Source organism: Leptolyngbya subtilissima AS-A7 (genome assembly GCF_039962255.1).
Classification (GTDB): domain Bacteria; phylum Cyanobacteriota; class Cyanobacteriia; order Phormidesmidales; family Phormidesmidaceae; genus Nodosilinea.
Map to the genome: position 1 here is coordinate 1 of NZ_JAMPKY010000013.1, position 57,671 is coordinate 57,671.

49 protein-coding genes and 1 pseudogene (1 of these 50 running past the window's edge) are annotated in these 57,671 nt (G+C 57.2%); 27 read left to right on the forward strand and 23 right to left on the reverse strand.

What is annotated here, in order from left to right; translation table 11 throughout:
• From NC979_RS23615 to NC979_RS23630, 4 genes and pseudogenes are all read left to right on the forward strand, one after another.
• Positions 1-141 (forward strand): annotated as a pseudogene (locus NC979_RS23615) (photosystem II q(b) protein); the annotation flags it as partial.
• Positions 142-284: 143 nt separating this feature from the next.
• Entirely contained in the window at positions 285-1,346 is a 1,062-nt protein-coding gene (gene ygfZ / locus NC979_RS23620) for a CAF17-like 4Fe-4S cluster assembly/insertion protein YgfZ (protein ID WP_190522286.1), read from the forward strand.
• A 106-nt stretch (positions 1,347-1,452) separates the two neighbouring features.
• Positions 1,453-2,526: a GDP-mannose 4,6-dehydratase gene (gene gmd / locus NC979_RS23625; RefSeq protein ID WP_190522289.1), complete on the forward strand. Its 1,074-nt coding sequence runs from the start codon at positions 1,453-1,455 to the stop codon at positions 2,524-2,526.
• Between the two features lie 174 nt (positions 2,527-2,700).
• Entirely contained in the window at positions 2,701-3,282 is a 582-nt protein-coding gene (locus NC979_RS23630; protein WP_190522292.1) for a DUF2996 domain-containing protein, read from the forward strand.
• Positions 3,283-3,331: 49 nt separating this feature from the next.
• On the opposite strand, the gene NC979_RS23635 is transcribed toward NC979_RS23630, so the two are convergent.
• Positions 3,332-4,231: an alpha/beta fold hydrolase gene (locus NC979_RS23635; protein ID WP_190522295.1), complete on the reverse strand. Its 900-nt coding sequence runs from the start codon at positions 4,229-4,231 to the stop codon at positions 3,332-3,334.
• 129 nt (positions 4,232-4,360) lie between these two features.
• On the opposite strand from NC979_RS23635, the gene NC979_RS23640 reads away from it, so the two are divergent.
• Positions 4,361-5,560 (forward strand): DUF790 family protein, encoded by a 1,200-nt coding sequence (locus NC979_RS23640; RefSeq protein WP_242024158.1) that lies wholly within the window; start codon positions 4,361-4,363, stop codon positions 5,558-5,560.
• 67 nt (positions 5,561-5,627) lie between these two features.
• Here NC979_RS23640 and recG read toward each other — a convergent pair whose 3' ends face one another.
• From recG to NC979_RS23665, 5 genes are all read right to left on the reverse strand, one after another.
• Positions 5,628-8,162 carry an ATP-dependent DNA helicase RecG gene (recG, locus tag NC979_RS23645; protein ID WP_190522301.1) on the reverse strand — a complete coding sequence of 845 codons (2,535 nt, stop codon included), beginning with the start codon at positions 8,160-8,162 and terminating at the stop codon, positions 5,628-5,630.
• Between the two features lie 18 nt (positions 8,163-8,180).
• A complete protein-coding gene (locus NC979_RS23650; protein WP_190522304.1) occupies positions 8,181-9,422 on the reverse strand; it encodes a hypothetical protein in 1,242 nt (413 codons plus the stop codon).
• 154 nt (positions 9,423-9,576) lie between these two features.
• On the reverse strand, positions 9,577-10,326 hold the full coding sequence (tsf, locus tag NC979_RS23655) for a translation elongation factor Ts (RefSeq protein ID WP_190522308.1): 750 nt from the start codon (positions 10,324-10,326) through the stop codon (positions 9,577-9,579).
• Positions 10,327-10,517: 191 nt separating this feature from the next.
• Positions 10,518-11,297: a 30S ribosomal protein S2 gene (gene rpsB / locus NC979_RS23660; RefSeq protein WP_190522311.1), complete on the reverse strand. Its 780-nt coding sequence runs from the start codon at positions 11,295-11,297 to the stop codon at positions 10,518-10,520.
• A gap of 183 nt (positions 11,298-11,480) precedes the next feature.
• Entirely contained in the window at positions 11,481-12,908 is a 1,428-nt protein-coding gene (locus NC979_RS23665) for an NADP-dependent isocitrate dehydrogenase (RefSeq protein WP_190522313.1), read from the reverse strand.
• Positions 12,909-13,154: 246 nt separating this feature from the next.
• Between NC979_RS23665 and NC979_RS23670 the strand changes: the two genes are divergently transcribed.
• The 5 genes from NC979_RS23670 to NC979_RS23690 all read left to right on the forward strand — a co-directional run bounded on the left by NC979_RS23670 (position 13,155) and on the right by NC979_RS23690 (position 16,167).
• The gene (locus NC979_RS23670; RefSeq protein WP_190522316.1) at positions 13,155-13,796 is read left to right on the forward strand and encodes a response regulator transcription factor; all 642 of its coding nucleotides are present in this window, start codon (positions 13,155-13,157) and stop codon (positions 13,794-13,796) included.
• 236 nt (positions 13,797-14,032) lie between these two features.
• Positions 14,033-14,737 (forward strand): GUN4 domain-containing protein, encoded by a 705-nt coding sequence (locus tag NC979_RS23675; RefSeq protein WP_190522318.1) that lies wholly within the window; start codon positions 14,033-14,035, stop codon positions 14,735-14,737.
• A 2-nt stretch (positions 14,738-14,739) separates the two neighbouring features.
• Positions 14,740-14,892, forward strand: coding sequence for a DUF2256 domain-containing protein (locus tag NC979_RS23680; protein WP_190522321.1), 153 nt, complete (start codon positions 14,740-14,742; stop codon positions 14,890-14,892).
• 175 nt (positions 14,893-15,067) lie between these two features.
• A complete protein-coding gene (locus NC979_RS23685; protein ID WP_190522324.1) occupies positions 15,068-16,021 on the forward strand; it encodes an isoaspartyl peptidase/L-asparaginase in 954 nt (317 codons plus the stop codon).
• A 5-nt stretch (positions 16,022-16,026) separates the two neighbouring features.
• A complete protein-coding gene (locus NC979_RS23690) occupies positions 16,027-16,167 on the forward strand; it encodes a hypothetical protein (protein ID WP_190522327.1) in 141 nt (46 codons plus the stop codon).
• A gap of 98 nt (positions 16,168-16,265) precedes the next feature.
• Here the strand turns inward: NC979_RS23690 and NC979_RS23695 are convergent, their stop codons facing one another.
• On the reverse strand, positions 16,266-17,417 hold the full coding sequence (locus NC979_RS23695) for an acyl-CoA dehydrogenase family protein (RefSeq protein ID WP_190522330.1): 1,152 nt from the start codon (positions 17,415-17,417) through the stop codon (positions 16,266-16,268).
• A gap of 120 nt (positions 17,418-17,537) precedes the next feature.
• On the opposite strand from NC979_RS23695, the gene NC979_RS23700 reads away from it, so the two are divergent.
• A complete protein-coding gene (locus NC979_RS23700; protein WP_190522333.1) occupies positions 17,538-18,260 on the forward strand; it encodes a winged helix-turn-helix transcriptional regulator in 723 nt (240 codons plus the stop codon).
• A gap of 24 nt (positions 18,261-18,284) precedes the next feature.
• Here NC979_RS23700 and NC979_RS23705 read toward each other — a convergent pair whose 3' ends face one another.
• A complete protein-coding gene (locus NC979_RS23705; protein WP_190522336.1) occupies positions 18,285-19,268 on the reverse strand; it encodes a glutathione S-transferase family protein in 984 nt (327 codons plus the stop codon).
• Between the two features lie 434 nt (positions 19,269-19,702).
• Complete coding sequence (gene gndA, locus NC979_RS23710; RefSeq protein WP_190522339.1) at positions 19,703-21,127, reverse strand: NADP-dependent phosphogluconate dehydrogenase; 1,425 nt, start codon at positions 21,125-21,127, stop codon at positions 19,703-19,705.
• A 466-nt stretch (positions 21,128-21,593) separates the two neighbouring features.
• Between gndA and NC979_RS23715 the strand changes: the two genes are divergently transcribed.
• Positions 21,594-21,977 (forward strand): hypothetical protein, encoded by a 384-nt coding sequence (locus NC979_RS23715; protein ID WP_190522342.1) that lies wholly within the window; start codon positions 21,594-21,596, stop codon positions 21,975-21,977.
• Between the two features lie 73 nt (positions 21,978-22,050).
• Here NC979_RS23715 and cutA read toward each other — a convergent pair whose 3' ends face one another.
• Complete coding sequence (cutA, locus tag NC979_RS23720; protein ID WP_190522344.1) at positions 22,051-22,377, reverse strand: divalent-cation tolerance protein CutA; 327 nt, start codon at positions 22,375-22,377, stop codon at positions 22,051-22,053.
• A complete protein-coding gene (locus NC979_RS23725) occupies positions 22,377-23,393 on the reverse strand; it encodes a pentapeptide repeat-containing protein (protein ID WP_348253813.1) in 1,017 nt (338 codons plus the stop codon). The genes cutA and NC979_RS23725 overlap by 1 nt, the downstream gene beginning before the upstream one ends.
• 242 nt (positions 23,394-23,635) lie before the next feature.
• On the opposite strand from NC979_RS23725, the gene NC979_RS23730 reads away from it, so the two are divergent.
• Positions 23,636-24,295: a DUF2834 domain-containing protein gene (locus NC979_RS23730; RefSeq protein WP_190522347.1), complete on the forward strand. Its 660-nt coding sequence runs from the start codon at positions 23,636-23,638 to the stop codon at positions 24,293-24,295.
• Between the two features lie 123 nt (positions 24,296-24,418).
• Here NC979_RS23730 and NC979_RS23735 read toward each other — a convergent pair whose 3' ends face one another.
• Entirely contained in the window at positions 24,419-26,755 is a 2,337-nt protein-coding gene (locus NC979_RS23735) for a tetratricopeptide repeat protein (protein ID WP_190522350.1), read from the reverse strand.
• Positions 26,756-27,147: 392 nt separating this feature from the next.
• Between NC979_RS23735 and NC979_RS23740 the strand changes: the two genes are divergently transcribed.
• Positions 27,148-29,001 carry an NAD(P)H-quinone oxidoreductase subunit F gene (locus NC979_RS23740; protein WP_190522353.1) on the forward strand — a complete coding sequence of 618 codons (1,854 nt, stop codon included), beginning with the start codon at positions 27,148-27,150 and terminating at the stop codon, positions 28,999-29,001.
• A 111-nt stretch (positions 29,002-29,112) separates the two neighbouring features.
• Complete coding sequence (locus NC979_RS23745) at positions 29,113-30,672, forward strand: NADH-quinone oxidoreductase subunit M (RefSeq protein ID WP_190522356.1); 1,560 nt, start codon at positions 29,113-29,115, stop codon at positions 30,670-30,672.
• Positions 30,673-30,835: 163 nt separating this feature from the next.
• On the opposite strand, the gene NC979_RS23750 is transcribed toward NC979_RS23745, so the two are convergent.
• A complete protein-coding gene (locus NC979_RS23750) occupies positions 30,836-31,264 on the reverse strand; it encodes an NUDIX hydrolase (RefSeq protein ID WP_190522358.1) in 429 nt (142 codons plus the stop codon).
• A gap of 114 nt (positions 31,265-31,378) precedes the next feature.
• On the opposite strand from NC979_RS23750, the gene NC979_RS23755 reads away from it, so the two are divergent.
• The 3 genes from NC979_RS23755 (at position 31,379) to NC979_RS23765 (ending at position 34,195) form a co-directional block, all read left to right on the forward strand.
• Positions 31,379-32,674 carry a CO2 hydration protein gene (locus NC979_RS23755; RefSeq protein ID WP_190522360.1) on the forward strand — a complete coding sequence of 432 codons (1,296 nt, stop codon included), beginning with the start codon at positions 31,379-31,381 and terminating at the stop codon, positions 32,672-32,674.
• A gap of 110 nt (positions 32,675-32,784) precedes the next feature.
• On the forward strand, positions 32,785-33,195 hold the full coding sequence (locus NC979_RS23760; protein WP_190522362.1) for a fasciclin domain-containing protein: 411 nt from the start codon (positions 32,785-32,787) through the stop codon (positions 33,193-33,195).
• Positions 33,196-33,340: 145 nt separating this feature from the next.
• Positions 33,341-34,195 carry a thermonuclease family protein gene (locus tag NC979_RS23765; protein WP_190522364.1) on the forward strand — a complete coding sequence of 285 codons (855 nt, stop codon included), beginning with the start codon at positions 33,341-33,343 and terminating at the stop codon, positions 34,193-34,195.
• 57 nt (positions 34,196-34,252) lie between these two features.
• On the opposite strand, the gene NC979_RS23770 is transcribed toward NC979_RS23765, so the two are convergent.
• Positions 34,253-35,659, reverse strand: coding sequence for an FAD-dependent oxidoreductase (locus NC979_RS23770; RefSeq protein ID WP_190522366.1), 1,407 nt, complete (start codon positions 35,657-35,659; stop codon positions 34,253-34,255).
• Positions 35,660-35,945: 286 nt separating this feature from the next.
• Between NC979_RS23770 and NC979_RS23775 the strand changes: the two genes are divergently transcribed.
• Positions 35,946-37,598, forward strand: coding sequence for a Ppx/GppA phosphatase family protein (locus NC979_RS23775; protein WP_190522368.1), 1,653 nt, complete (start codon positions 35,946-35,948; stop codon positions 37,596-37,598).
• A gap of 21 nt (positions 37,599-37,619) precedes the next feature.
• Here the strand turns inward: NC979_RS23775 and NC979_RS23780 are convergent, their stop codons facing one another.
• From NC979_RS23780 to NC979_RS23790, 3 genes are all read right to left on the reverse strand, one after another.
• On the reverse strand, positions 37,620-38,318 hold the full coding sequence (locus tag NC979_RS23780; RefSeq protein ID WP_190522370.1) for a DUF948 domain-containing protein: 699 nt from the start codon (positions 38,316-38,318) through the stop codon (positions 37,620-37,622).
• An 11-nt stretch (positions 38,319-38,329) separates the two neighbouring features.
• A complete protein-coding gene (locus tag NC979_RS23785) occupies positions 38,330-38,665 on the reverse strand; it encodes a YtxH domain-containing protein (RefSeq protein WP_190522372.1) in 336 nt (111 codons plus the stop codon).
• Positions 38,666-38,743: 78 nt separating this feature from the next.
• Positions 38,744-39,094 (reverse strand): hypothetical protein, encoded by a 351-nt coding sequence (locus NC979_RS23790; RefSeq protein ID WP_190522374.1) that lies wholly within the window; start codon positions 39,092-39,094, stop codon positions 38,744-38,746.
• Between the two features lie 106 nt (positions 39,095-39,200).
• Between NC979_RS23790 and NC979_RS23795 the strand changes: the two genes are divergently transcribed.
• Positions 39,201-41,360, forward strand: a complete 2,160-nt coding sequence (locus tag NC979_RS23795; RefSeq protein WP_190522376.1) for an S-layer homology domain-containing protein — start codon at positions 39,201-39,203, stop codon at positions 41,358-41,360.
• A gap of 56 nt (positions 41,361-41,416) precedes the next feature.
• Here the strand turns inward: NC979_RS23795 and NC979_RS23800 are convergent, their stop codons facing one another.
• Positions 41,417-42,169 carry a methyltransferase domain-containing protein gene (locus tag NC979_RS23800; RefSeq protein ID WP_190522379.1) on the reverse strand — a complete coding sequence of 251 codons (753 nt, stop codon included), beginning with the start codon at positions 42,167-42,169 and terminating at the stop codon, positions 41,417-41,419.
• A 157-nt stretch (positions 42,170-42,326) separates the two neighbouring features.
• Between NC979_RS23800 and NC979_RS23805 the strand changes: the two genes are divergently transcribed.
• Positions 42,327-43,952, forward strand: coding sequence for an ArnT family glycosyltransferase (locus NC979_RS23805; RefSeq protein ID WP_190522381.1), 1,626 nt, complete (start codon positions 42,327-42,329; stop codon positions 43,950-43,952).
• A gap of 137 nt (positions 43,953-44,089) precedes the next feature.
• Positions 44,090-44,455, forward strand: a complete 366-nt coding sequence (locus tag NC979_RS23810; protein ID WP_190522383.1) for a hypothetical protein — start codon at positions 44,090-44,092, stop codon at positions 44,453-44,455.
• 132 nt (positions 44,456-44,587) lie between these two features.
• Here NC979_RS23810 and NC979_RS23815 read toward each other — a convergent pair whose 3' ends face one another.
• Both NC979_RS23815 and uvrA read right to left on the reverse strand, forming a co-directional pair.
• Complete coding sequence (locus NC979_RS23815; protein ID WP_190522385.1) at positions 44,588-44,950, reverse strand: nuclear transport factor 2 family protein; 363 nt, start codon at positions 44,948-44,950, stop codon at positions 44,588-44,590.
• A 39-nt stretch (positions 44,951-44,989) separates the two neighbouring features.
• The gene (uvrA, locus tag NC979_RS23820; protein ID WP_190522387.1) at positions 44,990-48,070 is read right to left on the reverse strand and encodes an excinuclease ABC subunit UvrA; all 3,081 of its coding nucleotides are present in this window, start codon (positions 48,068-48,070) and stop codon (positions 44,990-44,992) included.
• Positions 48,071-49,165: 1,095 nt separating this feature from the next.
• Between uvrA and NC979_RS23825 the strand changes: the two genes are divergently transcribed.
• Positions 49,166-50,290, forward strand: a complete 1,125-nt coding sequence (locus tag NC979_RS23825; protein ID WP_190522389.1) for a glycosyltransferase 61 family protein — start codon at positions 49,166-49,168, stop codon at positions 50,288-50,290.
• A gap of 131 nt (positions 50,291-50,421) precedes the next feature.
• On the opposite strand, the gene NC979_RS23830 is transcribed toward NC979_RS23825, so the two are convergent.
• Positions 50,422-51,954, reverse strand: coding sequence for an AAA family ATPase (locus tag NC979_RS23830; RefSeq protein ID WP_190522391.1), 1,533 nt, complete (start codon positions 51,952-51,954; stop codon positions 50,422-50,424).
• 110 nt (positions 51,955-52,064) lie between these two features.
• Positions 52,065-52,919 (reverse strand): DUF1361 domain-containing protein, encoded by an 855-nt coding sequence (locus NC979_RS23835; RefSeq protein ID WP_190522393.1) that lies wholly within the window; start codon positions 52,917-52,919, stop codon positions 52,065-52,067.
• Between the two features lie 170 nt (positions 52,920-53,089).
• On the opposite strand from NC979_RS23835, the gene NC979_RS23840 reads away from it, so the two are divergent.
• The 4 genes from NC979_RS23840 (at position 53,090) to fni (ending at position 57,113) form a co-directional block, all read left to right on the forward strand.
• On the forward strand, positions 53,090-54,565 hold the full coding sequence (locus NC979_RS23840) for a S10 family peptidase (RefSeq protein ID WP_190522395.1): 1,476 nt from the start codon (positions 53,090-53,092) through the stop codon (positions 54,563-54,565).
• 313 nt (positions 54,566-54,878) lie between these two features.
• On the forward strand, positions 54,879-55,289 hold the full coding sequence (locus tag NC979_RS23845; RefSeq protein ID WP_190522397.1) for a tellurite resistance TerB family protein: 411 nt from the start codon (positions 54,879-54,881) through the stop codon (positions 55,287-55,289).
• 146 nt (positions 55,290-55,435) lie between these two features.
• The gene (pyrR, locus tag NC979_RS23850; RefSeq protein WP_190522398.1) at positions 55,436-55,981 is read left to right on the forward strand and encodes a bifunctional pyr operon transcriptional regulator/uracil phosphoribosyltransferase PyrR; all 546 of its coding nucleotides are present in this window, start codon (positions 55,436-55,438) and stop codon (positions 55,979-55,981) included.
• Between the two features lie 88 nt (positions 55,982-56,069).
• Positions 56,070-57,113: a type 2 isopentenyl-diphosphate Delta-isomerase gene (fni, locus tag NC979_RS23855; protein WP_190522400.1), complete on the forward strand. Its 1,044-nt coding sequence runs from the start codon at positions 56,070-56,072 to the stop codon at positions 57,111-57,113.
• A 115-nt stretch (positions 57,114-57,228) separates the two neighbouring features.
• Here the strand turns inward: fni and NC979_RS23860 are convergent, their stop codons facing one another.
• Positions 57,229-57,671: the end of a mannitol dehydrogenase family protein gene (locus tag NC979_RS23860; protein WP_190522402.1), read on the reverse strand. The gene runs 1,051 nt beyond the window's last position; the window shows 443 of its 1,494 coding nt (coding positions 1,052-1,494); its start codon lies beyond the right edge, outside the window — the gene reads right to left on this strand; its stop codon occupies positions 57,229-57,231.

The following is a 57,671-nucleotide window of genomic DNA, read 5'->3' on the forward strand; positions in this document are numbered from 1 at the left end:
GATTCTCAGGGTCGCGTGATTGGCACCTGGGCCGATGTCATCAACCGGGCGAACCTGGGTATGGAAGTGATGCACGAGCGCAATGCTCACAACTTCCCCCTCGACCTCGCTACCGCTGAGGCGCCTGAAATCATCGGCTAGTCCTCGACGACTACCCCACTGATTGATTAGAACAACAGCGCTCCCGAAAGGGGGCGCTTTTGCGTTGGTGTTGGCGATCGCTACACTCTAAAATAAGCAAGGCCCATCAGTAGGCAAAACCTAAACGAGACATGGCTTCCACAATGCAAGCACTTCGGGATTTACAGCAAAGCCAGGACGCGATTTTGTCGTCAGAGGGGATTCCCACTACGTTTAACAATGCTGCTGACTTAGAAACGGTTAAAGCTGGAGCCGTGCTGTTTGATCGCAGCCATTGGGGAGTGCTTCAGATGTCTGGGGGCGATCGCCTGCGATTTATCCACAATCAGACTACCAACACGTTTACCCAGCGCCAGCCCGGCGAAGGCTGCGATACCGTATTTGTTACCTCCACCGCTAGAACCATTGACCTGACCACTGTCTATGTGACCGATGAGGCGCTGCTAATTCTCACTTCCCCTGGTCAGGATCAGCGCCTAATGGACTGGATGGATCGCTACATTTTTCCGGCCGATCAGGTATCGCTGGCTAACCTGACCGCAGATATAGCTGTTTTTTCCCTCGTTGGCTCTAGCAGCGCTGCTGTACTCAAGAATTTGGGCATTGAGTTAGAGCCTAATTTGCCTACAGCCCACCATCGAAGCGTTGATCTCGGTGGTGTTGCTCTACGCTTGGCTGTAGGTAGTGATTTGGCTCTGCCTGGGTACACCCTTTTGGTGCCGGTAGAAAGCGCAGCATCCGTATGGCAACAGCTTACCGATGCTGGAATCATCCCAGCAGGAGAACTGCTCTGGCAGCAGCTGAGGGTGCAGCAGGGGCGTCCTGCTCCAGAGCGCGAACTCACCGATGATTACAACCCTCTCGAAGCGGGGCTGTGGGACGCAATTGCCTTTGATAAGGGATGCTATATCGGTCAAGAGACTATTGCTCGATTAAACACCTACCGGGGGGTCAAGCAGCAGCTCTGGGGCCTTCAGCTTAGCGGTAAGGTTGATCCAGGGGAGGCTATTTTTGCTGGGGATGAAAAAGTTGGTTTACTCACTAGCGTAGTTGAAACTTCCGGTGGTTTAAGGGGTTTAGGCTATATTCGCACCAAAGCTGGTGGAGCAGGCTTGGCTGTCAGTATCGGTGCGGCTAATGGTGTGGTGGTTGATTTGCCCTATCTAGCTCGAGGGTACTTGACGGTAGATGATCTACCCGCTTAAGCGGTAATTTGGGTATTCTTAGGTGGACTCACTTAATTGTATTTAAGTAACGCACCGATTGTATTAAGCTTGGTCAGCCAAGCAATGCCGTACAGATTTTTACCCTATGAGCCAACCTAGACGCGCCCTGATTACTGGTATTACCGGTCAGGATGGATCTTATTTAGCAGAATTACTTCTAGATAAAGGCTACGAGGTTCACGGTATTATTCGCCGCACCTCTACATTCAATACTGACCGCATCGATCATGTTTATGTTGATCCTCACAGTGCCGAAGCGCGTCTGTTTTTGCACTACGGCGATTTGACCGATGGCACCATGTTACGGCGGATTCTTGAACAGGTGCAGCCCCAGGAGGTTTATAACTTGGGTGCTCAGTCTCACGTGCGGGTGAGCTTTGATTCGCCCGAATACACCGTGGACTGTGTTGGCATGGGTACGCTGCGGATTCTCGAAGCCATTCGTGACTACCAGCAGCGCACAGGGCTAGAAGTGCGCTTTTACCAAGCTGGCTCCTCGGAAATGTTTGGCAAAGTGCAAGAAATTCCCCAAACAGAAACCACGCCATTCTATCCCCGTAGCCCCTACGCCTGCGCCAAGGTTTTTGCCCACTGGCAAACGATTAACTACCGCGAGTCGTACGATCTGTTTGCCTGCAACGGCATTTTGTTTAACCACGAGTCGCCTCGTCGGGGCGAGACCTTTGTGACCCGCAAAATTACCCGAGCGGTAGCCCGCATTGTGGCCGGTCAGCAGAAAAAGCTGTATCTAGGCAATCTCGACGCTAAGCGCGACTGGGGCTATGCCAAAGACTATGTCAAGGCCATGTGGTTGATGCTGCAGCAAGACCAACCCGATGACTACGTAGTAGCCACTAACGAAACCCACGCTATCAGCGAATTTTTAGACATTGCCTTTAACCACGTTAACCTTGACTGGCATGACTACGTGGAGTTTGACCCTCGCTACCTGCGGCCTGCCGAAGTGGAACTGCTGATTGGTGACTCAACCAAAGCCCGCCAGGCTTTAGGCTGGGAGCCTAGCGTCACCTTTGAGGAACTGGTGCACTTGATGGTGGAGAGCGACCTCGAGGCCATCGGCATCCGCCATGGCAATGGTGCTTCCTCCGATGTAGCGACTATTCGCAAAGAGATGCTGCACTTGGCACCCCAGGGTTAACTGCTAGAGTCGGTCGATGACCAAAAAACGGTGTCTGTCTTGGGGATGGATACCGTTTTTTTGCCAGCAAAGCATGCGTTTTAGGGGCCTTTCCTCTAGTATGGGAAAGAACAACTGGGAGAGCGACTCAATCCACTGAGCTTGCCCAGATTGCTGTTGTAGGTTTCCCTTTGTATGGCTGACGAAAAGACCCCTCCAGTAGACTCTGCCCCCGCTGAGGATACCCCTGCTCCTCAGTTAGAGGCTCAAGCGGCAGATGCTGCGCCTCAGGCCAAGGCTAAAGCTGCCCCCAAGGCAGAGGCTGGTGCTGAACCCAAAACCCCACCCAAAGCCGCTCCTAAAAAGGAAAAGCCCCCGGCGCTAGAAGACAAGCCGTTCACTGAGTTTATTGAGCATCACTTTATTCCGACACTAGAGTCAGCGTTGAAGGATAAGGGCATTGACGATATTCAGCTCACCCTCGATCAGCGGCCCCTAGAGGTGTTTGGTATCAGTGATGATGAGCAGTATTGGCACGTAAAGGGGCAGTGGCAAAAGGGCGATGGCGAAGCCTCCCCTTCGGGGAATCGCCAGTTCAATATTGCCTTTACAAAAGAGAATATCTCTAGCCCCAAGCTGTTCTACTTTGCCGATAGAGGCTCTCAGCCCAGCACCATTGAGCAGTTCATGGGTGACGAGCGCAAAATTACCCTAGACTTGCTGGTGCTGTTTACCCTACGTCGGCTCAACGGCCAAAAATGGTTGGCAAGAAATTGAGCTCTCCAGTGGGCAAGCGCTAGTGGGCAGGCAGAATACTCGGCCAGGGCTAGCTACTGTGGGTAGCAAGAAACTGCCGCAACAGACCAATCACCACAGCAGGATGCTCCACGTGGGGTAATACCCCAGAGTGGGGTATTTCTATCACCGTTTGAATGGCTTTGGGGTTGAGGCTGGCCAACCGTTTGACCATTGCTGGAGCGCTAAACCGCGACTCAGCTCCTAGCAAGATGGTGGTAGGGGTTTGCAGCTGGTGAATATAGCGCGACAGGTCAAAGCTGACCGCTCCATTGAGGGAGGCTAGGGCAGAATATTCAGCATTGGGTTGCTGAGTGCAGGCGAGATAGCCCTGTACCGTTTCTGGGGTAATGCGACGAGAGTCGGCAAAGAGAAAGGTGGAGAGGAACGATCGCACCGCCAGTTCGTTGGCGGCCCCTACCTGATACAGCAGTTTGTCTATGCCCGGTGTACTAGCGATAAGGGCAGGCAGGCTGGCTCTGTAGTCGCGGCCAAAGTCACTGTTGCCCGAGGGTGAAACTAGAAATAGGCCTTTGAACAAATCAGGGCGCAGTCCCGCTAAGCGGATCACTACCCCAGCGGTAAGGGAGGTGGCCACTACTAAGGCGGGGGGCTCAGCCACTAACTCCAGTAGGTGGGTGATCATGTAAAAGTAGTCTTCGGTCGAGTAATCGCGGGGCGGATGGGTTGATTGCCCCCAGCCAATTAAATCAGGGGCAATCACCCGATGGGTGGCACCAAAGGCGGCGTATACCTTAGACCATTCGAAGGCTGAGGAGCCGCCCCCAAGGCTGTGTAGAAAAACGAGGGGCGGACGGGTCGCGGGGCTATCCACTTGCCAAGGCCAGCCGCCGGGCGTGTAGTAGGCCATGACCCCCAGGTCGGTAGCGAGGGCCTGCTGAATAAAGCCCAGCGGCTGGAAGTTAAGCATGGTGATATTCGCTAAGATTCGTGGATGTGGGGCTATCCCTGGGCAGTGATTCAATCTTAAGGCCAATCTAAAGGCCTCTGCTGCCCATTTGAATTCTGCCTGGAGGTGAGGTCAACGTTACCGAGCGAGTTGTTAATTTATCGATTTCAGGGGGAGGGGCTACAGCCCAAACGGTTGGCGCTGGATGGGGTGAATCGGGCGATCGCAGCCGATCTCATTCAGCTCTTTCAGCAGCAGGTGGGCCTCACCCAAGGCGACCTCAACCGCCAGCTGCAAGATTTAGAGGGCGAAGACACTAACTACCGCATCAAGCGGGGGCTAGCCCACATTCTGCGCAATAGCTTTGCCACGTTTGATGTGGTAAGCCCGCTAGAGCCAATTGAGCTGCGGCGGCGAGTGTTTGCCCTGTCCGCCCAATCAATTCCATCTCCCAAAGCGGCCGAAGCTCATTTGACAGCCCTTGGTCAGCAGCTTTCTGAAGAACTAGATCGGGAAGTATCAGTGCCTGACCTGCGCCAGGGGCTCTACGCCGATCGCCAAGACAACCACATTCTGATTGAGTTTGACTCCCCCACTCCCGATGCCCTGCTCCATCGCTATAACCTGTCGCAGACCCAGGGGGTGTTTTATAAGGCCAGCGATCTGGTGATGCACCTGTACCGCAATGACCCCGGCGAGTACAAGCTCATGTTTCGTTACCTAAAGCTGTTTCGGCTGATGACCTACATCGAGGGCGACGCCGATCAGGGGTTTACGATCACCATCGACGGCCCCGCCAGCTTGTTTAAACCCAGCACGCGCTATGGAATCGATATTGCCAAGCTGATTCCCGCTATTCTCCACGTCAGTAAGTGGCGGCTGACGGCAACCTTGCAAATGAAGGACAACTTTACTCAACAGGTAAAACCCCGCCAGTTTACCCTCGATAGCGACTGTGGTTTGGTTACCCACTATCCCCCTGGCAAAACCTACGACAGCATGATTGAGGAGTCGTTCGTCAGCCGCTGGCCGGCCAAAACCCCCTGGCGGCTGGAGCGGGAGGTGGATCTGGTACCCCTGCCCGGCAGCGTGATGATCCCCGACTTCCGACTGGTTCACCCCGACGGGCGCGAGTTTTTGCTAGAGATTGTTGGCTACTGGCGGCCTGAATACCTGCGTAAGAAATTTGCTCAGGTGCGCAAGTCGGGGCGCAGTAACCTAATTTTGGCGGTTTCAGAACGGCTCAACCTGGAGAATGCCGGGGTAGATATTGCCAACGTTCCAGCCCAGGTGGTGTGGTTTAAGACGAAACTTCAGCCCAAGGTGGTGCTGGAGGTGCTGGGAGACTGAGGCCTTGGTGAGTATCCAGGTTTTCTTATAGCTATCGATAGGAAAACCTGAAGGCTGGACTCGTAGGCTAGGTCATGATTGTGCCGCCCATCAGTTTTTCGTAACGCCGCTGGAGTTCCTTCGCTAGTTTGGGCCAGCGGGCTAGGTCTGGGTCTTCTTTCAGCATGGCTTCTGCTGCCTCGCGGGCTAGCGTTAGTACGTCCTGGTCTTCGATCAAACTGGCTAGGGCGAAATCGGGCAGGCCCGACTGGCGGGTGCCTAGCACTTCTCCAGGGCCGCGAAAGCGCAGGTCCATTTCAGCAATAAAAAAACCGTCCTGGGATTGCTCTAGCACTTTGAGGCGCTGAATGGCGGTTTCGCTGCGGCTGCCGCTGAGCAATAGGCAAAATGATTGGGCGGCACCGCGCCCGACTCGGCCCCGCAGCTGGTGGAGCTGAGAGAGGCCAAACCGCTCGGCGTGCTCGATCAGCATTACCGAAGCGTTGGGCACATCGACGCCCACTTCCACCACGGTGGTCGATACCAAAATGTGGGATTCCTGGTTGCGGAAGGCGGTAATAGCGACGTCTTTCTCGGCGGAAGACATGCGTCCGTGAAGCAGACCGACGGTGAATTCTGGAAAAATGACCTCCGCTAGCCGCTGGTGCTCCTCCACGGCGGATTTGAGATCGAGCTTTTCGGATTCTTCGACCAGAGGAAGCACCACGTAGACCTGGCGACCCTGGGCAATTTCGCGCCGGATGAGGTCGTAGGCGTGGGTGCGTTCTTTGTTTGTCAGCAGCGTGGTTTGAATTGCTTTGCGCCCCGGCGGCAGTTCGTCAATTTGGCTCACATCCAGGTCGCCGTGCATGGTTAGCGTCAGGGTGCGGGGAATGGGAGTAGCGGTGAGGGTGAGCACGTGGGGATTTGCGCCTTTTTGGGTGAGCCTGGCCCGCTGCTGCACGCCAAAGCGGTGCTGCTCGTCAATTACCACCAGGCCCAGATCGCGGAACTGCACCGGGTCTTCGATCAGGGCATGGGTGCCGACAAGAATGGGCAGTTCGCCAGTGGCCAGTTCGCCCAGCATTTTGCGACGTTTGGCAGCGCGGGTGGAGCCAGTGAGCAGTTCCACAGTGAGGTGCAGCTGGTTGAACCATTCCACCAGCTTGCGGTAGTGCTGCTCGGCTAACACTTCGGTGGGAGCCATGATGGCGGCCTGATAGCCCGATTGAATTGCAGCGAGAGTAGCAACTACGGCAACGACGGTTTTACCGGAGCCAACATCCCCCTGCACCAAGCGGTTCATGGGTACGGGCTTTTGCAGGTCAGAGAGGATGTCGTTGACCACCCGCTGCTGGGCACCGGTAAGGCCAAAGGGAATTACGCCGTAGAACTGGTCGATCAGCTTCCCGGTGGGGGCGAGGGTGATGGCAGTTTGCTGAGCCTGCTGCTGTTGACGACGGCGCAGGAGGCCCAGCTGGAGGTAGAGAAATTCGTCGAATACTAAGCGACGACGGGCTTTGGCTAGGTTTTCTTCGTCGTCGGGGAAGTGGATTTGGGCGATCGCATCCTCCACCTTCACCAACTCATAGCGCTGCCGCAGGTCCACCGGCAGGGGATCCTGAAGTTCGGGCACCGCTGGTAGGGCAGCCGCTACAGCTTTGCGCACCAAATCTGCTGGGACGCCCTCGGTAAGGGAATAGACCGGCACCATGCGGCCAATGGTGAGCGATTCGATGCGATCGCTCAAACTGTCCAACACTTCTAGATGCGGATCTTCCAGCGTCACCCCAAACTTGCTGTCTTTGACCAAACCGGAGGCGGCAACGATCGCCCCCTGGGGATACTGGCGCTTTTGCTGCTGCTGCCAGCTTGGGGTGGCGTAGCGACCGCCGGGGTAGAAGCGGTTGAGCTTGAGGGTGCCGCTGCCGTCGGAGAGCTGAAGCTCAAAGATGGTGAGCTTTTTGTTGCGGGGGCTGGTGAAGCAGTTGACCCGCTTGACGGTGCCGACGATGGTGACGGTTTCGCCGGGTTCTAAATCACGAATTTTGACCTGCTGGGCGTAGTTGATGTGGTCGCGAGGATAGTAGTAGAGCACATCCTGCACGGTGAAGATGCCTAGCTTGGCCAAGCGCTCGCTGTTTTTAGGGCCGATGCCTTTCAGGTAAGTGACGGGCTGGTCAAGGCCAAAGCGAAAGCTGCCGGTGCCAGATGCCTCAGCTAGCTGGGTGGTTTTTGGGGCCTTGGCTGTTTTGGATGTTTTGGCCGCAGTTGATTTCTGAGCGTCTGTTGCGCTGCCTTCACGGGTGCGAAGGGATTTGGTCTCGGCAAATTTTTCCAGCAGGCGCTGGGTGCTGTAGAGAAAGCGGCGGGTTTCAGCTACCAAGTGCTGGCGCTGGGCAAAGCTGAGGTCGGTGTAGCCGTTGTACTTTTGGGCCAGGCTCTGCCACGACTGCTGCTGATCGCCGGGGAGAACGGCCGGAGGCTGTTGCAGACTGTCGCGCAGAAATTCGTTGAAGCTCTGCTGTTTGCCCACCAGATTGTTGAAGCCGGTCTCGGCCTCGACCGAGAGGGCTCGCTGAAGCCGCACCCAGTCGGGTAGGGAGGTCTGTGCTTCTGTCATGGATGCTTCCCCAGAGCCCTACCGGGATGAGTCGTCGTACCAAACCGCTCGCCAAGCTTGCTCGGCTTGGGCGATCGCCAGCTCACGCTCGGCTCGCTGGTACTGTTTGCCCAGCTTGCGCAGCCGACCCACGGCGGTGCGCAGTTTGCTGCGCCATAGAGCAGTCTGCACATCCCCTAACTCTAGGTCGGCCAGACGCAGCTGAACAGCGGCTAAATGGGTCATGGTGCTTTCTAGGGCTTCTTCCTCGTCGTCTGATCCGTCGGCTTCTTCCTCATCGCGTTCGGTCTGTTGGCGGTCAAACTCAGCGGCTACATCCCCAGCCATGGCCACCAGCACGTTGAGCACGTTGGGGACAGCGCGCCCCTTAGGAACTGCCATGTCCGCGTCGGAGGCAACCTCTAATACCGACTCGGGTAAGTCAGGAATCACCTGGGACTTACGCAACAGCCGATTAGCTTTTTTAGAGACGCGCTGGAGTACGTCGCGGATTCTCTGCTCCAGAATTAGATGGTGTTTGGCGACTAAGGTAGGGGTCATTGGGTCGCCGGTAAAAGGGCGATCGCGAAACACGTCTTCTATATCGCTGGAAATAGCCGCCATCAGGACAGACTGGATGAGCTGCTTGGGGTCGAGCGCCGAGGCCTCACTATCGGAGGAAGACTCGTTTGCTGAGGACGGCGACGAGGCTTCAACAGACTCTGGAGCCGAATTTTCATCGGAGTGCTCAGCACCGAAGTGTTCGGCGTCAGCATCTCTGGCACCAGAGTCTTCAGCAATTGTCCCCTCTATGGCTGCTTCTGCAGGCTCCGCGATCGCCCCAGAGTCGGTCTCATCAGCCTCTGTTTGATCAACCTGTTCCAAAACCTCGTCAGCAGGCGTCAAAACCGCCCCTGCCGAGGGCTGAGTTAAGGCCACCAGAGCAGTTTCTAGGCGATTGAGGTCGTCGCGATCAAGATTGGGCTCAGCCGGAGATGGGTCGGGCTCCATAAGCTGCTGTAGCCAGCCTTGGGCCTTGCTACCCAGGGTTTGCATGCCTTGCTGCAGACGGCCGCGATCGCTCACGGATAGGGCCAAAAACTCTTCGGGGTAGACCTGGGTACAAAGGTGGTAAGTGGCCATCACGACCTGTCGCCGCACCGTCTGCCCCAGCACCGTCAGATAGGTGGCATAAATTTGGCTAAACTCTTCGGCCAGGGTGGCGGTGGCACCCTCTAACCCATTGAGATCTTTGCGAATGCTTTCAACTGGCCTTACCATACCGCCTTGCCCACGCCATATCTGGATTATAGGGAAATATTGAAAGCGGGGACGCAATACTGGCGCCCCCGCTATTGGCGATGGCTAAGGGACGGCCTGTGACCATTGCTAACTTAACCGTTAGCCCCTAGCCTGAAGTTGGCTCATCCTAGCCTCACTTCTTCTTCTTGCCCTTTTCTTTCTTAGGCGCGGCTTCGGCCTTAGGCTCGGCTGCCGGTTCGGCTTCGGCTACGGGTTCTTCTTTCTTGTTGAGACCAGCCTGAGCCGCGACTTCCTCGGCAAAGTTGGTCTCTTCTTTCTCAATGCCCTCACCCAGCACAAACCGAGAAAAGCGCCGCACCTGGATATTTTCACCCAGTTTAGAAACTACCTGCTTAATCAGCTCTTCTACAGAGATGTTCTGATCTTTGATAAAGGGCTGATCGACCAGGGAAAGCTCCTTGAGACGCTTTTGAATGCGGCCTTCAACGATCTTTTCCTGCATGGCGGCGGGCTTGTTGGCGATGTCGTCGCGGCCCATCTCAATAGACTTTTCTTTGGCGGCAACCTCGGCAGGAATATCACTGACGCGCACGTACTCCACGTTGGGGCAGGCCGCAATCTGCATAGCAATGTCGCGCACCAGAGTCTTGAACTCATCGCGGCGGGCCACAAAGTCAGTTTCGCAGTTGACTTCTACCAGCACACCTACCCGGCCGCCAGTGTGGATGTAGCTCTCTACTAAACCCTCAGCGGCTACCCGGCCTTCTTTCTTAGTGGCCGAAGCAATACCCTTCTGGCGCAGCCACTCGATCGACTTTTCGATGTCGCCATCGTTTTCTTTCAGGGCTTTTTTGCAATCCATCATGCCCGCGCCGGTCTTGTCGCGCAGGTCTTTAACGAGCTTTGCAGAAATTTCTGCCATGGTGATTTACCGTCCTAACGCGCTATCGTCAAACTCAATACAAACTCAGGGAAAAGGCCCTAGTTCAGCTTAAACCCCTAGGGCCACCTTCACTAAGGCAACTATTGGGCAAAGGCAGAATATTCTGCCTTTGCCCAACACACCTAGACTCCTAAATTCCTCTCCAGTAGGAGAACAAAGCGAATTAAGGTCTAGTCGTCGCTATCGGCGGCGGGGGCGTCGTAGCCGTACTCGTCGTCTTCACCACCGTCATAGTCTTCGTAGTCGTCATCGTTGCCGCGAGCCTTGGCACCATTGGAGCCTTCGTAGATGGCGTCGGCCAGCTTGCCCAAAATCAGCTTGATGGAGCGAATAGCGTCATCGTTGCCGGGAATGGGCACATCTACTAGATCGGGATCGCAGTTAGTATCTAGCAGCGAAATGATGGGAATGCCCAACTTGTGGCATTCCGACACCGCGTTGTATTCGCGCTTGATGTCAACGATGATGGCGACATCGGGTACCTTGCGCATAGTTTTGATGCCACCCAGGTACTTTTGCAGCTTCTCTAGCTCGCGGCGCAGTACGGCGGCTTCTTTTTTGGGGCGCAGGTCAATGGCACCCAGTTCTTCCATACGCTCAAGCTCTTTGAGGCGGTTAGCGCGAGACTTGATGGTTTCCCAGTTGGTCAGCATGCCGCCCAGCCAGCGCTGGTTGACGTAGTGAGAGCCGCAGCGGGCAGATTCTTGGGCCACAATGCCAGCCGCCTGGCGCTTGGTGCCAATGAACAGGAACTTTTGCCCCTGCTCAGCCGCAGTGCGGACAAATCTGTAGGCTTCTTCCATCAGCTGGGCGGTCTGCACCAGGTCAATGATGTGAACGCCGTTGCGGGAGGTGAAGATGTACTGATCCATCTTGGGATTCCAGCGGCGAGTTTGGTGGCCGAAGTGAACCCCAGATTCTAGTAGCTCAGGGAGAGTAATAACGGGCATTTGATTTTGACTCCTTTCGGGTTAATCCTCCATTCGAACGTGCTTTCCATAGGAAAGACCCGAAAATTCGAATGTGTGGTTTTTTGACAACTTTTCTAGGTTATCACAAAAGAGTGAGTACAAGGTTTAGGGGGTGTAGGGGAGTAGCCGTGCCTTAGACCCTACACCCCCTAAACCTCTCAGCTAGTCGTCAAAGTGTTTGACGATCGCCTCGGCAAACTCCGAGCACTTCAGCGGTGGATTGACCGGGGGCTCCATTAGGCGGGCCAGGTCGTAGGTAACTTCGCGGGAGGCGATCGCCCCCCCAATCCCTTTCTTGATTAAATCGGCCGCCTCTTGCCAGCCCATGTACTCCAGCATCATCACCCCAGAGAGAATGACGGAGCCGGGGTTGATCCGGTCCAGCCCAGCGTGCTTGGGGGCGGTGCCGTGGGTGGCTTCAAAGATGGCGCAGGTGTCGCCGATGTTGGCCCCTGGCCCCATACCCAACCCACCGACGATCGCCGCTGCCGCATCCGAGAGATAGTCGCCATTCAGGTTCATGGTGGCGAGAATCGAGTACTCATCGGGCCGGGTTTGAATCTGCTGAAAGATGCTGTCGGCGATGCGATCGTTCACCATGATTTTGTCTTTCCACTGGCCGTTGCCGTGGGTCTCCCAAATGGCGGCGAGAATGCCCTCGACTTCAGCATGGATAGCGGCCTTTTTTTCGGGGGTCAGGGCGTCGTATCCTGGCTCAATCTGGCGAGCGTTCTCTTCGGTAGAGAGGTCAGGATTGGCTTCTTTATTGCCCAGAATCCAGGACTCGCGTTCAGTGACGCAGTCAGCGCGAAATTCTGAGGTAGCCAACTCATAGCCCCAGTCACGGAAGGCCCCTTCGGTATATTTCATAATGTTGCCCTTGTGCACCAGGGTGACCTGCTGCTTGTCTTTGGGCAGACGCAGGGCGTGCTTCATAGCGCGGCGCACCAAGCGCTGGCTGCCGGTTTTGCTGATCGGCTTGATGCCAATGCCCGAGTCGAGGGGAATCTGCTTTTTGCCGTGCTCTGGGGTAGCCGGGATCAATTCAGTATTGAGGTATTTGATCAGCTGGTCGCCGATGGGGTCGCCCTGCTTCCACTCGATGCCCAGGTAAATATCTTCGGTGTTCTCTCTATAGATAATGACGTCGAGCTTTTCGGGGCTGCGGTGGGGAGAAGGAGTGCCAGCGTAGTACTTGCAGGGGCGCACGCAGGCGTAGAGGTCATTAATCTGCCGCAGGGCCACGTTGAGCGAGCGAATGCCGCCGCCGACTGGGGTGGTGAGAGGACCCTTGATTGCTACGCCGAACTCTTCAATGGCTTTGAGGGTGTCGTCGGGCAGGTATTGGTAGGTGCCGTACTGCTCACAGGCTTCGTCGCCAGCGTAGACCCGAAACCAGACAATCTCGCGCTTGCCGCCGTAGGCTGCGGCCACCGCCGCGTCAAACACCCGCTGGGCAGCGGGCCAAATGTCTACTCCCGTTCCATCACCACGGATGTAGGGAATGATAGGCGTATCTGGCACGACGGGTTCGCCATCTTTAAAGGTGATGCGATCGCCTACTGTCGGGGGAGTGATCCGTTCGTACATCGCAAATTGCCCGCAAACGACAAAACATCCCATAGTCTAATGCGCTTTAACCCACATTTTTGCTCGTTTAGCCACGATTTAAATCTGGGTGTGAACGTCTGGAGAGCCGCCAGCCCCTAAGTCTCTCTAGACATCGAGATAGCGATTGTTTGCTGCAGCCGTTGTGGTCAGTGGTGGCGGTGACGCTATAGATTGCTAGCCTTTGCCCTCAGCCCTAGTCTGCTTTGCCGTTGAGACTTTAAATGTATGAATACGGTTTTAATTGTTGACGACGATCCTATATTGCAAACGGCATTGACCCGGCACTTACAGGCTCAGGGGTTTGAGGTGATGAGCGCGACCTCAGGCCAAGAGGCACTAGATTTGTTGTGCAACCAACCTGCGGACGTGGTGGTGTCGGACGTGGTGATGCCGGGCATGAACGGGTTCGAGTTTTGCCATCACCTGCGCTCTAGCCCCGCCGGAGAAATGGTGCCGTTTATCTTTCTCTCTGGCCTGGGAGAGTTGACTAACCGGGTGCAGGGTCACATGCTCGGGGCTGATGACTATTTAGTTAAGCCCTTCTCGGCGCAGGAGCTGATTGCCAAAGTGAAGGGAGCGATCGCGCGATCGCAGCGTCTCCACAGCACTCTAAAGCGCATGCTTGAACAGTCTGCCCTCCAGCCCAGCCCCCTACCCCTCACCCCGGCCGAAGAGCGGGTGTTTTGGGAGGTGGTTCAAGGCTTTACCAACAAACAGATCGGCGAGCACCTCTTTCTCAGCCCCCGCACGGTGCAAACCCATCTCAGCAATATGCTGGCCAAGCTCAATCTTGAGAACCGCGCGCAGATCGTGCGCTTTGCCTTTGAGCACGGGTATCGGATGCCGGAGGAGTTGGAAAAGGGGTGAGGGAGTGGATGGGTAGGAGGGTGGATGAGTGATGGGTACATGAGTGGATGAGACCCGACTGCAAATCCTGAACTACACCCAGCGTTTCCAACCCTTTGGGAAGCCACCAGGCAAAAAACATTTGCTCCTCACCCTCTACCCATCCACCCTCCTACCCATCCACCCATCCACTCCCCCACTTCACCTGGCTACCCAACACGCCCTATGATTGGAATGGGCTCTCTTGTGCGGTATCTATGGTTTCGGACAGCGACACATTAGTGAATTTGCGCGCTCAGCTGCAGGGTGATTCGCTGAAGAAGCAGCTCTCGGCGGTGCATGAGCTGCTGGCCCTGGGGCAGGAGGGAGTTGAGGCGTTGACTGCAACTTTGGTGGGGCGCAAAGACGAGCCGCCAACGATTTTAGACGGCAAGATCTTTCAAGTGCTCTACGCTACGGAGCAGGAGAATCTGCGTCATTCTCTGGCGCAGCATTGGCCACAGGGGCGAATGCCGACGCCGTCGGAGCAGGGAGTTGACTACGGGCCGCTGCAAGCGCTGTTGATTCAGCAGGACTTTGAAGAGGCGGACCGGATGACACTGGCGAAGCTGTGCGAGCTGGCAGGGCCAACGGCGGTGAAGCGCAAGTGGGTCTATTTCACCGAGGTGGAGCAGTTTCCGGTGGAGGATTTGCGTACCATTGACCGGCTGTGGCTGATTTACTCTGAGGGTAAGTTTGGCTTCTCGGTGCAGCGCCGTCTCTGGCTCAGCCTCGGCCAAAATTGGGATAAGTTTTGGCCCCGCATTGCCTGGAAGGACGACAATATCTGGACGCGCTACCCCGGCGGCTTTATTTGGGATTTGAGCGCTCCGGATGGCCATTTGCCCCTGTCGAACCAGCTGCGCGGTGTTCGCATGATGGCGGCTCTACTAGCGCACCCGGCTTGGAGTGAGGAGGGGTAACGGTGCCGAAGCAGCGTGCCAAATCCGATCTACCTACCAAGGTTTGCCCGGTATGCCAGCGCCCGTTTACCTGGCGCAAAAAGTGGGCCGACTGCTGGGATGAGGTGAAATATTGCAGCGATCGCTGCCGTCGTCATCGCCAGCAGAGCCTCTGACCCAAAACAAGGACATTTCGCCAGCCTAGTACGCTGCCTGTTGCCTCGGTGAGATTCTGGATAAAAATCTCAACCCAACAAGCTGAGTGAATTGGCTGGCGGTGCGATCGCCCTCGCTACAGTTATCTAATAATCAACCCCTTAAGATAGGAAAGCATTTTTAAGGACGGCTGCCATGACCCAGGCATTACCCAAGGTAATCATTCACGGAGGAGCGGGTAGCTCAGTGGGCCACAAGGAAAGGCTGCTGACCCTGCGGGAAGATTTACACAGTATTGTCAACGAGGTGTATAGCAAAGCTGAGTCGGGGGCCCGCGCCCGCGATTGTGTCGTGCTGGGCTGCCAGCTGATGGAAGATTCGCCCCACTTTAACGCGGGCTATGGCTCAGTGCTGCAATCTGACGGCCAGGTGCGCATGAGTGCGGGCCTGATGGACGGTGAGGCTCAGCGATTTAGCGGTGTTATCAACGTGTCGCGGGTGCGGCATCCGATCGACCTGGCGGCTTACCTGCAACCCGCCGCCGATCGCATCGTTTCGGACTATGGCGCGGCTGAGCTGGCCCGCGAGATGGGCCTGGTGCCCTTTGACCCGGTGACTGACCTCCGCTTGAAAGAATGGATGAGGGAGCGGGCCAGCAACTTTCAAAGCGCTATGGCTGGGGTGGTGGCAGAGACCGTAGATGTGCCTGCTGACTCTGAAAGTCGGCGGGGTACGATTGGGGTGATTGTGCTGGATGGGTCGGGGCACCTAGCCGTGGGCACTTCTACCGGCGGTAAGGGGCTAGAGCGGCTGGGGCGGGTGAGCGACTCGGCTACCCCAGCTGGAACCTACGCCAACGCGTTGGCGGCGGTGAGTTGTACGGGCATTGGCGAAGATATTCTCGACGAATGCCTGGCGGCCCGCATTGTCGTGCGGGTGACCGATGGTATGGACATAGCGACGGCGTTTGAAAAATCCTTTGCGGAAGCGACGCACCACGGGCGGGATTTTGGGGCGATCGCTTTGAGCCAGTGGGGCCAAATCGCCTGGGGTAAAACCAGCGAGGTGCTGATATCGGCCTACCATACGGGCGATGGCGTGGGCGATACCCTAGAGCTAGACTCAGGTACCTTGACCGGAGTGGTGTAACCGCTATGACCGACCCCAATGCTTCCAAGCGCAATCCCTCGGCAACCGAGAAGAACGTGCTTAAAATCGATGTGCCCACCCTGATGGTGATTTTGACCGGGCTGATTTTGCTGCCCCTGCTGGCCACAGGATTTATTTCTCAGTAAGCAAAGAGTAGTGGATCATCCGTAGGAAGAGGAGTGAGGGCGCCCCTTCCTACAAAGCAGGTGAGGGCTACCCTCTGCCTTTGCTTTTGGAATTTTTACTAGAGCAGCGATCGGTCGTACCCGAGAGCTAATTGTCCAGAAAGCTTACGCTGGGCCTCATCTCGCAAGGGGTGAAACCGTACACCTTGGGCATCGCGGAAGAGTTTTTCTAAGCCAAAGGGGCGGTTAAAAGAACGACCTCCAGCGATCTCCATGGCCATATCGACAACTCCAAGCACCGATCGCGCTACCAAGGCTCGACCCGTCATAATTTGGTTGGTGGTATCAAAACCAGGCTGGCTAGAGATGCTGGTTGAAATCATATGTTGCAGAGCAATTTTAGCCGCAGCTAGCTCATTGTCTAAGCCGCCAACTTGATAGTAAATATGCTCGTCGTCGCGGTTTTTGCTAACTTGCTGAACGACTAAATCTCTAGCCGCTTCGGCCACTCCAACATAGACCGAATAAATAATGGGGAAGGCAACCATGGTGATCAAATGGAATGCCGGGTGCCATTTGTCGGCCGGACGACGCAGGGCGATCGCCTGATCGGATACAAAAACATTAGCCAGCACAATGTCGTGGGAGCCGGTGCCGCGCATGCCCATGGCTTGCCAGGTAGGCACAATTGAAACACCAGGGGTCTGCATAGGCAGGGCAAAGTGCAGTACCGTTTTTCCTTCGGCAGGGTCGTCATAGACGGCGCTAGTCATGAGCAAATCGCCGGCTGGGGCACCGCTAGCAAAGGCTTTGCGCGCCGTAATTAGGAAACCACCTTCGGTGCGAGTCGCGGTGCCAGAGCCGGGTAGCCAATCGCCGCCGCCACTGCTAAGCAGAATAATTTTCTCTTGGGCAATGCGTTTGAGTAACCCATCTACCGGAGCGTTTTGGTGCTGCCATTTCCAAGCCGGTACCATGACCTGGTGGGTGTGCATCGAAAAGGCCAGGGCGGTCGAACTACAGTGGCGAGCTAAGGTTTTTAAAGTTTCACAAACCTCTGTATAGCTAGCACCTCCCCCACCAAATTCTTGGGGAACACCCATGGCCGATAGCCCCGACTGTCGTAGTATTTCAAAATTTTCGGCGACAAAGGTATCGTTGGCATCGGCGGCCTGTTCGCTGGGGGAAAACTGTTGACCTAGAGATTGGGCAAGGGCTAGCCAGTCGCGATTTTGCTGTTGATGGGTGGGTTGATTAAGAAGTTCAAGCATGGGGGCTCCTTGAAAACTGAAATCGTTGGATGGGTCTATTCTGTTGTTGAAGCCCCTGGGGTACAAGATCACAATCTGTACTTCCGTTACAGATTGAAATAACCGATGAGGATGGTTGCCATGGGAAAGGGATATGGACAGTACTGCCCTATTTCTAGGGCGGCGGAAATTATTTGTGAGCGCTGGACACCCCTGATTTTGAGGGAGCTGATGTCTGGCAGTCACCACTTCAACGAGATCAGCTATGGAGTGCCGCTGATGTCGAGGGCGCTGCTAATTAAGCGCCTCAAAGAGTTAGAACTGGCCGGCATTATTACTCGCCAGGAAAAAACGACCGGGCCAGGATCGGTTTATTTGCTCACCCCGGCGGGGGAAGCGCTGCGTCCTCTAATTGACCAAATGGGGGTTTGGGCCTCACATTGGACCCGCGATCGCCTCTCCCCTGATCAGCTGGACGACCGACTGCTGATGTGGGCCATGCGGCGGGGCATTAATCTTGGGGCGTTTCCACCGGCCAAAGTAGTGCTGCAATTTGACCTGCGCGGTCTGACCAAGGGAAAACAGAAGGAACGCAGCTATTGGATGGTAGTTGAGTCAGAACGGGTTGATGTTTGTTTCCAAAACCCAGGCTTTGGGGTAGATGTCGTTATCTTTGCCGATCTCAGTGTCTTTACCCATGTCGTTATGGGCTACGAAAGCCTGGAGCAAGCACTCAAGACGGGGAGCATTGCCTTTGATGGGCCGAGTGATTATGTAAAACAATTGCCGACTTGGCTCTACCTGCAGCGCGAACGCCGTCACCTGTCAGGGATAGCACCTGTTGTGCTGGGCAAGATGGCATAGATTGGGGGCATGCTTCTGCGATCGCTACCGATTGACTAACGTTGTCACCGGAGCCTTCAGATATTCTAAATCTGGTCCAGAGGGAATAATGCCGCCTGGATTGAGCGGAAACAGGTTGCCGTAGTAGTCGCGCTTGACCGCTTCAATATCGCAGGTCTCCGCTACGCCGGGTAGTTGATACAGACGCCGTAGGTAAGGACCCAGGTGGGCATAGTCTTGAATGCGGCGGCGGTTGCACTTAAACAAGCTGTGGTAGACCACATCGAAGCGAAACAGCGTGGTAAACAGCCGCACATCGGCCAGGGTCACCCTATCGCCGCAGAGGTAGGGGCGATCACCCAAAGCCTGATCGATCGCATCCAGTGCATCAAATAGCTCGGTAACGGCGCGATCGTAGGCGGCCTGGGTTTGGGCAAAGCCACAGCGGTAGACGCCATTGTTAACGGCTTGGTAGGTGCGATCGTTCCACTGGTCAACCTCGGCTTTTAGGGTATTTGGGTAAAGGTCAACCTCTGGTCGAGTGGCCCATTCATTGAACGCCTCATTCAAAATAACGATGATGTCGGCACTTTCATTATTGACAATGCTGGCCTTCTGCCGATCCCACAGCACCGGTACCGTCGCCCGCCCCTGATAGCCTGGCTTGACTTGACGGTAGAATTCTGGCAGCGTGCGACAGCCGCGAAAGGGCGTTTCAAACACCCAGCAGCCCTCGTCAGGAGAAGGGATAACGGGCAGAACTGAAACGGCTTCTTCCAATCCCTTTAAGGCTCGCGTCACCAAAGTCCGATGTGCCCACGGACAGCCCATACCAACGATTAGCTGATAGCGATTCGCCTCAGGTAGATAGCCTCCATCGGAGGTAACCCATTGGCGAAACGCGCTCTCAGGCCGCTGGTAGTCACCGCCTTTGCTGCTGGGAGCCATCTGACCCATCATGGTTTGCCACAGTGTCGTCCAAACCTGCTTAGCCGTGCGAATCAGCAAACCTGGCGGGAGACCAGCCATAGGAACCTTGCGTGAGGAGATGTTTCTACTATAAAGAATGTTTGGTGGTGCATCGCTGCGCGGATGCACCCTACAAATCCCATGGCTCAGGCTCCTTGGATTGACCAATAGGTTGATTGGCAGAACAGAGGTTTAAACCAATGATCAACCTATCCTTTCCGTGAGGTGAAGGACGACGGAACGTCCTTCTCGACGGGGGTCTGGGGCCTGCGAAATGGCCCCAGCGGCAGATCTGGTTTGTACCCCAACCTGCGCGCCGCCACAACCCAAGCTCCCACAAAACAAACAGGCTGACGCAGCAACATCTAACCTGAGCAAAGCCGTAGATATTGTATCGGGCGAATAACCAATCGCTCCTACGACAAAAAAAGCCGCCGACCCGCAAGGGATCGACGGCAGCTTATGTGATGAGGTGATCTAGTGCAAAGAACGATTTACACCCGCGCCGGAGCCTTTGTCCACTCCGTGTGGAACGTGCCCTCCTTATCAACCCGTAGGTACGTATGCGCCCCAAAGTAATCACGCTGCGCCTGGGTCAGATTCTGCGGCAGGCGATCGCGCCGGTAGCTGTCAAAGTAATCCAGCGACGCACTAAACGCCGGCACCGGAATGCCAAACGTCGCCGCCATGGCGATTACTTCCCGCCAAGCCGTCTGGCGATCGAGAATCGTCTGCTTAAACTCAGGAGCCAGCAGCAGGTTAGGCAAGCTGGGGTTTTCGTCATAGGCATGCTTGATCTTATTCAAGAAGCCCGCCCGAATAATGCAGCCCCCCTTCCAAATCCGAGCCGTTTCGCCCAGGTTGACATCGTACTCGTAGGCCTTAGAGGCCGCGCCAATCAGCGCCATACCCTGGGCGTAGGAGCAAATCTTTGAGCAATACAGCGCATCGCGAATTTTGTTCACCACCGCTTTGACATCGCCGTCAAAAGTAGCCGTGGGGCCGCTCAGCTCCTTAGACGCCGCTACCCGCTCCTCTTTAATCGACGACATAATCCGCGCGTTCACCGCGGCGGTAATGGTGGGAATGCCCACGCCTAGCTCTAGGGCGCTCATCACCGTCCAGCGGCCTGTGCCCTTTTGTCCCGCCGCATCCAGAATCAGTTCAGCTAAAGGCTCACCGGTTTCGGCATCAATGTTGGTAAAGATGTCGGCGGTGATTTCGATCAAAAAGGAATTCAGCTCATCGGTGAGATTCCACTCCGCGAACACGTCGAAGAGCTGGTTGTGGTTGAGGCCCAATACGCTCTTCATCAGGTCGTAGGCTTCGGCAATCAGCTGCATATCGCCGTACTCGATGCCGTTGTGCACCATTTTGACGTAGTGACCCGCGCCGCGAGGGCCGATGTAGGTAACACAGGGGCCATCATCGACCTGAGCCGCAATTTTTTTAACGATGGGCTCGATCGAGTCGTAGGCTGCGCGGGTGCCGCCGGGCATCAGGCTAGGGCCGAGCAGCGCCCCCTCTTCACCACCGCTGACCCCCATACCGATAAACCGCAGCCCAGTGGATTCCAAATCCTTCGTGCGGCGCTCGGTGTCTTCGTAGAGGGAGTTGCCACCGTCCATAATCATGTCGCCGTCATCCAGCAGGGGGCGCAGCTGGTCGATAACGGCATCTACCGGAGCTCCGGCTTTAACCATGACCAAAATGCGACGAGGCCGCTCTAGCGACTGCACGAACTCTTCAAGGCTGTAGGTGGCCTTAACATTTTTGCCCTGGGCACGCTTTTCCATAAAACGTTCGGTCACGGCGGCAGTGCGGTTGTACACGGCTACCGGAAAGCCCTTACTCTCGACGTTAAGCGCCAGGTTCTCGCCCATAACGGCGAGCCCAATTACACCAAAACTCTGTGCCATATCAATACTCTCGGTAACGGTTCGGTCGGAGGTCTAAAACGGATTTCTACGGAAAACTGTAGGGTGGGCGGGTAGTGGGACGTTAACGGAATGCCACAAAGAATGCTACTGGCATCAAAACTGTCAACAGCCTAAACAACTTTTTCGGGATGGCCATGCTCCCAAAGGTTTTCTTTAGGTGTGAAGCTCAAAAGCCAGGAAGTCTTGACCTCCAGAGATCGGTATTCACTTCAGGTACAGAGTTTCGTCTACTCAACCCTTGCTTGTGATTAGTCTGTAGGGAAAGGCGGTCAGCGGAGCTGCAATCAATCTTCAACCCTAGCCCCTCAACGCTTTCTCGCCTACCCTCCCCATCTCCCCACTGCCTGCCGTGATTTTTCTGAGATTCTGTAGCCCCTGAAGCTGTGAAATTGAGCAAGTGCCGCAACAATGGCGTTACGTTGTGGCGTTCTCTCTCCATCTGGCTATGAAACTTCTCTCTCGTTCTGCCTTGGCGGCTTCTATAGCGACGGTTGGTCTTGTAATCACTGTCGGCTCTGGAACTGCGTATTCTGGCTGTGCCCTGTCTAACTGGGGTAATGCTGAGCTCTCGACAGCGAACGATGGGCCTAACGGCTTTTTGGTGGCTTCGCCTGACACTAATGCTCTGGGGATGGCCCTTGGTGGATTGGGAGCGATCGCCGCTCTGCTATCCGGTGGCACTCTGCTAACGCGCCAGCGCTGGCAAGCCCAAACGGCGGCCGCCTTAAAGACTGAGGTTGACCCAAGCCCAACAATTCAGATTGAAACGGTTTTGGTGTCTGAGCCAGCTGAGATTGAGAGTGAGGTAGCTTTGGCCTACCGGCGTTAGATTGACTTGACTGTGTTTGCAAATCTCCTTGAGTAGCTGAAGGGCTGGTTGTTGACCGGTCCTTTTTTTGCTTTCAGGACGGCTGCACCTGGGCCTGGAGCCAGCTCAAGTAGTCAGGCAAACCAGCCACAATCGGTAGAGCGATAATCTCGGGCACCTCATAGCTGTGGTGCTGGGTGATGGCCTGGGCGATCGCATCAAACTGGCTGAGGTCGGCTTTGACGATCAGCTGCCACTCGGGCTCGGTGTGGATTTTGCCCTGCCAACGGTAAACAGAACGGATCGACAGCACGCTAACGCAGGCCGCTAGATGGGCCTCCACCAAATGGCGGGCCAAGCTCTCGGCCTCGGCCTCAGAGCCAGCGGTGACCAAAACGACTCCTAGGGATGGGGGCGACATCACTGCTGGGGAATGCGATCGACAAACTGCGACTGGTTCAAAGTTTCCCGGGCTGGACGGTGGGTCCAACGGGTTTCCCCTTGCACTGTTTCGTAGAGGTAGGTGCGAGCTTCTTCCGGCAGCACCGACTCGGTGAACTCAGTGCCCACCACCACGGCGGCTTTAAGAGACGCCTCCCCCAAGTGGGCACGGGTGAGGTCAGCCCGCGATAGATCTACGCCGTCAAGCATGCCGTTCCACAATACGGCCCCGGTCAGATCAGAGCCGCTGAGGTCGGCCCCTAATAAACTCACCCCGCGCATGGTGGTGTGGGTAAGATTGGCCGAGCTGAGGTTGGCGTGGTCGAGGTTGGCCCCGTTGAGTTTGGCCTCTTTGAGGTTGGCCCCGGCCAAATTCATGCCGTGTAGGTCGACGCCGTTGAGCCAGGCTCCTTCCAGGTTGACAGCATCCATGCAGGTGCGCTCTAGGTCGGCCCCACTGAGTCGGGCCCCGGTGAGATGCGCCCAGGATAGGTTGGCCCCGCTCAGGTTCGCGCCGCGCAAATTGGCCCCGGTCAGGTTAGCGCCGCAGAGATTGGCCTCCCGCAAATCGGCATTGCGCAGGTTGGCATGGCACAGGTCGCAGCCGCTGAGTTTGGCATTGCGCAGGTCAGCTCGCACTAAGAAGGAGCCACGCAGGTTGGCCTTGGTGAGGTCAGCCTGGTTCAGGTGAGTCTCGCTCATTTTGGCAAAGCTCAGGTTCGCCCAGTTGAGGGTGGCGTAGTCGAGGTTGGCCTGGGTGAGAAAGGAGCGGCTAAGGTTGGCACCTTTGAGATTGGCGCGGCTGAGGTCCACGTCTACCAAAATGTGATGGCTAAAGTCACCACCGGCCAGGCTAATGCCAGTGAAGTCACGATAGCCAGCTTCGTAAAGCTCGAGGAAATATTTAATGTGCATAATGCTTCTATGGCGAGTCGGGGAAGCGCCAGACTCACGGGGGGCGACTAATGGCACGGCAGGTTCCCAAAACTGGGGCATACAGATTGTGAAGGGGTATGAAAAGCGACCTTAAAAATGAGATTTATGAGTAAGGTTAACGCTTCTTTAACTAAGACTCAGGAACATAAATTTACAGTTCAAAATGTGTTTAATTATTTTTTTACAATTGCTACACACGGGGGCTGTGTGGCTTGGATACAGCTTATTTGCTTTCTTCTAGGCTGACAGACTTCGTTGCTTTTGTTTGATAATTTGGTGAGAAACTTAGCACTCGACAAGTCATGAATCGATTGATTTTTTGGGGCGTTTGGCTTGGGTTTATTCTGTATGCATTTATACTTGCTCCTCCCAATCGCCCCGACACCGCTGAACTGATCTTAAAACTTTCCACAGGCGCGTGGGAGGGCATTAACCCTACCGTCATAGCCCTGTTTAACGCTATGGGAATTTGGCCAATGGTCTACGCTGCGGTGGCTTTGGTAGACGGCCACGGACAAAAGCAGCGGGCCTGGCCCTTTGTGGTGGTGTCGTTTGCGGTGGGGGCTTTTGCGCTGCTGCCCTACTTAGCTCTGCGACAGCCTAACCCCAGCTTTAACGGCCCCAAGAGCGCTCTGCTGCGCCTGTTGGAATCTCGCTGGCTGGGAGCGGCCCTGGCAGCTGGGGCGATCGCCCTAGCCGCCTTTGCATTACTTAAAGGTGACTGGCCTGATTTTTGGCAGCAGTGGCAGACCAGCCGCTTCATCCACGTGATGTCGCTGGACTTTGTTGCCCTGTGGCTGTTGTTTCCGGTGCTGCTGCGCGACGACATGGCCCGCCGGGGCATGAGTCAGCCCTGGGTGGTAGCGGCGGTGCTGGCCCTGCCGTTGATAGGCGCTTGTTTATATCTAGCGCTGAGGCCGGCTATTGAGGAGAGTCCGGTAGCAGAGGGCGTGGGAGCGTGAGGGGAGTGGGAGAGTAGCGGGTGGATGAGTGGATGGGTAAAGAGTAGATGGGGGGGATAAGGGAGATCAGAGTTGCTTCCCCACCTTCCTTACCTTTCTCATCCCCTTCTCTCCCTCATCCCCCTACGCTGTCATACTCTGCAACCGGCTCAGGGTGCGCTGCACGGAGGAGAGACCCTGGCGATCGCCTTGGGCCTCGAGATAGGCACTGGCTCGCTCCAGGTCGGCGATCGCCCTGGCCTGATCGCCCTGGCTCTGGTAGGCAGCGCTACGGTAGCAGTAGGGCAGCGCAATGGGGTCGCCGCAGGCAATGGCGTCGCTGTAGTCGCGCACCGCGCCTTTGAAGTCGCCCAGCTTGTGCAGGGCACTGCCCCGGTATACATAGGCCATAGGCAGGTGGGGCTTGAGAGTCACCGCTTGGGTAAAGTCAGCGATCGCTGCGGCGTAGCGGCGCTGCTCTAGGCGCAGCCAGCCCCGGTTGCAGTGGGGAGCAAACAGCTTGCCGTTTTGCAGAATCGCCTCACTGAGGTCAGCCTCGGCGGCCTCGACCTGGTTGAGTTCGAGCTGGGCCACCCCGCGGTTGTTGAGGGCAATGGCGTGGTCGGGCTGGAGGTTAATTACCTGGCTATAGTCGCTAATCGCCCCAGGTTGGTCGCGCAGGTCGTGGCGGGTGGTGCCTCGGTTAAAGAAGGCCACAGTGTCCCCAGGGGGAATGGCCGGGTCGTGGAAGCGCTGCATGAGGGCTTGGACGACAGCGGGTTCGGCGGTGCGCAGCTTGGCGTCTAGATCGGGGATGGCAGCGCTCTGGGTAGGCAGCGCCTTGAGGCTGACTACGGCGTAGGTGTTCCCCATGGCGTCAGAGGGGGCGCTGCTGCCGCTGTCGCAGACCAGATAGCTCTCGGCGGTGCCCATAATTCTGAACTTGAAGCGCTCGGGGTAGTTTTCTCGCAGGGGCAAGAGTTGATTGAGGGAGGCCTTGAGCAACTGTAGCTGGCTTGACTCGGTGCCCCAGCGCTGGCTGATGCGCCACGCCAGGCGGCCATCGTGCTGGTCGCCTCGGTGGCACCAGCCAATCTCGAGCTGGCCACCGCGATCGAGCAGCTGGCGAAATTGCTCTAGCAGGCCGTCGTCAATGGTGACGTAGCTCGCCCAGGGCCACACCAGCAGCACCCGCCGCGTGGCGGTTTTAAGGGCAGTCTCAAGAGCCTGGCGGCTGGCCATGGCTTGGGGTTCGACGGCGTTGGCCACGGGGAAGTCAATGATCCAGTCGGGCTGGGGTAAGGGCAGCGGTTTGGCTATGGCTACGGGCTCTTGGCGCGAGGTTTTAAGCTCGGTTTCGGTCTGCTGCACCCGCCGGGCTAGCTGCATTAGGGCTTTGCGGTTGGCGGTGTCGTCGGGGGCGGTGACCAGCTGGCTAGTGAACTGCTGCTGCCGTTCGGAGAGCGATCGCGTTACTCCCTCCAGCTGGGCCACCTGGGCCTTCACCTGTCCCAGGTATTGCGACACCACCTGCTGCACCTGTTCCTGGGTGTGGCCAGCGGTTTCCTGGCGGCTGACCTGCTGCTGCAAATGCTGCACCTCAGCGGTCAGGCGCTCTAGCTCGGCGGTGCTGGGCGGTGTCGCCGGCAACCCGTTTACCGTGCCCACCGGAATTTTGGTGAGGGCTTGCTCTAGGCGGGTTTGCTGGCGAGTCAATTCTTTAACGTGATCCACTAGCCGACTAAATTCTGACTGGGGCACCAGGGCAGCCATGGCCTTGACCACCTCCCCCATTCCGGCCCGGTATTGGCCAGGGGCATTGGTCTGGGGAAACTCCTGCCAGCGGCGATCGATTTGCCCCAAGGCGTCTTGCAGGTTGGTGACTAGAATGCGGGTTTCTGAACGCAGGTTCTCAAGACTTACCCGCGTCTGCATCAGGTCGGTTTTGACTTGGGAGAGCTTGTTTTCAGCGGCCTCTACTCGAGGCGCGGTAGCCAGCCGCTGTATGTAGGTGTTGAGGTTTTCGAAGCTCACCTGGGCCGCAGCCGACTGCTCCTGGAGCTGGGTAATCTGCTGGTTGATGTCGGCTAGGTCAGGAACGGGCAGCGCCTCAAGTCGCTGGTCAACGTGGGCTTTGAGGCCGTTGATTTGCTTAGCAAAGCGGATGAAGGAGTGGTTGTTGCGATCCATCACCGCCCGCTGAAAGTTGGTCAGCGCCTCGGGCGAAGGCATAGCCGTCACCTGTTTTGTCAGGTTGGTGAGGCGGTGCCCGGTCTGGCGGTGCTGGCGGGCGAGCTTTTCCTGGGCTTCTTCAAGCTGCTGCTCAACGCGGGTGCGGTTGAGTAGCCCAACCGCTGCCAGCACCGTGAGCGGTGCCGAGGCCAGAGCAATGTTTTGGGCAGCAATCGACGCTACGGCACCGACGCCAGACCCTACAACCAGAGCGCGTTCGGCCCTTGTCAACCAATGATTATCGGCCACGTTGTTTCCCCTGATGACTAAAACCGCTAAGGCGTGGCGATGCCTGAGGGGGCGTCAGGGGGGCTTCATCGCTACTAATTTACTTTTCGGGAAGCGATCACAACGTCAGGATGTTTTTGTGAAAAGCTGGGGGAAGTGGGGGGAAACGAACAAGCATTATTGAATTTTATCAATCAGGAACAAAAATCAAATAGCATTTAATCAATTTACCCCTTTCTTTTTGGGACAGGCATTGGCTAAACTCTATTGAAAATAGCCTCAAGTCTATTCAGATAGCGATTTGATTGACAAAGATCAATCTTGATCTAAGCACTCAGTGCTTACGCTAAAACCGCCGCCAATCCCTGCCAGGTAATGCTTTCGCTGTCCTTTTGCCCGAGGATGCCTCGTCTATGACTCCAATTATTGCCCAAACCAGCTGGCTGATTCCTCTATATCCCCTAATGGGAGCGCTGCTGACTATTCCCTGGTCACCGGCCTTTATTCGTAGCACTGGGCCGCGCCCGGCAGGGTACATCAACATTGTGATGACGGCCCTTGCTCTGGTTCACAGCCTGCTGGCGTTCTTAGCCCTTTGGGGAAAGTCGTCGCCCCAGTTTTTCTTCGCCTCCTGGCTGGATGTGGCGGGACTAAATTTGGCCATTCCCCTAGAGGCCTCGCTGATTACCCTAGGGGCCTGTGTACTGATTACCACGCTGAATCTGCTGTCGCAAATTTACGCTGTGGGCTACCTAGAGATGGATTGGGGCTGGGGCCGCTTTTTCGCCATGATGGCGCTGTTTGAGGCAGGTATGTGCGCCCTGGTGCTATGCAACTCGCTGCTGTTTGCCTACATGCTGCTGGAGATTTTGACCCTGGGCACCTACCTGCTGGTGGGCTTTTGGTACAACCAATCCCTAGTGGTGACCGGGGCGCGCGACGCATTTTTGACCAAGCGAGTCGGCGACCTAATACTTCTGATGGCGGTGCTGGCCATCTATCCCCTCGCCCACACCTGGGACTTTCGAGAGCTGGCGGCCTGGGCTCAAACCGCAAATGTGGATCCTGGGTTGATCACGCTCATTGGTATTGGCTTGATTGCTGGCCCGATGAGCAAATGCGCCCAGTTCCCTCTGCACCTGTGGCTGGATGAAGCGATGGAAGGCCCGCTGCCCAGCACCATTCTGCGCAATTCGGTGGTGGTGACGACCGGCATCTGGGTGCTGGTGGAGATGGAGCCTGTGATTGCCCTGTCGTCGACGGCCTCGGCTTTTGCTATTGCGGTCGGGGCGGTGACGGCGATCGGCGCGACGCTGATCTCTGCGGCTCAAATTGACATTAAGCGGGTGCTTTCGTACCTCAGCAGTGCCTACATGGGGCTGATGTTTATCGCCCTCGGCGCCCACCAACCCGGTGCCGCCCTGCTGCTGGCCCTGATCTACGCCCTGGGCATGGCGGCTCTGGTCATGGGCGCAGGCTCGATCATTATTAATATCACCACCCAAGACCTGACCCAAATGGGCGGATTGTGGGGCCGCCGCCCCGTGACCGCGATCGCCATGATTACGGGTGCTGCTAGCCTAGTGGCCCTGCCTCCCCTCGGTGGGTTTTGGGCCATGCTCTCGCTGGTGTCTGGCCTCTGGCACAGCGATCGCGGTCTGTTGGTAGCAATCGTGCTGCTGGTGAACTGGCTGATGGCCTTTAGCCTAGCCCGGCTGCTGGGTCTGATCTTTGCGGGCAAGACCCAGCAGATGACGATGCGATCGCCCGAGCCGATCTGGTTCATTGTGCTGCCGCTGGCGATCGTCGCTGGTTTCGCCCTGCACCTGCCGTTGGTCATGGCCCAGTTCAACCTGCTGCCCACTTGGGCTGAGATTAGCCAAGACATGGCTCTGCTGCTCACCTGGTCCAGCATTCTTGGGGCGGCGATCGGCACCCTGCTCTACGTCAACCGTATGGTTGAAGACCCAGGCAAGCTAATTCAAAAGCCCCTGCAAAACCTGCTGGCCTACGACTTTTACACCCCTAAGCTCTACCGCAACACCTTTGTGTTGGGTGTGGATGTGCTGTCGCGCATGACCGACTGGCTCGATCGCTACGTGGTCGATGGCCTAGTCAATGCCGTGGGCCTAGCCTCGCTCTTTAGCGGCGAAACCCTCAAATATGGCAACACTGGGCAGCTTCAGTTCTATGTGCTCACCATTGCCCTCGGCGTCGCCGGACTCGGGATTTTGATGAACTGGCAGGCGCTATCGGCGCTGTTTTAGACAGCTGTGGAGTAGGGGAGTCAGGAAGTTGGGGAGTTAATCCCCCGTCACCCATCACCCCATCACTCCATCACCCCCTACCCATCCACCCCCTACCCATCCACCCACACCATGCTCACCCCCCTCCTCCTAATCCCCCTCCTCGGCGCGATCGCTATCTCCCTTTGGCCGGGCCTCCCCAGCCAGCAGGCCCGCAATGGTGCCCTGATTGCCTCCGGGGCCGCCCTGCTGTGGACTCTTTATCTATTCACCCAGTTTGATCTGGCCTTTGGCGGCTTTCAGTTCCACGAATTTCTACCCTGGCTGCCCGCCCTAGGGCTCAACTACGAACTCAGTCTGGACGGCCTCTCGCTGCTGATGGTGGCGCTGAACAGCCTGATCACCTGGATCGCGATTTGGAGCAGTAACCCACAAATTGAGCGGCCTCGGCTCTTTTACAGTCTGATGCTGCTGGTGAGCAGCGGGGTGGCGGGGGCCTTTGTGGCTCAAAACCTGATGCTGTTCTTCTTGCTCTACGAAATCGAGCTGGTGCCCCTGTATCTGCTGATTGCCATCTGGGGCGGCGAGAAGAAAGCTTATGCGGCCACCAAGTTTTTGCTCTACACGGCGCTGTCTGGCGCGCTCATGTTGGCCGGGTTCCTCGGTACCGTCTGGCTCAGCGGCGCTAAAGACTTTACCTACTACGCGGTGATGGGCCACGATCTGCCGATGGTGTGGCAGGGAGTGCTGCTAGGGCTGCTGCTGGTAGCCTTTGGCATCAAAATTCCCCTGGTGCCGTTTCACACTTGGCTGCCCGATACCTATGTGTCGGCTTCGACTCCGGTGGCGATGATGCTGGGCGGGGTGCTGGCTAAGCTGGGCACCTACGGTCTATTTCGCTTTGGTCTGGGGCTGTTCCCCGATGCCTGGGCTCAGTTTTCGCCCTACTTGGCGGGGTGGGCAGCGGTGAGCGTGCTTTATGGAGCGGTGACGGCGATCGCCCAAAAAGACATCAAGCGCATGGTGGCCTACAGCTCCATCGGCCACATGGGCTACGTGCTGTTGGGCGGCGCGGCGATGACCGACCTGGCACTAACCGGGGCTGTCAGCCAAATGGTTTCTCACGGCATTATTCTGGCTATTCTGTTTCACCTAGTCGGGGTGATTGAGACTAAAGTTGGCACCCGCGAACTGGACGTGCTGAACGGGCTGATGAACCCGGTGCGAGGGCTGCCCATGGTCAGCGCGCTACTGGTGCTGGGGGGCATGGCCAGCGCCGGCATCCCCGGACTGGTGGGGTTTGTGACGGAGTTTCTGGTGTTCCAAGGCAGCTATGCCGCCTATCCGGTGCAGACCCTGCTGGGGGTAATTGGCACGGGCCTGACGGCGGTCTACTTCGTGATCTTGCTCAACCGCACCTGCTTTGGTCGGCTAGACAATGCGATCGCCTACTTCCCCAAGGTCACCTTTTCTGAAAAACTGCCCGCCTATATTCTCGCTGGGCTAATTCTCTTCCTCGGCATTCAGCCCAACTGGCTAGTGAAGTGGGGCGAACCGACCGCCAGCCTAATGGTGTCTAACATCCCTATCTTCACCACTGAGGTCGTCGCCGATGAAGTAATTCAGGAGATCGAGATGCAGCCCGATGGGGCGATCGCTCTCCCCATCGCCACCCTCCCCACCCTGCCCTGACCCCCAACCCCGTAGGGTGCATTCGCGAAGCAATGCACCATCCCATAACGCGATATACCCAAGGTATAAATTTCCGCGATGGTGCATTACGGCCAAAGCAAAATGGTTCGGTAAAAGCGAGAGGGTCTACGGCCTAATGCACCCTACGGGCGATCGGTGGGACTTAGAGGAAATCCCAAATTTGTTCGGGAACTAGCCGGTGAGGGCCATCGCGGAGGTCGGCGGGCGATCGCCAAACCGCCTTAAACTGCCGCTTCCCCTCCACCACATCTAGGCTCTCCTGCCCGTAGAGCGACTCATCCACAAACCGCCCATCGTAAACAAACACAATCTCGTGTCCCGGCTCGCCCTCGTAGACAAAGATGTTTTCCACGATGCCCAACAGCTCCACCTCGGTAATGGCGGCCCCCAGCTCCTCCTTGATTTCGCGAATCGCCGCCTCGGCACTGGTTTCTCCGAAGTCAATGCCGCCCCCTAGAGGGCGGGCAAAGCCCCGCTCTTTCACCGAGTCGTAGGCTTCGTGGACAAGAATCTCGTCCCCCCGCCGCAGCAAACAGATCGAAATTGACCGAATTCGCGCTTTTTTACCCATGCCAAAAGTTTTGAGTGTTGAGTTTTAAGTTCTTCCCGAAACAAATCTAATTCAAAACTCAAAACTAAACATTCACAACTCTCCCACCTATCCACCCCCTACCCATCCACCCCTATGCCCACCCTCACCCAACCTCAAACCCTCATCCCTCCCTCCACCCACCCCCACGCCGACGTGATTCACCGGCTAGAGGCAGGCGGCTCGATGCTGCCCGACACGCCAGAAAACCTGATGCAGATCATCGGCATCTACAAGGCCTACGCCGTGCCGATGGATTTCTATTGGCGCGACCTACTCTATATCGCCGAGCGGGTGTTTTTGAACCCCATACCCGCCTTTAAGTATTTTTTGCCCCAGGAGTACCTTGACCTGCCCAACCACTACGCGGGCGACACCGCCGATCTGCGAATTTGGCGGGGCGAGGCCACGGCCCATCCAGAGCTGCTGGAATTTATGGAGAAGGGCGAGCTGAAGCGCAAGCTGCCTAAGCTGTTCCACCACCTGTGGCACGATCGCGTCAACATGGAGTTTGCCGAAGCCTGCATGCGGGCCATGCTCTGGCACCAAGATATGGGCGGCCGGTTCAACGACTATTTGTATACCGAGGAGTATAAGGGGGCGTGCGATCGCGCCATTCGCGCCTACTTCAAAGGCAACCCCGCCATGCTGGGGCTGCACAAACTTTTCCCCGAAATGTTCTACGAAAAGTGCCGCGAACTCTCCTACTACTCTAACCTAGGCCTGTTTTGGGAAGTGATGGCCCCGGTCTTTTTCGAGATGAGCGATATCTACGACGAAGGCGGCTTTTCAGGCGTGCCCGCCGCCATGGACTTTTTGGTCAACGGCATCTTTGCTGTGGCCGGTCGGCCCATTTACCACCACGTCTATGTGGGCGACGAATGCTTCGAGCTGATCCCCAAATCCTGCGGGTTCACCTGGCTGTATGAAGCGGCCTTACCCTACGTGGAAGCCGTGTTCTACCGCACCGCCCCCTTCCGAGGCACCAAATCCTACAACGCCCAAGCTGGTCAGGTGCCGCAGGATCAAAACGACTTTCACTACGGCATTCTCTACGCCGACGTCTTCCCTGTGGGCAGCGCGGGCATTCCCCCGACTCTGCTAATGCAGGACATGCTCCACTTCCTGCCGCCCTACCTGTTGGAGTATTACCAGCAGCACTGTCGCGGCGAGGACGACATGCTGATCCAGCTAGGGATCACCTTTCAGCGATCGATGTACAACGTCACCTCAGCGGTGATTCAGGCTCTGCGGGCGGCACTGCTCTACCCCCTCGATGACCAAAACCCTCGCCACCTAATGGCCAACCGCCAATTCTTCGAAGCCCAAATGGATCGCTTTGTGCGCCCGGAAGCCCGACTGCGCGATGTTCAGCGGCAGGACTACCGGTAGATGGGTAAATGGGTGGATGAGTAGATGAGTCAGCGTCTTGATCACCCAGTCACCCATCCACCCCCCACCCATCCACCCCCTACCCATCCACCCCCTACCCATCCACTCCCATGCCTACCATCGTCGATATCGCTGTCAATACCGAAGGCTTCTCCACCCTAGTCGCCGCCGTTCAGGCGGCGGGGTTGGTTGAAGCACTGCAAAGCCCCGGGCCGTTTACGGTCTTTGCGCCGAATGATGCCGCTTTTGCAAAGCTGCCTCCCGGCACGGTGCAAACCCTGGTGCAAAATCCACCCCAGCTGGGGCGTATCCTCAAGTTTCATGTGGTGGCGGGCAAATACACCAAGGATGAACTGATCAAACTCGGTACGGTGGGTTCCCTTGAAGGTGCGACCATACCCATTCATAACCTCTCTGATGATGAGGCGTTCGAGGTGAAAAATGCCACGGTGCTCGCTGCCGACATCGAAGCCGATAATGGCATCATTCACGTGCTGGATACTGTCATGTTGATGGGGTAAACCTTGGGCTGAGGAAGCGATCGCGGTCTCTTTGTCTAGCTAGATTGAGTGCGTTCTTGCCTGAACTGCATCACTGGGATAGGTATCCTTGGTATAGAGGGTGACATTCTCTGTGAAACTAGCGATCGCATAACTGGCCCCAACAATGCCCCTAACCCGAAGTCGATATGTGACGGCCCTGATTGAGGGGTTGTCTAGTTTGGGACTGCTCGTCTTGCTCTCTGGTTGCTCGGCTTTGCCTGAGATAGGGGCTGTTGGTGCCCAACCTAGAGAGCAAGAGATTGCCGAGGCTTCAACCCGTGAGCAAGATTCTTTAGCAGTCGTCACTGATCAAGCTGCAAACCAAGCTGCTGTTAAAACCTTACCCACTGCAACCGTAGTGTCTGTGGGCGACGGCGATACGCTGCGTGTGCAGGGGCAGGATGGCCCAATCACCGTTCGTGTGGCCTGTGTGGATGCGCCCGAGAGTAACCAGGCCTTTGGCCCCGAGGCAACGCTGCGGCTGCGGCAGTTGCTCTCGACTGGGCAGCCGGTGGAAGTGCGGGCGATCGAGCGCGATCGCTACGGCAGAACCGTGGCTGAAATCTACAGCGGCGGCCAATCGGTTGGCCTACAGCTGGTGGGTGAAGGCTACGCCGTCGTTTACGAACAGTACATTTCTGGCTGCGCTGCCACCGCTGACGACTACCGCCAGGCCGAATCTGCGGCCCGCAACGCTCGCCGCAACTTTTGGAGCCAGCCCAACCCCACCATGCCCTGGGATTTTCGTCGGGGCGGGACATCCCCCACCCCAACGGATCCACCACCGGCTGTTGTGCCAGCTCCCGTTAACCCGCCTTCAGCGACTCCGACCAATTTGCCCGCCTGTGTGTCTGGCGATTGCGACTGTGGCGACTTTGCCACCTGGGAACAAGCTCAGGCTGTGCTTAACGCCACCCCTGGTGACCCTCACCGTCTCGATGGCGATAGCGACGGTGTTGCCTGCGAAAGCTTGCGCTAAGGCTGTAGTCGAAAATCCGAGTCCCTACAGGGGCCAACACCGTTTGCCCCTACCTGTTTACAGCCGCCGTCGCCGCGATCGCCGCCAGTTAAACCAGTTCTCGGCCCAGTCTCGTCGCCAAGTGCCGTGCCGCCAGCGCTGCCGCTGCCACTCGCTCACCATTAAGGGAATGATCTCCGCTTGGCTGAGAGATAGCGTTGGCACCTGATCGAGCCGCGGCAGCGAAATATTCTGGTCGATCGCCAGCGCTACCGTGTGCATGAGTTCGCTGGCTCCAGGGCCGCAAATTTGGGCACCGAGCAGCTGCCCATCGGCGCGCACTATCCACCGGCAAAAGCCCGTGATGTCGTTACCGTAGTGGGTCTTAAGAACTTGGCCGAAAGCTACTTGTACCACAGTTGCTTCGCTGCCGTACCAGTGACGGGCTTGATCAGCGGTGAGCCCAATCCGCGCATATTCTGGCCCGGTGTGGAGTAGGGCAGGGCGGTTGAGAAAGGAAACCTTTCGCAGCGGCAGGTAGAGCGCATTGTGCAGGGCGATCGCCACCTCTTGGCGATCGGTTGATTCGGCCCAGTAACCCCCCAGGGCCGGGCCGCAGGCAAACACTCGGGGATGGGCAGTGGCGAGGCGATCGTCCACCGATAAAGCGGTGGCGACGCCGTGAACTATTTGAGGCTGAATGCCGATGCTGCTGAGGTTGAGCGGCCCCAAGGCAGGGTGGGAAGCGGTAGCTAGTACCAGGGTTTGAGCCTTGAGTAAGTCACCACTGGCCAATGAGACTTCAACGCTATCTTTGTAATGGATCCCGTCTAAGCGAGTGTTGAGCTTGAGGGTTACTCCTGCCGCCTCCAGCAGCGCTTCTACAAAAGCAGATATATCAGGGTCTTCGGTAGCGAGGAGGGTGTCGCCTCGGGTGACTAGGGTGGTGTGGCAACCGAGTTGAGCCAGGGCTTGGGCCAGGGCGATCGCCGCTGCACTCCGCCCCAGCACGATCGCCGACTCGGGCAGCGCCGCTAAGTCTAGCAGCGTGTCGAGAGTCAGGTAGGGGGTTTCGGCTAGCCCAGGAATATCGGGGATGGCAACGGCGGTACTGGGGGTGAGGAGGTAGCTGCGCGATCGCAGTCGCCGCGTCAACGTTGTCACTGCCAGATTTGGCCGAGGGCTAAACTGGCCCGGTTCCAGCACTACATCCACACCGCTAGTGGCCAAGCTATCAAGATTCAGGTGGGGGTAGGCGATCGCCTCTAGCGCTCTGACCTGAGATTTCAGCGACTCCCAGGTTGGGCCTTGAGAAGCTCCAGCTTGAGCTAGGGTGGTAAGCACAATCTGCCGACGAACCTGCCGCTCCACCTCGCCCGGAGGCTCAACCAGGGCTACCCGCGCACCCTCTCGCACCGCCAAGGCCGCTGCCTCACGCCCCTGCACCGTGCCGCCGAGAATCACTGCGTCGTAGTCAACGGTCATGGTCTCTCCACGTGTGTCCCCATGAGTTTAGCGCCAGCGTCAGCAGGGGGATCGGGGCGATGGGGAAGGTGAGGGAGATGAGGAAGGTGAGGGCGTGGGGGGTTAAGGGGTGAGAGGTAAGGGTTTCTGTGGATCTCTCTAGCTCCCCATCTTCCCTATCTCCCTTATCTTTCCTATTCCCTCCAACTCCCTTCCTAGTTTATTTAGTCTGAGTAAAGTTTATTCCTGGTCCTGATGGGGTGCAGCGGGCCAGGTAAGATTTGAAACAAACGCAGCATGGGCGACTATGACAGGCACTATTTCGACCCGCGAGTTCGCATCGATTACCGATTTTTCTGACTTTGCCCCGCCAGAAATTACTAGCGATCGCGTTTTGGCGGCCATCGATGTGGGCACTAACTCGATTCACATGGTGGTTGTCAAAATTCAGCCTGATCTACCCGCCTTTACCATTGTCGATCGCGAGAAAGAGACCGTGCGCCTAGGCGACTTCAATGCAGCCACGGGGGGGCTGTCGGAGGCCGCTATGGAGCGGGCGATCAAGGCGCTAAAACGCTGCTGTGCGATCGCCTCTAGCCTTCAGGCCGAAGATATTGTGGCGGTAGCCACCAGCGCTGTGCGGGAGGCCAGCAACGGCCAAGAATTTGTTGAGCGGGTTTACACAGAAGTTGGCCTGGCCCTCAACCTGATTTCGGGCACCGAAGAAGCGCGGCGCATCTACCTGGGCGTGCTCTCGGGCGTAGAGTTTAATGGCCAGCCCCACACCATCATCGACATTGGCGGCGGCTCCACCGAGTTAATTTTGGGCACCGGCGAACCCCATCGCTTTCTCAGCAGCACCAAGGTGGGGGCGGTGCGGCTCACGGCCCAGTTTATTTCCACTGACCCCATTTCAGATGCCGAGTTTAGCTCTCTGCGAGCCTACGTGCGGGGCATGATAGAACCCAATACCACCAAGCTTAAGCACCATCTCCAAGACGGAGAGCCGATGCAGCTGATGGGTACCTCGGGCACCATTGAGTGTCTAGCCGCAGTCATCGCTGCCGAGCGACTGGGCCTGGTGCCCAATCCCCTTAACGGGTTTCAGATGAGCTACGACGAGATCTCGCGGCTGGTCGAAACCCTGCGCCACGCCACCTACGCCGAACGGCTAGCCCTGCCCGAAATGTCGCCGCGCCGCGCCGAGATTGTCGTAGCGGGAGCGGTGATTTTGCATGAAACTATGGGGCTCCTCAATGCTGAGAGCATTACCATCTGCGAGCGTGCCCTGCGGGAGGGGGTCGTCGTTGACTGGATGCTCACCCACGGTCTGATCGAAGACCGGATGCAGTTTCAAAAGTCGGTACGGCAGCGCAACATTCTCAAAACCGCGAAGAAATATAAGGTGCACTTCGACCGCTCAAAGCGGGTGGCTGAGTTTGCGATGGATCTGTTTGAGCAAACCCGAGGCAGCCTGCACACCTGGGGCAATCTAGAAAAAGAACTGCTCTGGGCCGCCGCCATCCTGCACAACTGCGGCCATTTTGTCAGCCACTCGTCGCACCATAAGCATTCTTACTATCTGATCCGCCATGGCGAGCTGCTGGGCTATACCGAAACCGAGCTGGAGGTGATCGCTAACATCGCTCGCTATCACCGTAAGAGCGCCCCTAAAAAGAAGCACGATAACTATCGCAATCTGCCCACCCGCTACCACCGACAGATGATTACTCACCTCAGCGCCCTGCTGCGCCTGGCGGTGGCTCTCGATCGCCGTGGAATTGGGGCCGTTGAGAGCATTCACTGCAACTTCGATGCTGACGCCCACCTGCTGTCCATAGAGGTGCGGGCCGCCAACCCCAATGACGACTGCGCCTCAGAACTGTGGAATCTAGACTATAAAAAGGCCTACTTTGAGCAGGTGTTTGAGGTAAAGCTGGCGGCTCGGCTGGTGGGTTAAAGCATTTAACAGCCGAAGCCCCTAGTCTCGCTCGGCGCTGGGGTGGTGCTGGGTTTGCTGGGTCGACCGACTGGGCAATAGCTCGGAAGAGTCGGCGGTGGGAATGGTCTCTAGCCCAGCCTCGGGGAGCGCGTGAAGGGTGGTTTCTTCGAGCTGAGGAAGCGGGGCATCAAGGTTACCGGGAAGGATGCGATTTTCCTCCAGGGAGGCCGCGCCATCGCTCTGGTTTTCCCTGTGGCTGTCCTCAAGCTCCAGCGGTCGTGGGGTGGGGATGGGGGCGCGATCGCCAGGCTGAATGGTGGGTTGGTGTGTCTGGGCTGATTTGGCGGGGCGGCGGGGCGGTGGCTGAGGCGACGAATTCTTCGTCCAGGCTTGCCAGGCAGCGCGGGCTCCGGCCATAAAAGTCTTGGTGCCAGTGTTTAGGCGCTTAGCTCCGGTCTGGGCAGTGGAAATACTCTGGTTGACCTGCTGCACCACCTGCCCAGCACTCTGCACGCCCTCGGTGACGTCGTCGGTGAGCTCCACAATTTCTAACCCGGTGAGACGAATGGCCTCTAGGGTGGGGGGCAGCTCGCGACCCAGAGTATCAAAGAATTTTTCGGCACTGCGGGCGGCACGACCCAGCTCGCGCATAGCCGGTATGGCCACCATCAGCACCGCTGTCAGACTGATGACAACCAGCAAAAACGATAGAGCTAGCCAAAACAGCGGGTCGGCCAAAATGGGTGCTCCTACTCCTGGGTAGACCCGTTACTGACCACGGGTGCGGACTGGCGAAGCTGCTCATATTCCTGACGGCTGGCCTCTTGACCGGCGGCGATCGCCGCCCGCAGCCGAGTCAGCGTGTGGTCCCAGTTGACTAGGGCGGTTTCCGATAGGCGATCGGCCTGAAGATTGACGCTGGTGGCTAAGTCTTCGACCAGCTCAGGCAAGGCATCAGCTGATTTTTTGAGAATGCGACGGGTTTCGCGCCCGGTACGGGGAGCCACCAGCAGCCCTGCCACTGCGCCTATAGCGGCTCCTAGCAGCACTCCGCCAACAAACCCCCCTGACTGTTTCTCGCTCATAATGTCTTTATCCTGTGCTTGCCAAACCGTTGCCCCGACCTCTGCCCAATCCCTTAACCGGCTAGAGCTAAGGCAATCCTACCGCCTTTTAGCAGAAGCCACGTTGGCCCTGGGGCTGAACCGGCGACTCATTCCTAGCCAACGGCTGGCCTGGGGCAGCAGACCCACCATAGCCATGAGCTGTTGAAGGCGTTGAAGCTGGAGCTGAAGTAGGCTGTAGCGTTGTCTAAGGTAGGCTGTGCCTGCTTGGCCGCGCAAAATAGCGGGAGGAATAACAACGGGATTGAGAGTGTTGTGGGTGTTGCGCTCCCAAGTCGTCAGCGCGTCGGCCACGGCTCCGAGGCTTTTGCTCAACTGCCATACCTGCCAGGCCACATAAAAGCAAAACAGCGCAATCACTAGATTTAGGCTAACGGCAACCGCAATCACAACTTTCGCCCTATCCTTTTAACTGGCTTAATCATAACGGTATTCTGGCATAGCGACATTCTGAGCCAACCGCCGCATTTCCTGCTGCCGTTAGGAGATCTACCCGTTGGACACTATAGCTAAAACCCTTGATGTGGATCCCAACCGCGGGATTGATGAACCTTCGGGCCGTCCCCACCTGCCCTACAAAACCCTGACGATTGCCCTTGGTGCGGCCCAGACCAACACGCTGATCAAGCTCGCCCCCGGCACCTACAGCGCTGCTACAGGCGAACGCTTCCCCATCACCGTGCCGGACGGCGTGATAATCGCGGGCCAGGAATCGACCCAAGGCCAGGGGATTGCGATCGCAGGTGGCGGCCCAGGGCCAGGGGCGATTTCAGTGGGGTTAATTATTCAAGGCCAGGGCCAGCTGCGGGGGGTGACGGTGCAAAACCCTCAGGGCGTTGGCATCTTGATTGGCTTGGGCGCGCCCTTAGTGCGCGCCTGTCGCCTCAACCAGTGCAAGGTGGGGCTTCAGGTAGCGGGGGCCAGCCGTCCCCTGGTGGCCAAAACGGGGGTAGATGATTGCAGCGATCGCGGCCTCAGCTTTGTCGACCAAGCTCGGGGCGAGGTGCAGGACTGCACCGTAGAGCGCTGCGGTACCGGCATTTACCTAGGGCAAAACGCTGCGCCGCTGATTCGCAGCTGCCAGTGCTCAAACAATCAAGTGGGGGTGCAGGTGGCTGGGGCCGCTAATCCGGTGCTGCGGCACAATCGGCTAGTGCAAAACCAAACCGCTGGCCTAGTGGTGCAAGACACCGGTCGCCCCGATCTGGGCCAGCCCGACGACCCAGCGGGCAACATTTTGCGCTACAACCGCCAAGCCGATCTGCGCAACGACACCCAACCGGCGCTAACGCTGGTCGGCAACGACGTGATTCCCACAGGGCTGGTGGGGACAGTCAATCTATTGGCAAGCCAGTGGCCCGACCCCGCCGCCGTACCGCCGGTGCTGCTCGATCGCCCCACCGTATCCCCTGCGCCCTCCGCACCTACGCTCCTCCCCCCGTCGGACAAGCCGCTGACTCCAGCTACTCCGGTGCCTAGCCGCTTTACCGACCTGGGGAGCCACTGGGCCACTCCCTACATTGAGGCTCTGGCCGATCGCGGCCTGGTGAAGGGCTACGGCAATGGCACCTATCGCCCTCAGGAGACTATCAATCGGGGCCAGTTTGCAGCTATGGTGGCCGCCAGCTACAGCAACTTCGACCCGGTGCGGGGAGCCATCACCTTTGTGGACGTGCCGCCGACCCACTGGGCCGCCAGCGCTATCGACCAGGCCCAGCGCAAGGGCTTTTTGGGCGGCTACCCCGACCAGACCTTTCGTCCTAACCAGGGCATGGTGCGAGTGCAGGCGATCGTGGCGGTGGCCACGGGACTGAAGTTGCCCCCGGCCCCAGCAAGCGGGCTGGGGGTGTACTGCGATCGTGCCCAGATTCCTAGCTATGCGATCGATGCTCTGGCCAGCGCCACTCAGGCGGGCTTGGTGATCAACCATCCCGACCCAGAGCAGCTGCGGCCCCTAGAAACCATGACCCGCGCCGAGGTTGCCGTGCTGATTTACCAGGGGCTGGTAGCCCAAGGCAAGGCCCCTCCCTTAACTACTGTCGCTACTCCCCCTGCTGCCATGGCTCAAGGATCGTTTCCCGATATTCAAACCCATTGGGCGCTGGACTTTATTCAGGGCTTACTCAACCTCGGCCTAGTGCAGGGGGATGACGCGGGCCGCTTTAACCCCGCTCAGCCCATGACCCGCGCCCAGTTTGCTGCCCTAGTCAGTCGCGCCTTTGCCCCCGCGCCGCGCCGTCCGGCCCAGCTGTTTCGCGATGTGCCCGCGGGCTACTGGGGGGCCAGCGCCATTCAAACCGCCTACCGGGGTGGGTTTCTCTCGGGGTTTCCCGATCAAACCTTTGGGCCAGAAAATCCTTTGTTGCGAGCCCAGGTGTGGGTAGCGTTGATCTCAGGGCTGGCGCTGCTGCCCAATCAGCCCGGCAACCTGAGACTGCTGGAGCGTTACCGCGATCGCGCCACCATTCCCGACTATGCGGTGAATGCGGTCGCTAAGGCCACGCAACTCGGTCTGGTGGTCAACGTGCCCGACATTGCTCAGCTCCACCCCAACCGGGTAGCCAGCCGCGCCGATGTCTGTGCGGCGGTGTATCAGGCGCTAGTGCTACAGCTGCGGGCGTCGAGGATTGATAATCCGTTTATTGTGAGGCCGTAGGGGAGTGGACAGTGGATGGGTAGGCGGGTGGATGGGTGGGTGAGTGGGCGGGTAGTTTAGGTGACTTTTTCTAAAACCACGAGTAGGCGGGTGGCGAAGAGTTGGGGGAGGTGGTCGCAGAGGCGATCGATCGCTGTCATCAGCGGTAGCCACAAGGTGGGGTAGAGCTGGGGTTTCGAGTAGCCGCCGGAGGCGACGTAGGAGATGGCGGCGTAGCGCTGGGTGGTCACGACTCGAAATCTGTTCAAATCTTGGGGGATGTTGGTTTTGAGAAACAGGCGGCTGGCGTTGCCTTGGGCGGCATAGTAATCAATTTGGCTCGGATTCCACGCGGGGGGCGCGTGCCACTGAATTGGTTGGTTGAGGGCCAGGGGTTCGGGGTGGAGGGCACCGTAGACCAGCAGGCCTAGTAGGCTGACGCAGGGCTCAAACAAAATCACCCGGCCACCGGGGGCCAGCACGCGATCGAACTCCTGGAGGGCGGTGCCGGGATAGCGCAGGTGGTGAAACACGTCAAAGAGCACCAAGTTTGACAGGCTGCCGGGGGCAAAGGAGAGGGCGTAGGCATTCTCAACTCGATCAATCCAGGGATTAGGGAAGATGTCGGTGCGAATACAGCCGGGGATCACCCGCTGAATATCGGCGACTCCAGAGCCTAGCTCGACGATGGGCTGGGGCAGCGGAGCTAGGTAGTTGGCGATGGCTTGGTGAAACGTTTTGTAGATTGCCCGCAGAGCCGGCTTCTGGTGCCAGGCGTCGGCATTTTTGAGAATTTCTTGGTTGTGTCGATCGATGCTTTCCAACGCCATTCTTTCGCTTGCCTCTCCCTTGAGTTTGGGCCTAGGCACCATCATAGGTGGTCATTCTCGCGAGAAAGCAGATGGCTATCGGCAGACCCCGGCTCCTGCCATGCCTCCGTCTATAGTAGGGTGATGAAATTGACTGAGCCCTAGGTCGAAACTCTCCATGCCCTTGTCATCCAGCCTGACCACCCAGCGATTTAGCCTTGGCAAATCTTCCCTAGCACCTTACCTGGTGCTAAGTCTGTGGGTAGGCCTATTGCTGCTATTGCGCAGCCCGATGCAAAGCCTGATGCCCCATGACGAGGGCTGGTACGCTCAGCAGGCTCGGTGGATTGTGGAAACGGGGGACTGGGTTACCCAGCAGTGGTGGGGTGCCCCGGTGCACGATCGCATGATGGGTATTCAGTGGCTGATTGCGGCTTCCTACAAACTGTTTGGGGTGAGTGAATGGTCGGCGCGGCTGCCGGGGGCGATCGCCAGCTGGGGGGCGGTGATGCTGACCTACGGGATCGGCCTGCGGTGTTTGACGCCCCAGATTGCTCTTTGGGGCGCAGCGATTCTCGCGGCCACCCCGATCTGGATGCAGGCCTCGCGGCTGGCCACTCAAGACGTGCCGCTGACCGCGCTGGAACTGCTTGGGATCTGGGCTTTACTTCAGTCGGAAGCGCAGCCTCAGCGTCGGTGGGGCTGGGGGCTATTGGCCGGCAGCACCGTGGGCCTGGGCTTTATGCTCAAAAGCATCATGGTGATTCTGGTGGTGATGGCCCTGGTGCCCTACCTGCTGCTTGACCATCGCCGCCACCGCCATCTGCTGAACCCAGGAATCTACCTGGGCCTAGTGGTGGGAATGGTGCCCGCGATCGCCTGGCTGGCTCTCAGCGTGCAGCGCTACGGCTCGCTGCCCCTCGAACGCACCTTTGGCCTGCTGGCCAACCTGGCCCAGGAAGACTTTCACAACGTCGGCCCGCTCTACTATTTCTGGAATATTCCTCTTAATGCTTTTCCTTGGCCGCTGCTGGCGGTGCCCGGGGTGTGGCTGGGATGGCAGTCGTCCTACCCGCGTAAAGCGTTGTGGCTAGGCTATCCGCTGGTGCTGTTTACCCTGCTGGCCCTGTTTAAAACCCGCACCTGGTATTACCCGCTCCAGCTGTTGCCCTTCGTCGCCCTGCTGGCGGCGCTGACCCTGACTACCCTGGGAACCCTTTACCGATCGCATCGACGTTCTCGCCTGGTGACAGGTTTAACCGTTCTCCTAGCGAGTATTGGGGCTGTGCTGATCCTCGCGGGGGGTGTGGCCCTGCTGCAACCCCAGCGATTTCCGGTGGAGGGGCTGTGGCGCTACGGCCTGGTGGCGATCGCGGCGGGGCTGGGGTGGCTAGTGCCGCTGGCTGTTTCCTGGCGCCCCGCTCGCCACCAGCGCGGTGAGTCCACCGCCCTTTGGCAGGGGGGGTGGCTGCTGGGGCCATGGGGGGCGATCGCCCTGCTCTACGCCACTGGCCTGTGGGGCAACTACAACCCTGACATTAAGCTGACGCTGGCCACTCCACCCCTCCAAGAGATTGTGGCCCAAAACCCTGTCCACGCCATTGTCAACAGCATCGGCCTGGGTGACGAGGATGCGGTGTTGCTCACCTTCTACACGCCCCAGCCCGGCACCGCTACCGACGCCTGGCAGACCCTATCTCCAGGCAGCTATGCCTGGGTCGCTGTCCCAGACTTGGGTGCGCTACCTGCCGAGACGGTGCGCTTAGGCCAGGTGCGCGATTGGGTGTTGGTGCAGCTTCCTTAAACATTGGTAAAGTCTCCGTAGAGCTGGCAAAACTTGGTGTGGTAATAGATACCGCTAGAGGCAGTCTAGGGGTAAGGTCAATCGCTGGTCACGGACCGGGCGTTGGCCTCATTTTTATCAACCTCGGAGCATTGAATATGACTAAGTTTGGAGTGAAGATGACGGCAACGGTGGCGTTAGGGGCGATCGCGATTGCAACCACAGCAACGATTGCCCAGGCTCAGTCTCGCTCAGATTGGCTCAGCACTGGCGAAACCATTACCTACGAAGGCTACTTGCTGGCGGATGAGGCTGTGTTCGCCAGCTGCGATGACGACTGTAGCGATCTTGACATGTTTCTCTACGACGCTCAGTCGGGTGAACTGGTAGCCTCAGATACGCTGGTTGACGCTGTGCCTGGAGTAGTTGCTCCCTACGAGGGCAACTTCTTGATTGAGCTGGTGATGGCTAGCTGCAGCGTTGAACCCTGCGCCACCTGGACCGAATCGGATGCTGGCTTTTAGGTAAAAGTAGAGGTCAAATTTCTAGGAGAGTATCTGGAGAAATTATAGAGGGCAGGGGCGATCGCCCCTGCCCTCTCGCTTTGGGGAATCCCCATTGAATCCTTCATGCACGAGTGGTGCCTCTATCCCCTGTTAGGGTGCATCTGGCAGGGGCAAGCCGTTGAGCCGCAAAAATGTCAGCTTGTCCCAATAACCGCGCTGAAAGACAATTTTGCCGTCCAGAATATGAAAAAAACCGCAGCCTCGCAGCCCCAAAGGATCGCGCCATTCGAGAATAGCCCACTCTCCATCCTGAAAAATTTGCTCGACGATGCAGACCATGTCGGCCTGGGCAAACGCGGCCGCAAACATGGCTCGAATGGCGTGGCGACCGATGACGGGCGCATCGGCCACTTGATGGTTAATGGCATCGTCGCTGTAGAAGGCTACTAGGCCTTCCACATCGCGGCGGTTGAATGTATCAACCCAAGCCTTGAGAAGATCTCGCGGTTCCATAATTGTCTACATATGCAAGTAGTTTCGAATTGGCAATACCTAAGAGACCGATGCCGCCTTATTTACGACGGGGTGCTGCTCCAGCACCTTGGCTAGGTAGTTGCCCGTGTAGGAGCCTTGCACCTTAGCAACTTCCTCTGGAGTGCCCACCGCGATCAGCTCACCGCCGCGATCGCCCCCCTCCGGTCCCAGGTCCACAATCCAGTCGGCGCAGCGAATCACATCTAAGTTGTGCTCGATCATCAGCACCGAGTTGCCCTTGTCGACTAGGCGCTGCACCACATCCAGCAGCTTGTGCACGTCGTAGAATGACAGGCCCGTAGTCGGCTCGTCAATCAGGTACAGGGTTTTGCCCGTCGAGCGGCGAGCCAGCTCCGAGGCAAGCTTCATCCGCTGGGCTTCCCCACCGGAGAGGGTAGGGGCCGTCTGCCCCAGGCGAATGTAGCCCAGACCCACATCCACCATCGTTTGCAGGCGGCTGGCGGCTTGGGGAATATTCTCGAAGAAACCTAGAGCCTCTTCGGCGGTCATATTCAGCACGTCGGAGATGTTTTTGCCCTTGTAGGTGACTTGCAGGGTGTCGCGGTTGTAGCGCGCCCCCTTGCAGACCTCGCACTGTACATACACGTCGGGCAGAAAATTCATCTCAATCACGTTCACCCCCTGGCCGCCGCAGGCTTCGCAGCGCCCGCCCTTGACGTTAAAGGAGAACTGCCCCGCCTTGTAGCCCCGCGCTTTGGCCTCGATGGTTTCGGTGAACAGGTTGCGGATTACGTCGAACACGCCGGTATAAGTGGCGGGGTTAGAGCGGGGCGTGCGCCCGATGGGCGACTGGTCGATGACAATCACCTTATCCAGCGCCTTGAGCCCGTCCAGCTTGTCCATGTGCTTGGGAAAGGGCACCTTGCTGCCAAAGTGGTGCTGGAGGGCCGGGTAGAGCAGCTCATTCACCAGGGTCGATTTGCCCGAGCCTGAGACGCCGGTGATGCACACCAGCGCCCCCAGGGGCAGTTCGACATCCAAATGCTTGAGGTTGTTGCGGCGAGCATTTTTCAGGGTGAGCGATCGCCCATTCCCCGGCCGCCGCTCTGCCGGAGTGGGGATCGACATCCGCCCCGACAGATAGGCTCCGGTGAGGGAATCCTTCGCGGTCATCAGGGTTTTGAGATCGCCCTCGGCGACGATCGCTCCACCGTGCACCCCAGCCCCAGGGCCAATATCGACTAAGTAGTCGGCGGCGCGGATTGTGTCCTCGTCGTGCTCCACCACAATGAGCGTGTTGCCCAAATCGCGCAGGCGGTGCAGGGTATTGAGCAGGCGATCGTTGTCGCGCTGGTGCAGGCCAATGCTGGGCTCATCCAGCACGTAGAGCACGCCAGTGAGGCCCGAGCCAATTTGAGTGGCCAGGCGAATGCGCTGGGCCTCGCCCCCAGACAGAGTCATGGCGGTGCGGTGCAGGGTCAGGTAGTCTAAGCCCACATCCATCATGAACTGGAGCCGGGCGCGAATCTCGCGCAGCACCAGCGCCCCGATCTGGAGCTGCCGGGCCGAGAGCTTGGGGGCCTCACCTTCTTCGCCCACCAGGTTGCGAATGCGGCTGAGACATTCGCGAATGGAGACGTTGGTGAGGTCGCTAATCGAGTGGGGGCCAATCCGCACCGCGTTCGACTCGGGCTTGAGGCGGGTGCCGTGGCAGACCTCGCAGGGCTGGTCGATCAGGTACTTTTCGAGCTTTTGCTTGTGCAGCTCAGAGGTGGCGTCTTTATACTGCCGGTCGAGAATGGGCAGCACCCCCTCATACTGGCGCTGATAGCCCTTGCGCTCGCGGTAGCGCGAGTCTGACTCGATGTAAATTTTCTCGTCGCTGCCGTGGAGCACGATGTGCTGCTGCTCAGGGGTGAGCTGATCCCACCGGCTCTGAATCTCAAAGCCAAAGGCCTGGCCGACGCTGTAGAGCAGCGAGAAGTAGTAGGTGTTGTCTTTTTCTGACCAGGGGGCGATCGCGGCGTAGACCGGCAGAGTAGGATCCGGTACCACCAGCTCTGCCGAGAAGGTCCGTAGGCTACCTAACCCGTGGCAGTGGGGGCAGGCTCCGTAGGGCGAGTTAAACGAGAATAGTCGGGGCGACAGCTCCTCCATCACCGCGCCGTGCTCGGGGCAGGCGAAGTTTTCGGAGAAAACTAGTTCCTTGGGCTGGCCGTAGCTGCCTTCGGCCTCTGCCGCCTGGGGCAGGCGATCGGTTAGAGACACGACGTTGCTGCCCGGCTCCGGGTTGGCGGTTTCCTGGGGCTTCTCCGCCAGAATGTCGATCACCGCGATCCCCTCCGATCGCTTCAGGCAGGTGCGCAATGAATCAGCCAGGCGATCTTGCAGGCCATCCTTTTTCACCAGGCGATCGACCACCACCTCAATGTTGTGGCTGTAGTTTTTGTCGAGTTCGATGTTGTCGGTCAGTTCGCGCAGTTCGCCGTTGACCCGCACCCGCACAAACCCCTCGGAGGCGAGGCTAGAGAGCAGCTTCTTGTGGGTGCCTTTTTTGCCCCGCACCACGGGGGCGAGAATCTGGAAGCGGGTGCGCTCGGGCAGGGCCATGACCCGATCGATCATCTGATCGATGGATTGCGGGGAGATGCTGCGATCGCAGTGGGGACAGTGGGGATCGCCCGCCCGCCCATAGAGCAGGCGCAGGTAGTCGTAAATTTCGGTAACCGTGCCCACAGTCGAGCGCGGGTTGTGGGAGGTCGACTTTTGGTCAATAGAGATGGCCGGGCTCAGCCCCTCGATCGCGTCCACATCGGGCTTGTCAACCTGGCCCAAAAACTGGCGAGCGTAGGCGCTGAGGGACTCCACATAGCGACGCTGGCCTTCGGCAAAAATCGTGTCAAAGGCCAGGGACGACTTGCCTGAACCAGAAACCCCCGTAAACACAATCAGCTTGTTGCGGGGAATCTCTAGGTCCAGATTCTTTAGGTTGTGCTGCCGAGCTCCCCGAATGCGAATGACGTTGTCGTCAATGGCGGCGTGGTGGTGGGCGAGGCCGGTGTGCTGGTTGCCATTGGTGGACGCTCGGCCTTTGCTAGAGGCAGCGGTTTTCTTAGCGGAAGCGTCCGATTTGGGCATATCTGGGGGCTTATTGAAAACGCTTTATCAATTTAACGCTTTATCAATTTAACATTTATAAACACTTGTCAAGGTTGTCACCACGGGGGACGGGGCGCCAGCACCGGGCAGAGTTCCGTAGATGGATCAAGCCACGCTACAGGCTTGGCAGATGTTCTGCGCCATTAATGTTGGCTGCCTGGCTACAACCCTTGAATTGTAGAAGTGGTGGGTGGCCTCTGTATGGGCAAGCGCTTCCCAATGAGTCTGGCGGACAGTACAGCCTCAGCAGGGCATCGTATCGGTTGAGGCGATCGCTAGCCGCTTGGCTAAGGAACTAGCCCACAGTGGTGACAGTCCGACTGGTTCCATTCAAAATAATCGCTCTTAAAGGCGAGCATCAGAGCCTTGGGGGAAGGTACTAAAAATGCGGTATACAGCAGAGCACTTTGCTAGTCGATATTGACGTAAGCTAAAGCCCTACAATTTGGCACTATAAGAAAGCTCAACGCCGCCAACCGCTGAGGTTACTGTTAGAAGGGTGGGTAACCTTATGGTTAACATTCCCTTAAAGTTTGCTGCTCAATGGTGAAGGAACCATATAGCTAGGGTTTGTAGGCACTAATATGGAGGCGATCGCCAGTAAAAATTGATTTGGCCTGCCAACTTCACAGAGCACTGATTAAGTTCTATTTCTTTAAATCACCTCAAGTCCTGAAATTCTTCATCCTGACAGTGGCATCTATAGGCTTCACTGATTTGTTGCAGGATGTTAATCAACACAGAACTCAATTCACTAGATCACCCATCAACTAATGAAAGCAAAGGCAGTCGTTGCGGTTACCCGACTTGAGTTGTAGACTTGGCACAGCTCTAGTGCAGCACTCATATTTCTTTTAGAGGCATGGGTGGTGCATACAAAAGACCTCTGAACAAAGTCTAAGCCGTCAAGATACAACTAAAGTTACGGACTATTTCATCAAAACTTTAGAGTATATAACTCTGACGATTGTAAAATCGGCTGTAAAAACTTTTATGTCTAGTGATCTTTGCGCTCTAGAGAGCGAAAGCCAACTTTTTTAAGTCTGTTAAGTTTTATTAGAAAGAGAGCCAGGTATGGGGTTGTCGTTTGTTGAAGTTCTGCCTGAGATAAAAATTCCTGCTTCAATGATTTTTTCTCATCCCACGGCGCTAGGAGATACATTACGTCCTGCAATTGAAAGAATATTTCTGCCTGAGGAGTATTTACATCCTTTACAGGTCAAAATAGACGTCAAAACTGGTCAGACTGGCCCTAGAAAACCGGGTTCTCAACGCTCTAAACTCTATAAAGCACTTTGCAATGTTGTAAAGGGAACTCAAGTATTAGACTATCCTGAAAAATTTTTATTTGATGGCCGGCAAGAGCTAGATACCAACATAGGGCATGTCATTGAAAACTTGGCGGCTCCGGCTCTGCTGGCAAAGCAAATGCTGAGTAAGCGTTTGGGTCAAGATGTAGATGTTCACGTAGTTCTTAGAGAACGAGCACCAAATCTGGCTCGCGAAGTCTTTGCAACATTGGGTATTCCGGTAATTTACACCGATGATAGTGTTTATGGCGAAGTGATTTCTATGTCAGTCGCTCGCCCTACTACAGCAACTAGCACGGAAGCACCCCAGTTTTTTCCAATTATAAATCAGCACCTAGTTGCCGAGATTGATTCAAAGCTTTACAACCTTCATGCAGCCTTGTTCAATGAGGCTGAGTTTGCGGGCTGTGAGCCTTTAGGGGTAGAGAAAGTTTTTATCCCTCGCAGGGGAAATCGCTGTTTAATCAACAATGGCGAAGTAGTCCAGTTTCTCGAAGGAAAGGGCTTCAAAACCTATTATTTCGAGGACTTAACCTGTGCTCAAAAATGGTCAATTACTCGCGATGTTAAGGTCGTGGTAGCTGTTCATGGTGCTGCCCTTAGCCATATGGCTTTTAATCGCTTGGGGCTGCAAAATCCTGAACTGCCCAATAGCGGAGTTAAAGTAGTCGAGCTTTACTCTCCGGGGTGGTCAAGTCGCTGGGCTCATCGCCGCCATATTAGTGGGCTGAATGGGCAGTGGTGTGGTGTTCGTGGTCAGGTTACCCCAGAGTTTTTAAAGACCATAGACTTCCCTAAACTGCCTAACGGCATTATTCGACCATCGCCAAATTCCTTTAAGATTGACTGTGCATCTCTTCAAATGGCGCTTGACTATTTAGATGCTTAATCACCAATCTCTGGTAAATTTTTGCGGGTTAGGTTAGCTCTGTCACTGTTTTAGTAATTGGCTTGGCAGAACACGAATCGCTTATCGGTGATCTGCCAACGACCGTGAATCTAGATAGAGTCCGGGGATAGCTACCGTGCTGCTACAAACCTTTCCCGGGCCGTGGTTCGCAGCTGCTGGATATCCTCTCGACGGGTCACAGAGAGGGGCACCGTGCGTTTGATCTCTTCGATCAGCAGGGTGGTGTCGGCGGGTCGATTTTCGTAGAGGGCGCGGTAGTGGGCGGTGATGATGGCCTGTTCAATTTCGGCTCCGCTGAAGCCTTCGGTGGCAGTTACCAATTCGCTGAGATCAAAGTTTTCGATGCCCTGCTGCCGTCGCCCTAGGTGAATTTGCAGGATGGTGTGGCGTTCGTCGGCCTCGGGCAGGTCGACAAAGAAGATTTCGTCAAAGCGGCCTTTGCGCAGCAGTTCTGGCGGAATAGCTGAGAGGTCATTGGCGGTGGCTACTACAAAAATTTCTTGGGATTTTTCTTGCAGCCAGGTGAGGAAGTAGCCGAACAGGCGACGGCTCAGCCCGCCATCGGATTCGCTGCTGGTTTGCCCCATGCTCTTTTCGATCTCGTCGATCCACAGAATGCAGGGGGCCATGGTCTCGGCCATGGTGACGGCGCGGCGGAAGTTTTTGTCGGACTCGCCGATGTACTTGTCGTAGAGGCGGCCAGCGTCGAGTTTAAGGAGGGGGAGGTTCCACTGGCGGGCAATGGTTTTGGCGGCCAGCGACTTGCCGCAGCCCTGAATGCCCACAATCAAAATGCCTTTGGGAGCGGGCAGGTTATATTGACGAGCCTGGGGCGTGAAGCCCACTTTGGCGTAGGCGAGCCAGCGCTTGAGCCCCTCAAACCCACCTAGCTCGGCCAGGTTGGTTTCGGGCGGAAAGTAGTCCAGTAGACCCTCTTCGTGGATGACTCGGGCCTTGCGCTCTAGTACCCACTTCACATCACCGACGTCGAGTTTGCCGTCATGCCGAGCTGCATAGGACACAACTTTTCGAGCTTGGTGTAGGGTCATGCCTTGGAGAGCTGACACCAGGGCGCGAACATCATCTGGATTTAAATTAATTGTGACTTGACCTTGGAGGGTCTTCACTGTCTCGGAAATGGCTCTATAGAGTTCTTCGGGTTCGGGCAGCTTGATATCTAAATAGACGGCATTCTGCGCAATGGTTGGTGGTAGAGCATAGCCGCTGCCGCTGAGAACCAGCGTTGAGCTGTTGAAAGAAAACTGTTGGGATACTTCTCGAAACTGACGGGCAACCACCGGATCTTTGAGGTGTTCAGCAAAGTCTTTGAGCCAAAAGACGGCCTTGAAGCTCATGTCTTGAATGTGGCGCAGCATGTCGAGGGGTTCATTGGTTTTGGGCAGGGCCTGGCCACGCTTGCTACCGGGGGGAACATACTCATTTTGCCAGCGATGGTCGGGGCTGTCGGGCGATTGCATCAATCCCTGGGCAACACTCCACTCGAATACGGCCATCTGCATGTCAGCACAGGCGGCCCTGATCAGCCCCTGTACCCGTTCTTCTTCCACCGTGTCGATTACTATGACCGGGTGAAAAGAGGTCACCAGGTTTTGAAAGTGCTTGACACTGGTTTTAAAAGACATGACTGCCTAAAGTAACGCTAGGGCTAAGGTGCCCGCTTCTGCCCACAGTTGCTGCACAGCGGATTTTGGAGGCTGAGGCGATTCGCGCAGCAATCCCTTCAGGAATCGCCCTAGTCGAGCGCATCTATGCCCTGGCAAGCGTAGCGAATGCGCAGCTTCAGCCCCAGGGTGATTTGTTTCATCACCCAGTAAAGGCTGGCCAAAATAACAAATGTGACGAAGATAACGGCCGCTGGTTGCTTTGAGGTCAGGGCATCGAGGGTATAGGCGATGACGCCAGTGGGGTCAGTGACCAGATCCCAGCTGTTAAAGCGCAGAAATCGGCCTAGGTAGATGCCCACCGCGCTGAGCGCGTGAATGGTTAGCTCGAGGGGCAAGATCATTGCTTTGGCCCCGTGCTGCTTGAGATAGGCAGCCAGGTTGAGAATCGAGACGACGTAGGCTTCGAACCCCAGCAAAATGGCGGCTGCGTGCAGGGGAATGAACACCAGAGCCACAACCAAAATGCGAATCTGGCCCGAGCTGGTGCCTCGAATCAAATGAATAATATCGGTGAGGACATAAGGAGCATTGGGTAGAAAGATCAAGAACACCACCAGCCCCACCCACCACAGCCAGCCCTTGGGATCTTGCTTGGTCTTAAAAATTTTCAGACTGAGGAGACCGGCAAAGGCCGTAACCGCCAGTAGCCACAGCAGCTCAAACCAGGAGAACGGACTGGAGTTGTCTTGGCGTAGGTTGTAGAGTCCTTGCACAGCACGAGGGATGCGAGGCCCCAGCCCTAGCACGCCAATTATCCCCACCAGTACACAGGCCGCCAAAAACCATCGGTTGGACAGACTCTGGCGGCGAAACAAACTAAAGCTCAGCAGCAGCGGAATCGCCGCCAAAAACAAGTTCCATAAAATCCAGCCACTGTAGACGTTATCAAAGGCGCTGATAATGTTGGGCAGGAGCCATCTCATTGGGTCTCAACTCCTAAGGCAGATTTGGCTTAACCCAATTTAATCGCTAGCGAGTCAAGTGTCTGCTCTTGTGGAGGGGGATGCGATCGCATCCCCTCCACTAGAGCAGCGCCTATTCTGAAGGCGACCGCCCGCGCTATAACAAGTAGAGTCTTCAACCCCGCATCTCCATGCCAGATCACACCCAACGTCAGGGCAACACCTCCGAGCACATGCTGGGTGACCAGGCCTACACCGCTTCAGCCCAGTGGCAAACCCTCTACGAACACGACAAGCCCGTGGCGGAGCTGTTCCACGTGGCCTACACCGTTGCCGACCAAGACCTGGCTCAGCGGCCCATTACCTTTGTGTTTAACGGCGGACCAGGGGCGGCATCGGCCTACCTGCATGTGGGGGCGCTAGGTCCGCGACGGGTGGTGTTTAACTCCGACGGCAGCCTGCCGCGTCCGCCGGTAGAGGTGGCCGACAACAGCGAAAGCTGGCTGAGCTTCACCGACTTAGTCTTTATTGACCCCGTGGGCACGGGCTTCAGCCGGGTTTTGCCCAAGGACGATACTAAAGGTGAGAAATCCGACGACAAGCCCGACGACAAAGGGGAGGGTAAACCCGACGAAAAGGCCAAAAAATTCTGGACGGTCGATCGCGATCTCAACGCCCTGGGCGAGTTTATTCAGGGCTATCTCTCGGCTCACCACCGCTGGCTGTCGCCGGTATTTATTGCCGGAGAGAGCTACGGTGGCTTTCGAGTGGCAAAGCTTTGTCGCAAGCTTCAGCAAGACTATGGCGTTGGCCTATGCGGGGCGATTCTGATTTCGCCGGTGATGGAGTTTATGCTGCTGGAGGGCAACGACTACAGCCTTAGCGGCTGGGCGACGGTGATTCCTTCGATGGCGGCTACGGCGGTGTATCATGGGCAGGTTGACACCACTGATAGCCCGGCTGCCCACGGAGCCAAGGCCGCCGACTTTGCCCGCAAGTCCCTTATTCCTTTGCTGGCCCTAGGCAGTACTGCCTCTGGCGAAGACCAACAGCGGGTGTTTGGTCAGCTAGCTCATCTGATTGGCCTGCCGCCGGAGGTGGTGCAGCGCCACCGAGGCCGCGTCGACATTGTGATATTTGCCCGCGAGCTGCTGCGCCATCAGCAGCGCATTTTGGGTCTCTATGATGGCTCAGTCACCGCGATCGACCCCTTCCCCGATCGCCTGATGCATGAGGGAACTGACCCCACCCTAGAGGGTATCGATCGCCTGTTTACCGGAGCTATCAACAGCCACCTGCGCTCGACGTTGGGTGTGAACACCACTCTGACCTACAACTTGCTCAGCTTTGAGGTGTTCAAAGCCTGGGAGTTTTTGCCTGAGAGCGAGTACCGCCAGGGCTTTGTCGGCTCGGTGGATGACCTGCGGGTGGGCATGGCCCTCAACCCCTACCTCCAGGTCTACATTACCCACGGCATTTACGATCTGGTGACGCCCTACTTCTCGTCAGAGCACTTGAGGGATTTGATGAATCTCAATCCGGAGCTCCAGCCAAACCTCACCCTGCGGCATTTTCAGGGAGGCCACATGTTCTATACCTGGGATGAGTCGCGGCAGCTCTGGTTTGAGGACATGCAGCGGTTCTACCACCAGGCGTCGGGTAAGTAGTGGCAAAAAAAACCGACAGTCCCTTGCGGGCTTGCCGGTTGGTTGTGTGTTCCCTGTAGATGACTCGGCTAAAGTTGAGTCAATTTCAGTATCCCTGGAAGGTTCCTGAAAACCTAGCGGATTTATCACGGCCAAAGGTGAGTTTGATCACAAAGTTCCGTATTTTGGCGGATGCCACGCAAAGGACTAGGGGGTCAGCGATAAAGGCACCTCTCAGGTAAAGACTCCTCACAACAGGATTGCGCCGCATCGGCTTTAGGGCAAAAATAGGGGCACATAGGGCTTCGTGCCCAGAATACCAGGGAAAATCGCCATGACCGAGTCATCTATGGGCACCGCAGAGGCGCTGGCCAGCATTGCGCTAGTGGCGATCGCCGCCGACGGCTATTTGGCCGACCAGGAGGGTCAGGATATGACCATGCTGCTGTCGCGCATGGCGTTGTTTAGCAGCTACTCCAAAGATGCCGTGCATCACCTGTTTGATCTGTTGCTGACGCGCCTCAAGACTGAGGGGCCGGGGGCAATGGTTGACCAGGCCAAGGCCGTTTTGCCCCAAGATTTACGGGAGACGGCTTTTGCGGTTGCCACCGATCTGGTGTTGTCTGACCGCACCGTTACCCCTCAGGAGCAAGCATTCTTAGAAGACCTGTACCGAATTTTAGAGATTCCCAGCCCACTAGCCCAGCAGATTGTGCAGGTGATGACGATCAAGAATCGGGGCTAGATGTGGCTGATCAAGATGGCGGGTGGCGATCGCTCCAGATAGATTTCTGGGGCTATTCTCAGGCACTTTGCCTCAGCTGGCTCCGTTGATGGGTGCCCCTGTAAGTCAGGTATAGTGAGGCTTTACAGCTGCCAGGAGGCCGGGACATGAATACAAGCAGCAACGTGGTCAAGATTTTATCGGCGGAGGAAATGCGCCGCACGCTAAACCGGCTGGCGTCGGAGGTGGTGGAGCGGGGCGGAGATCTGAGCCGTCTGGTGCTGCTGGGCATTTATACCCGAGGCGTGCCCCTGGCCCATCTGCTGGCCCAGCAAATTCAGCGGTTAGAGGGGGTAGAGCTGCCGGTGGGGGCGATCGACATTACCCTGTATCGCGATGACCTGGATAAAATCAGCACGCGCACCCCCGCCCGTACCGAGATCCCCTTTGACATCAGCGATCGCGTCGTCGTGCTAGTGGACGATGTGATTTTTAGCGGCCGCACCATTCGGGCGGCCCTCAATGCGGTGATTGACTATGGCCGGCCCAGCGCCATTCGCTTAGCAGTGTTAATTGACCGGGGCCATCGAGAGCTGCCCGTGCGCCCTGACTTTGTCGGTAAAACCCTGCCGACGGCGAAGGATGAGTCGGTGAAGGTGTTTTTGCAGGATACGGACGGGCGAGATGGGGTGGAGTTGTTGAAACGGGCCTAGGGGGTAGGGTGTTACGTCTGGTGTGCGATCGCGTCAAAAACGCTCCGATTTTTTCTAGGATAGAGGGCGTTGTTTTTGCAAAAACCCTGTGACTCTACTGCCTGTCGCCCATGAGACCCAGACCCGCAAGGCCGACCACCTGCGCATTTGCCTGGAGGGGCCGGTGCAGTGTGCCGAAGTAACCACAGGGCTAGAGCGCTATCGGTTTACCCACTGCTGTCTACCGGAGCTTGACTACCAAGACATCGACCTGAGCACGGTGTTTTTGGGGCATCGGCTGGGGGCACCGCTGCTGATTTCGTCCATGACTGGGGGCACCGAGGCGGCGCATCAGATCAACCGGCGGCTGGCGGTGGTGGCCCAGCGCTATGGGTTGGCGATGGGGGTCGGCTCCCAACGGGTCGGGGTCGAAAATCCTGACGTGATGGAAACGTTTGCGGTGCGATCGGAGGCTCCCGATATTCTGCTGTTGGCGAATCTGGGGGCGGTGCAGCTCAACTATGGTTATGGTCTCGACCACTGCCGCCGCGTAGTAGATAAGCTGGCGGCTGACGCGCTGATCTTGCACCTCAATCCATTGCAGGAGGCGGTGCAGACCGGTGGCGACACCAACTTTAAAGGCTTGCTGGTCAAGATTGAGCAGCTCTGCGCGGTGCTGCCGGTGCCGGTGATCGCCAAGGAGGTCGGCAACGGCATTTCGGCCCCCATGGTACGGCGGCTGGTGGAGACCGGGGTCGCAGCCGTGGATGTGGCCGGAGCTGGGGGCACATCCTGGGCCAGGGTAGAAAGCGAGCGGGCGGTGGATGCTCACCAGCGGCGGCTGGGGCAGACCTTTGGGGAATGGGGTTTGCCCACGGCAGACTGCATTTTGCAAGCGCGGCGAGTGGCCCCGACCCTGCCGCTGATTGCCTCCGGCGGGCTGCGCCACGGGCTGGATGTAGCAAAAACCCTGGCTCTGGGAGCTGACCTGGCGGGGCTGGCGATGCCGTTTTTGCAGGCGGCAAGTGAGTCAGAGGAGGCCGTGGCGGCCCTAGCGGAGGTGCTAATGGCCGAGATTAGGACAGTGCTGTTTTGCACCGGGCAAGAAAATTTGGCTGGGCTTCGCCAAGCGGGAGTGCTAGAGCGAGACTAGGCCAGGTTCGTCGGTTGTGTTGCAAATACCCACTGGGTTGGGACCAGTTTGACGTAGGGGCATTGCACTGCAATGCCCCTACCAGAAGGTTCTTACTCTATTTAGCTGTAATCACTTAGAGCAGCTTAGCCAGGGTAGCTTCGGTACCTAATTCATGGAGCTGGTGCAGGTACTGGGTCACCGCCTCCACGAATCGTGACGACTGGGAGAGGTCGCCAAACACCTCTGTCAAATTCAGCAGCGGCATGGGGTCAGTGCCGCCCAACTTCGCCCGTTCCGTCAGCGTATCCGCCATCGGGTCGTCGATCGGCATGTCGTGGCCTTGATCGTCTTTGCCGTTGAGGTAGCGGAACCAGGCGGCGATGGTGAGACTGAGATAGTCGATCGCGCCGTTTTGCTCCAGCTTGTCGCGCAGGGAACCGAGCGCCCACTTAGGGATCTTGGCTGAGCTGTTGAGGCAGAGCCGGGGCAGCTGGTCGCGAATTTTCGGGTTCGAGAACCGTTCCACTAGGGTCTGCTTGTATTGAGTGACGTCGATACCAGGGACGGGGTGCAGGG

Coding starts and splice junctions, on each gene's coding strand:
- ygfZ (WP_190522286.1), top strand. CDS start 285: ATGCAAGCACTTCGGGATTTACAGCAAAGCCAGGACGCGATTTTGTCG.
- gmd (WP_190522289.1), top strand. CDS start 1,453: ATGAGCCAACCTAGACGCGCCCTGATTACTGGTATTACCGGTCAGGAT.
- NC979_RS23630 (WP_190522292.1), top strand. CDS start 2,701: ATGGCTGACGAAAAGACCCCTCCAGTAGACTCTGCCCCCGCTGAGGAT.
- NC979_RS23635 (WP_190522295.1), bottom strand. CDS start 4,231: ATGCTTAACTTCCAGCCGCTGGGCTTTATTCAGCAGGCCCTCGCTACC.
- recG (WP_190522301.1), bottom strand. CDS start 8,162: ATGACAGAAGCACAGACCTCCCTACCCGACTGGGTGCGGCTTCAGCGA.
- NC979_RS23650 (WP_190522304.1), bottom strand. CDS start 9,422: ATGGTAAGGCCAGTTGAAAGCATTCGCAAAGATCTCAATGGGTTAGAG.
- tsf (WP_190522308.1), bottom strand. CDS start 10,326: ATGGCAGAAATTTCTGCAAAGCTCGTTAAAGACCTGCGCGACAAGACC.
- rpsB (WP_190522311.1), bottom strand. CDS start 11,297: ATGCCCGTTATTACTCTCCCTGAGCTACTAGAATCTGGGGTTCACTTC.
- NC979_RS23665 (WP_190522313.1), bottom strand. CDS start 12,908: ATGTACGAACGGATCACTCCCCCGACAGTAGGCGATCGCATCACCTTT.
- NC979_RS23670 (WP_190522316.1), top strand. CDS start 13,155: ATGAATACGGTTTTAATTGTTGACGACGATCCTATATTGCAAACGGCA.
- NC979_RS23675 (WP_190522318.1), top strand. CDS start 14,033: ATGGTTTCGGACAGCGACACATTAGTGAATTTGCGCGCTCAGCTGCAG.
- NC979_RS23685 (WP_190522324.1), top strand. CDS start 15,068: ATGACCCAGGCATTACCCAAGGTAATCATTCACGGAGGAGCGGGTAGC.
- NC979_RS23690 (WP_190522327.1), top strand. CDS start 16,027: ATGACCGACCCCAATGCTTCCAAGCGCAATCCCTCGGCAACCGAGAAG.
- NC979_RS23695 (WP_190522330.1), bottom strand. CDS start 17,417: ATGCTTGAACTTCTTAATCAACCCACCCATCAACAGCAAAATCGCGAC.
- NC979_RS23700 (WP_190522333.1), top strand. CDS start 17,538: ATGGGAAAGGGATATGGACAGTACTGCCCTATTTCTAGGGCGGCGGAA.
- NC979_RS23705 (WP_190522336.1), bottom strand. CDS start 19,268: ATGGCTGGTCTCCCGCCAGGTTTGCTGATTCGCACGGCTAAGCAGGTT.
- gndA (WP_190522339.1), bottom strand. CDS start 21,127: ATGGCACAGAGTTTTGGTGTAATTGGGCTCGCCGTTATGGGCGAGAAC.
- NC979_RS23715 (WP_190522342.1), top strand. CDS start 21,594: ATGAAACTTCTCTCTCGTTCTGCCTTGGCGGCTTCTATAGCGACGGTT.
- cutA (WP_190522344.1), bottom strand. CDS start 22,377: ATGTCGCCCCCATCCCTAGGAGTCGTTTTGGTCACCGCTGGCTCTGAG.
- NC979_RS23725 (WP_348253813.1), bottom strand. CDS start 23,393: ATGCCCCAGTTTTGGGAACCTGCCGTGCCATTAGTCGCCCCCCGTGAG.
- NC979_RS23730 (WP_190522347.1), top strand. CDS start 23,636: ATGAATCGATTGATTTTTTGGGGCGTTTGGCTTGGGTTTATTCTGTAT.
- NC979_RS23740 (WP_190522353.1), top strand. CDS start 27,148: ATGACTCCAATTATTGCCCAAACCAGCTGGCTGATTCCTCTATATCCC.
- NC979_RS23745 (WP_190522356.1), top strand. CDS start 29,113: ATGCTCACCCCCCTCCTCCTAATCCCCCTCCTCGGCGCGATCGCTATC.
- NC979_RS23750 (WP_190522358.1), bottom strand. CDS start 31,264: ATGGGTAAAAAAGCGCGAATTCGGTCAATTTCGATCTGTTTGCTGCGG.
- NC979_RS23755 (WP_190522360.1), top strand. CDS start 31,379: ATGCCCACCCTCACCCAACCTCAAACCCTCATCCCTCCCTCCACCCAC.
- NC979_RS23760 (WP_190522362.1), top strand. CDS start 32,785: ATGCCTACCATCGTCGATATCGCTGTCAATACCGAAGGCTTCTCCACC.
- NC979_RS23765 (WP_190522364.1), top strand. CDS start 33,341: ATGCCCCTAACCCGAAGTCGATATGTGACGGCCCTGATTGAGGGGTTG.
- NC979_RS23770 (WP_190522366.1), bottom strand. CDS start 35,659: ATGACCGTTGACTACGACGCAGTGATTCTCGGCGGCACGGTGCAGGGG.
- NC979_RS23775 (WP_190522368.1), top strand. CDS start 35,946: ATGACAGGCACTATTTCGACCCGCGAGTTCGCATCGATTACCGATTTT.
- NC979_RS23785 (WP_190522372.1), bottom strand. CDS start 38,665: ATGAGCGAGAAACAGTCAGGGGGGTTTGTTGGCGGAGTGCTGCTAGGA.
- NC979_RS23800 (WP_190522379.1), bottom strand. CDS start 42,169: ATGGCGTTGGAAAGCATCGATCGACACAACCAAGAAATTCTCAAAAAT.
- NC979_RS23805 (WP_190522381.1), top strand. CDS start 42,327: ATGCCCTTGTCATCCAGCCTGACCACCCAGCGATTTAGCCTTGGCAAA.
- NC979_RS23810 (WP_190522383.1), top strand. CDS start 44,090: ATGACTAAGTTTGGAGTGAAGATGACGGCAACGGTGGCGTTAGGGGCG.
- NC979_RS23815 (WP_190522385.1), bottom strand. CDS start 44,950: ATGGAACCGCGAGATCTTCTCAAGGCTTGGGTTGATACATTCAACCGC.
- uvrA (WP_190522387.1), bottom strand. CDS start 48,070: ATGCCCAAATCGGACGCTTCCGCTAAGAAAACCGCTGCCTCTAGCAAA.
- NC979_RS23825 (WP_190522389.1), top strand. CDS start 49,166: ATGGGGTTGTCGTTTGTTGAAGTTCTGCCTGAGATAAAAATTCCTGCT.
- NC979_RS23830 (WP_190522391.1), bottom strand. CDS start 51,954: ATGTCTTTTAAAACCAGTGTCAAGCACTTTCAAAACCTGGTGACCTCT.
- NC979_RS23835 (WP_190522393.1), bottom strand. CDS start 52,919: ATGAGATGGCTCCTGCCCAACATTATCAGCGCCTTTGATAACGTCTAC.
- NC979_RS23840 (WP_190522395.1), top strand. CDS start 53,090: ATGCCAGATCACACCCAACGTCAGGGCAACACCTCCGAGCACATGCTG.
- NC979_RS23845 (WP_190522397.1), top strand. CDS start 54,879: ATGACCGAGTCATCTATGGGCACCGCAGAGGCGCTGGCCAGCATTGCG.
- pyrR (WP_190522398.1), top strand. CDS start 55,436: ATGAATACAAGCAGCAACGTGGTCAAGATTTTATCGGCGGAGGAAATG.